44 protein-coding genes (1 of these 44 running past the window's edge) are annotated in these 57671 nt (G+C 68.4%); 14 read left to right on the forward strand and 30 right to left on the reverse strand.

Features of this window, described 5'->3' with window-relative positions; all coding sequences use genetic code 11:
• Window positions 1-264 precede the first annotated feature (264 nt).
• From U3653_RS31125 to U3653_RS31170, 10 genes are all read right to left on the reverse strand, one after another.
• Entirely contained in the window at window positions 265-1977 is a 1713-nt protein-coding gene (locus tag U3653_RS31125; protein WP_195083275.1) for an acyl-CoA dehydrogenase family protein, read from the reverse strand.
• Window positions 1978-2073: 96 nt separating this feature from the next.
• Window positions 2074-3552 carry a phospholipase D-like domain-containing protein gene (locus U3653_RS31130; protein WP_195083276.1) on the reverse strand — a complete coding sequence of 493 codons (1479 nt, stop codon included), beginning with the start codon at window positions 3550-3552 and terminating at the stop codon, window positions 2074-2076.
• A gap of 68 nt (window positions 3553-3620) precedes the next feature.
• Window positions 3621-3926: a MerR family DNA-binding protein gene (locus U3653_RS31135; protein ID WP_195083335.1), complete on the reverse strand. Its 306-nt coding sequence runs from the start codon at window positions 3924-3926 to the stop codon at window positions 3621-3623.
• A 40-nt stretch (window positions 3927-3966) separates the two neighbouring features.
• The gene (locus U3653_RS31140; RefSeq protein WP_195083277.1) at window positions 3967-4878 is read right to left on the reverse strand and encodes a cutinase family protein; all 912 of its coding nucleotides are present in this window, start codon (window positions 4876-4878) and stop codon (window positions 3967-3969) included.
• 611 nt (window positions 4879-5489) lie between these two features.
• Window positions 5490-6200 (reverse strand): DUF6069 family protein, encoded by a 711-nt coding sequence (locus U3653_RS31145; protein ID WP_435406609.1) that lies wholly within the window; start codon window positions 6198-6200, stop codon window positions 5490-5492.
• Window positions 6201-6360: 160 nt separating this feature from the next.
• Window positions 6361-7485 carry a bifunctional 2-methylcitrate synthase/citrate synthase gene (locus tag U3653_RS31150; protein WP_195083279.1) on the reverse strand — a complete coding sequence of 375 codons (1125 nt, stop codon included), beginning with the start codon at window positions 7483-7485 and terminating at the stop codon, window positions 6361-6363.
• Window positions 7485-8399 carry a methylisocitrate lyase gene (prpB, locus tag U3653_RS31155; protein ID WP_195083280.1) on the reverse strand — a complete coding sequence of 305 codons (915 nt, stop codon included), beginning with the start codon at window positions 8397-8399 and terminating at the stop codon, window positions 7485-7487. Before prpB ends, U3653_RS31150 begins: the two co-directional genes overlap by 1 nt.
• Window positions 8399-9901 carry a 2-methylcitrate dehydratase PrpD gene (gene prpD / locus U3653_RS31160; protein ID WP_195083281.1) on the reverse strand — a complete coding sequence of 501 codons (1503 nt, stop codon included), beginning with the start codon at window positions 9899-9901 and terminating at the stop codon, window positions 8399-8401. The genes prpB and prpD overlap by 1 nt, the downstream gene beginning before the upstream one ends.
• Window positions 9902-10130: 229 nt before the next feature.
• Window positions 10131-11840, reverse strand: coding sequence for an aa3-type cytochrome oxidase subunit I (ctaD, locus tag U3653_RS31165; RefSeq protein ID WP_195083282.1), 1710 nt, complete (start codon window positions 11838-11840; stop codon window positions 10131-10133).
• Between the two features lie 113 nt (window positions 11841-11953).
• Window positions 11954-13747 (reverse strand): thiamine pyrophosphate-requiring protein, encoded by a 1794-nt coding sequence (locus U3653_RS31170; protein ID WP_195083283.1) that lies wholly within the window; start codon window positions 13745-13747, stop codon window positions 11954-11956.
• A 327-nt stretch (window positions 13748-14074) separates the two neighbouring features.
• Here U3653_RS31170 and U3653_RS31175 point away from each other — a divergent pair, with 327 nt between their 5' ends.
• Together U3653_RS31175 and U3653_RS31180 are read left to right on the forward strand one after the other, a co-directional pair.
• A complete protein-coding gene (locus U3653_RS31175) occupies window positions 14075-14911 on the forward strand; it encodes an alpha/beta fold hydrolase (RefSeq protein ID WP_195083284.1) in 837 nt (278 codons plus the stop codon).
• A gap of 9 nt (window positions 14912-14920) precedes the next feature.
• Window positions 14921-15838 carry a helix-turn-helix domain-containing protein gene (locus U3653_RS31180; protein ID WP_323124025.1) on the forward strand — a complete coding sequence of 306 codons (918 nt, stop codon included), beginning with the start codon at window positions 14921-14923 and terminating at the stop codon, window positions 15836-15838.
• A 6-nt stretch (window positions 15839-15844) separates the two neighbouring features.
• Here U3653_RS31180 and U3653_RS31185 read toward each other — a convergent pair whose 3' ends face one another.
• The 5 genes from U3653_RS31185 to U3653_RS31205 form a co-directional block, all read right to left on the reverse strand.
• Window positions 15845-17251 (reverse strand): acyl-CoA synthetase, encoded by a 1407-nt coding sequence (locus U3653_RS31185; protein ID WP_195083285.1) that lies wholly within the window; start codon window positions 17249-17251, stop codon window positions 15845-15847.
• Window positions 17252-17351: 100 nt separating this feature from the next.
• Window positions 17352-18866, reverse strand: coding sequence for a carboxyl transferase domain-containing protein (locus U3653_RS31190; protein WP_195083286.1), 1515 nt, complete (start codon window positions 18864-18866; stop codon window positions 17352-17354).
• 61 nt (window positions 18867-18927) lie between these two features.
• The gene (locus U3653_RS31195; protein WP_195083287.1) at window positions 18928-20568 is read right to left on the reverse strand and encodes an FAD-dependent monooxygenase; all 1641 of its coding nucleotides are present in this window, start codon (window positions 20566-20568) and stop codon (window positions 18928-18930) included.
• Window positions 20569-20658: 90 nt separating this feature from the next.
• Entirely contained in the window at window positions 20659-21936 is a 1278-nt protein-coding gene (locus U3653_RS31200; RefSeq protein ID WP_195083288.1) for an MFS transporter, read from the reverse strand.
• A gap of 148 nt (window positions 21937-22084) precedes the next feature.
• The gene (locus tag U3653_RS31205) at window positions 22085-22765 is read right to left on the reverse strand and encodes a FadR/GntR family transcriptional regulator (RefSeq protein WP_195083289.1); all 681 of its coding nucleotides are present in this window, start codon (window positions 22763-22765) and stop codon (window positions 22085-22087) included.
• 118 nt (window positions 22766-22883) lie between these two features.
• Here U3653_RS31205 and U3653_RS31210 point away from each other — a divergent pair, with 118 nt between their 5' ends.
• The 4 genes from U3653_RS31210 (at window position 22884) to U3653_RS31225 (ending at window position 26877) form a co-directional block, all read left to right on the forward strand.
• Window positions 22884-23801, forward strand: a complete 918-nt coding sequence (locus tag U3653_RS31210) for an alpha/beta hydrolase fold domain-containing protein (RefSeq protein WP_195083290.1) — start codon at window positions 22884-22886, stop codon at window positions 23799-23801.
• A complete protein-coding gene (locus U3653_RS31215; protein WP_195083291.1) occupies window positions 23798-24844 on the forward strand; it encodes a quercetin 2,3-dioxygenase in 1047 nt (348 codons plus the stop codon). Before U3653_RS31210 ends, U3653_RS31215 begins: the two co-directional genes overlap by 4 nt.
• 44 nt (window positions 24845-24888) lie before the next feature.
• A complete protein-coding gene (locus tag U3653_RS31220; protein WP_195083292.1) occupies window positions 24889-25770 on the forward strand; it encodes a LysR substrate-binding domain-containing protein in 882 nt (293 codons plus the stop codon).
• 240 nt (window positions 25771-26010) lie between these two features.
• Entirely contained in the window at window positions 26011-26877 is an 867-nt protein-coding gene (locus U3653_RS31225; RefSeq protein WP_195083293.1) for a universal stress protein, read from the forward strand.
• Between the two features lie 71 nt (window positions 26878-26948).
• On the opposite strand, the gene U3653_RS31230 is transcribed toward U3653_RS31225, so the two are convergent.
• Together U3653_RS31230 and U3653_RS31235 are read right to left on the reverse strand one after the other, a co-directional pair.
• Window positions 26949-32405: an ATP-binding protein gene (locus U3653_RS31230; protein WP_195083294.1), complete on the reverse strand. Its 5457-nt coding sequence runs from the start codon at window positions 32403-32405 to the stop codon at window positions 26949-26951.
• Window positions 32406-32978: 573 nt separating this feature from the next.
• Entirely contained in the window at window positions 32979-33638 is a 660-nt protein-coding gene (locus U3653_RS31235) for a TetR/AcrR family transcriptional regulator (protein ID WP_195083295.1), read from the reverse strand.
• Window positions 33639-33876: 238 nt separating this feature from the next.
• Between U3653_RS31235 and U3653_RS31240 the strand changes: the two genes are divergently transcribed.
• From U3653_RS31240 to U3653_RS31250, 3 genes are all read left to right on the forward strand, one after another.
• Window positions 33877-34269 carry an ADP-ribosylglycohydrolase family protein gene (locus U3653_RS31240; RefSeq protein ID WP_195083296.1) on the forward strand — a complete coding sequence of 131 codons (393 nt, stop codon included), beginning with the start codon at window positions 33877-33879 and terminating at the stop codon, window positions 34267-34269.
• Between the two features lie 344 nt (window positions 34270-34613).
• Window positions 34614-35789: an XdhC family protein gene (locus U3653_RS31245; RefSeq protein ID WP_195083297.1), complete on the forward strand. Its 1176-nt coding sequence runs from the start codon at window positions 34614-34616 to the stop codon at window positions 35787-35789.
• Window positions 35790-36060: 271 nt separating this feature from the next.
• Window positions 36061-36354, forward strand: coding sequence for a hypothetical protein (locus tag U3653_RS31250; RefSeq protein ID WP_195083298.1), 294 nt, complete (start codon window positions 36061-36063; stop codon window positions 36352-36354).
• Between the two features lie 161 nt (window positions 36355-36515).
• Here U3653_RS31250 and U3653_RS31255 read toward each other — a convergent pair whose 3' ends face one another.
• The 4 genes from U3653_RS31255 to U3653_RS31270 all read right to left on the reverse strand — a co-directional run bounded on the left by U3653_RS31255 (window position 36516) and on the right by U3653_RS31270 (window position 41583).
• Complete coding sequence (locus U3653_RS31255) at window positions 36516-37619, reverse strand: spore photoproduct lyase family protein (protein ID WP_195083299.1); 1104 nt, start codon at window positions 37617-37619, stop codon at window positions 36516-36518.
• Between the two features lie 325 nt (window positions 37620-37944).
• The gene (locus tag U3653_RS31260) at window positions 37945-38856 is read right to left on the reverse strand and encodes a manganese catalase (protein WP_195083300.1); all 912 of its coding nucleotides are present in this window, start codon (window positions 38854-38856) and stop codon (window positions 37945-37947) included.
• 359 nt (window positions 38857-39215) lie between these two features.
• Entirely contained in the window at window positions 39216-39851 is a 636-nt protein-coding gene (locus U3653_RS31265) for a hypothetical protein (RefSeq protein WP_195083301.1), read from the reverse strand.
• Between the two features lie 91 nt (window positions 39852-39942).
• Window positions 39943-41583: a RecQ family ATP-dependent DNA helicase gene (locus U3653_RS31270; RefSeq protein ID WP_195083302.1), complete on the reverse strand. Its 1641-nt coding sequence runs from the start codon at window positions 41581-41583 to the stop codon at window positions 39943-39945.
• 185 nt (window positions 41584-41768) lie between these two features.
• On the opposite strand from U3653_RS31270, the gene U3653_RS31275 reads away from it, so the two are divergent.
• Window positions 41769-42260: a DUF1360 domain-containing protein gene (locus U3653_RS31275; RefSeq protein WP_323124024.1), complete on the forward strand. Its 492-nt coding sequence runs from the start codon at window positions 41769-41771 to the stop codon at window positions 42258-42260.
• Window positions 42261-42265: 5 nt separating this feature from the next.
• On the opposite strand, the gene rox is transcribed toward U3653_RS31275, so the two are convergent.
• The 6 genes from rox to U3653_RS31305 all read right to left on the reverse strand — a co-directional run bounded on the left by rox (window position 42266) and on the right by U3653_RS31305 (window position 48629).
• Window positions 42266-43690 (reverse strand): rifampin monooxygenase, encoded by a 1425-nt coding sequence (rox, locus tag U3653_RS31280; protein ID WP_195083304.1) that lies wholly within the window; start codon window positions 43688-43690, stop codon window positions 42266-42268.
• Between the two features lie 195 nt (window positions 43691-43885).
• The gene (locus U3653_RS31285) at window positions 43886-45157 is read right to left on the reverse strand and encodes an ATP-grasp domain-containing protein (protein ID WP_195083305.1); all 1272 of its coding nucleotides are present in this window, start codon (window positions 45155-45157) and stop codon (window positions 43886-43888) included.
• Window positions 45147-46532 (reverse strand): MFS transporter, encoded by a 1386-nt coding sequence (locus tag U3653_RS31290; protein WP_323124023.1) that lies wholly within the window; start codon window positions 46530-46532, stop codon window positions 45147-45149. The genes U3653_RS31285 and U3653_RS31290 overlap by 11 nt, the downstream gene beginning before the upstream one ends.
• A gap of 101 nt (window positions 46533-46633) precedes the next feature.
• The gene (locus U3653_RS31295) at window positions 46634-47611 is read right to left on the reverse strand and encodes a helix-turn-helix domain-containing protein (protein WP_195083307.1); all 978 of its coding nucleotides are present in this window, start codon (window positions 47609-47611) and stop codon (window positions 46634-46636) included.
• A gap of 323 nt (window positions 47612-47934) precedes the next feature.
• Window positions 47935-48159 (reverse strand): hypothetical protein, encoded by a 225-nt coding sequence (locus U3653_RS31300; protein ID WP_195083308.1) that lies wholly within the window; start codon window positions 48157-48159, stop codon window positions 47935-47937.
• Between the two features lie 29 nt (window positions 48160-48188).
• Window positions 48189-48629: an RICIN domain-containing protein gene (locus U3653_RS31305; protein ID WP_195083309.1), complete on the reverse strand. Its 441-nt coding sequence runs from the start codon at window positions 48627-48629 to the stop codon at window positions 48189-48191.
• A gap of 421 nt (window positions 48630-49050) precedes the next feature.
• On the opposite strand from U3653_RS31305, the gene U3653_RS31310 reads away from it, so the two are divergent.
• The gene (locus U3653_RS31310) at window positions 49051-49266 is read left to right on the forward strand and encodes a hypothetical protein (RefSeq protein ID WP_195083310.1); all 216 of its coding nucleotides are present in this window, start codon (window positions 49051-49053) and stop codon (window positions 49264-49266) included.
• 63 nt (window positions 49267-49329) lie between these two features.
• Here the strand turns inward: U3653_RS31310 and U3653_RS31315 are convergent, their stop codons facing one another.
• Both U3653_RS31315 and U3653_RS31320 read right to left on the reverse strand, forming a co-directional pair.
• Entirely contained in the window at window positions 49330-50223 is an 894-nt protein-coding gene (locus U3653_RS31315; protein WP_195083311.1) for a serine hydrolase, read from the reverse strand.
• The gene (locus tag U3653_RS31320; protein WP_195083312.1) at window positions 50220-51095 is read right to left on the reverse strand and encodes a LysR family transcriptional regulator; all 876 of its coding nucleotides are present in this window, start codon (window positions 51093-51095) and stop codon (window positions 50220-50222) included. Before U3653_RS31320 ends, U3653_RS31315 begins: the two co-directional genes overlap by 4 nt.
• 196 nt (window positions 51096-51291) lie before the next feature.
• On the opposite strand from U3653_RS31320, the gene bla reads away from it, so the two are divergent.
• Entirely contained in the window at window positions 51292-52191 is a 900-nt protein-coding gene (gene bla, locus U3653_RS31325) for a class A beta-lactamase (protein ID WP_195083337.1), read from the forward strand.
• 40 nt (window positions 52192-52231) lie between these two features.
• Here the strand turns inward: bla and U3653_RS31330 are convergent, their stop codons facing one another.
• A complete protein-coding gene (locus U3653_RS31330) occupies window positions 52232-52957 on the reverse strand; it encodes an SDR family oxidoreductase (RefSeq protein WP_195083313.1) in 726 nt (241 codons plus the stop codon).
• Between the two features lie 90 nt (window positions 52958-53047).
• On the opposite strand from U3653_RS31330, the gene U3653_RS31335 reads away from it, so the two are divergent.
• Both U3653_RS31335 and U3653_RS31340 read left to right on the forward strand, forming a co-directional pair.
• On the forward strand, window positions 53048-53455 hold the full coding sequence (locus tag U3653_RS31335) for a MarR family winged helix-turn-helix transcriptional regulator (protein ID WP_323124021.1): 408 nt from the start codon (window positions 53048-53050) through the stop codon (window positions 53453-53455).
• A gap of 162 nt (window positions 53456-53617) precedes the next feature.
• Window positions 53618-57671: the 5' portion of a CHAT domain-containing protein gene (locus U3653_RS31340; RefSeq protein WP_195083314.1), read on the forward strand. It continues 542 nt past the right edge of the window; only the first 4054 of its 4596 coding nucleotides appear in the window; its start codon is at window positions 53618-53620; its stop codon lies beyond the right edge, outside the window.

Genomic DNA, 57671 nt, shown 5'->3' on the forward strand with positions numbered 1-57671 from the left:
CCGAAGGCAACGTCAACGACACATCCTGCCAAATACGCTGGGAACCGAAAGACTTGGTCACACTCTCGGTCCTGACCTCGACGCCCACGCCAACCTCCACAATTCTCAGCGAGCTGCCCCACCGGCGGACCCCTGCGACCGTGATCGGTCCCGCAGCGACAAGTTACTCGAAATTCATACGTGATAGTACTGGAACAGGTTACTGTGCACAGCACTCTCGGTCCCCGCTGCGCCCGCCCGAGCGCCGCGGGGACCGGCAGCCGACTACGGGTTCATTTCGAACGCGCCCGCATAACTCATCACCTCGTCGTGCAGGCGTGCGGTTCGCCCGCCGTCGATGATCGGCTTACGCAGCACACTGAGCGCCCAATCCTGCTGGGCCGTGGTCGATGAGGCTTTCGAGAACACTCCCAGCGCGTAGGCGGAGAAGTCACGCACGAATATCTCGAAGATCGAATCCACGATGTCCTCGGACGCTCCGGTGATCTCGGCTTGCTCCAGGATGAGCTGCCCGTAGGGCAGCAGGGTGAACAACTCCCCCACTGCGAGCTGGTAGTCCAGATCTTCGAGCTGGTCGGGGGTGGGCGGCGCCTCCACCGGGAACTGGGTGAATCGCTCGGCTTGTTCGACGAACAACGCCACATTCGGCAGGTGCCGATAACGCGCGTACGCGGGGCGCCAATCCGCGAATCGCACCGCGCCGAGACCCGCCGCGCCCGGTTGCCGGAACAACGATTCGTCGTCGCCGGGATCCCGTCGCACCGGGACCGGCGGCAGATCCGCGGGGTTGAACAGGAAGTTCGGCATGAACTTCAATGTCAAGGCCATATTGACGTGCGCGGTGCCCTCCAGCCGTGGCATCGAATCGATGGTGCCGCGGGCCGTCGAGAAGTAGGAGTCCTTCTCGAAACCCTTGGCGGAGATGACATCCGAGAGTTCGCGGAACACGCGCTCGGCCTCGCGGGTGACCTTCATCTTGCCGATGGAGTTGAACATGACGAAGCGGCGGTCCTCCGGCGTCGAAGAGCGCATGTAGTCGATCGCTCGTTCGTGGTAGAGCCGCATGGCGTTCATGCGCACGTAGCTGTCGCTCAGAATCTGCCGCACCTGCGGGAAGTCGGTGACGGGATGCCCGAACAGGATCTTGGCGCTCGCCTGGTTGATCGTCTCGTAGAAACAGTGCTGGACGATCCCCAGCGCGACCATGCCGATGTTGAACTTGCCGCAGTTGACCGCGGCGAGCGCGGAGTCGAATGCCTTGCGGCCCACGTGCAGGACGTCGTCGGCCGAGACGGGGTAGTCCACCAGATCGTAGGCGGAGACGAAGTTCTGGCCGTGGATGACGTTCTTGACCAGCCGGTAGTTCGAATGCTGGCTGTCGGCGATGAACCAGACGTACGCGTCGGCCCCTTCCAGGTCGGTGCGCCTGCCGATGGTGGGCACGATCCTCGCGACGTTGCCGTTGCCGATGTAGTACTTGCTGCCCGTGGCGGTGAATCCACCCGCCCCGTCCGGGGTCAGCAGCATGTCGGTGGCGTAGATGTCGGCGCCATGATCCTTTTCCGACAATCCGAACCCGATGATCCCGCCGCGGTCGAGTTCCTCGGCGGCACGCAGGTGCGCCTTGGCGTTGGCGCTCTGCCAGATGGTGGCGAGGCCGAGCGTCGAAACACCCCACGCGTACCAGTACTGCGATCCATAGAAGCCGGTGATCTCGTTGAACCGGGAGATGAACGCGGTGTCCCAGCGCTTGTCCGGATCCGCGCCCGAGATCGACCGCGGGGTCGCCATGTGGGCGATGATCCGGCTCTCGGCGAGGAACCGCATCCAGTCCTCGTACCACTCCCCCCGGTGCGCGTCGCCGGTGAGCGCCTGTTTGCCCTTCCGCTCGAAGAAGTCGACCACCGACCGCAGCCGAGCCCGCGTGGCTGGATCGAACTCTTCGAACGTCTCGGTTTTCGGGTTGAACAGGGCCATGACGACACCTCTCATACTGATGGCAGGTGCCGTCACTTTAAAACTGATGGCACCTGCCGTCAATCATGCGCCGCGAGCCGCGCGCTCCACTGCGGTCTATCGGCGCCCCTTCGCCGCTGCCTTCCGCCTGCTCCAGCCGAGCCAGGGGCTGTCCCACACGCTCGGCGGCGTGCGTTCGGGGTCCATCAGCCCGTTCTCCGCAAGCGGGCTGTCCTCGTCTTCGACAGTCTGCGGCTCGAATCGCACCAGAGTCCGGCCGTTGCCGCGCAACATCTCGACAGTGCGCAGAAGCGACGACGTCTCGGCGAACACGGCGTCGAAATCCGCGATTGCGGCATCGAGATGTTCGCAGATCAGCTGGCGCCGGATACCGAGGATGGTCTCGCGCAGCAGATCACCGTCCGCGGTGACGGGGGTGACCTCGACCGCCAGGTCGCATTCGGTGTCGAAGCCCATCGAACGGTTGTTGAGGTTCGACGAACCCACCCGCAACAGCCGATCGTCCATCACCAGCACCTTGGCGTGCACGTAGATCGGCGCACCGGCCTCGGTGACGGGGTAGTAGACGCCGAAGCGGTTCTCCACATCGGCGTCCCACAGCACACGCAGTAGGCGGCGGCGGGCCCCGTCCATCGCCTGCTGCTCGAGCCAGCCATCGGCGTGACGCGGCAACACCAGCACGATCTCCGGACCGTTCGGCTCGCGCAACCGCGCGGCGATCGCCTCGGCGATGACGCGCGAGGCCAGATACTGGCTCTCGATGTACAGCGACCGCCTGGCGCCGGCGATCGCCGCCAGATACAACGCCTCGATCTCCCGTACTTCGGCACGGTCGGCGAGTTCCGGGAAGGTCCGCGCGATACCCACCTCCACAGACCGCATCGTCGGCTCCAGCCCCTCCGGCCACGGCTTGTCACCGGCGATCTCGTCGATCGCGGCCAATTGCTGCCCCGTCGCCGCCTTCCACCGCGCCCGAGCCAATTCGCCGATCGCCCTCGCCGCGGCGCCGTCGACGGCGGTGGTCGCGTCGTGCCACGGTCCGTACCGGTTGCCGTTCGGCTCGGTTCGGTAGTGGTTGTCGTCGCGATGGTCGCTGGTGTCCCAGCGATCGACGGTCATGTCGATACCACCGCAGAACGCGAGCGCGTCATCGATCACGACGATCTTCTGATGGTGCGCCGAACCGATCGGGTGCGCGCCGTCCATTTCCAGGTGCAACCGCCGATCGGTCATCCAATTGATGACGAAGATCGGTGTCATCCCACGGCCGATCGCCGCGATCGCGCCGACATTCCATTTCAGCAGGTAGATGTCGAGATCAGGCCGCTGCTTCGGCAGCCAGGACAGGAATTTGCCCAGCCGATCGGGCCCTTCGAGGGTCTTCTCCCGGGGTTCGAACTTGATCCGGGTATCGAAATCCCAGCCGATCAGCACAATGCGCTTGCGGGCCTGCAGCATCGCGGACTTGGCGTGGCGGAAATAGTCCGCCGCATCGATGATGCACGCCAGCCGATCGGCCCGTGCGATCTGCCAGCAGGTGTCGCCGGGGATGAGGATTGGTCGCTCGTCGCTCATGTAGTCAGTTCTCCGTCCAGCCGGACACCCGTCCCCGCAGGTGAGCGCTTCAGAGTACTGCGCGTCTATCAAGCGCCGTGGCGGCGACCGCTGAGGTCATCGCACCCGGCGGCCAGCGCGGCGTGCAGCGAATCGCGCACCGCGGTCAGTTCGGCGAGCTTCGCGTCGACCTCAGCCAATTTCGTCGCGGCGCGGGCCTGCAACCCGGCATCGACGCGGCGGCGTTGCCCGCGCCGGGTGCCCGCCAGCAGATCGGCGACTTCGTCGAGCGTGAACCCGAGCCGCTGGGCCGCCTTGATCACCCGCAGCACGCTCACCGCCTGCTCGGGATACTGACGATGCCCGCCCAGCGTGCGGTCGGGCTCGGCGAGCAGCCCCCGGCGTTCCCGGAATCGGGGGCCGGTGGCGAACCGCTCAGGACCTCGTCGCCTCGATGAGACGCTGCCGCAGCCAGGTCAACGGCGTCGCCGCATCGGGACCGATGGCGTAGAAGGGATAGCTCTGGTGAATGCCGGACTTCAGGAATTCATCGATCTGCTGCCTGCGCTGTTCGTACGCGGCGGTGTTGAGCTGATCGGACAGCAGGCCGAGGCCGCCCGCGGCCAGTGCGTCACCGATGATTTCGGCTGCCTGCCGCTGGTAGTCGTCGATGTTCGCGGGATCCGGATTCGACAGCTGCACGAAGAATCCCGCGATGCGCCCGGCGAAGTCGCCGTCCGGCATCGCGCAGTACAGATCACCCGCGACGCAGAAGGTGTATGTCCGCGCGGAGAGCCAGCCGAAACCGCCCGGGCGGGGCCCGATCGCGCCCGCGCCGGGAACGGGCGGGCCGATCAGGACGTCGCCGGGTGAGCGACGCGGATCGGAGATCAACCCGACCAGGACGACCCGGTGCGGCGGCACCACCCCGAGGCCGGTGCCGATCTCCGCCGCGAGATCACCTGCCGCATCGGCGCCTTGGCTGTAGCCGAGCAACGCGATCCGTGCGGCTCCGCACGCCTGCGCCATTGCCGAGACCAGCTCGCGCGCTTTGTCGATCGCCTCCTGTTTGGAGCGACCGTACACTTCGCCTTCCCAGGGGAAAGCCGTCGCCGCGTAATGGACATAGTCGACCTGGACGTCCCCGGGCAGATCATTCAGGCTCATCGCGAGCATTCCTTCGCCCGGATCGGTGTTGGACGTCTCCCAGGTGCCGGGAATCGCCACGACATACAACTCCGGGCAGTGCGCCGGTGCGCCATTCGCGACGGACACGACACCGAACGGAATGGTCGTCACCGCCACCGCCGCACACGCGGCGGCCATGGTTTTCCATCGAGTGAACATCGAATACTCCAGGTACTCGTCACCGAGTCCGCGCGATTCGCGCAGTTTCGGTTGAAGGCGGGGAACGAGGGCCGGGTCAGCGGAGCCGGTTCGGCACCGGCGGATCCGTCATGCCGTTCGGGCCGTACCGAGTTCGACCTCTCGCAGATCCGGTCACTTCCGATCGTGACCGCGCGACGGGTTCCGACGCCGCGCGTCGCCTCAGTACATCCATGCCTGCGCCACTCCTCGTCGAGCCGAGCACCGATCGTGCGCACGCAAGGGCGGCCACACGATGCAACGAACAGAATATCCATTAACTTAATGACCGTCCAGCGCGTCGAGTCCGGCCGCTCGGCATCCGGTCGCAAGCATCTGTCCACTGGACGCCGCAGGAACCGGGCGGCATCGGCCACGTCGCACGCCAGTCGCCCACCCGCAGCCGCGCAGCTCTCCGACTCAGAAGCAGTTGAATAGTCGGTCACATATCGACACAATCGACCGCACGATGGCGGATGGTTTCGGCCGCGGTGGTCACCGGCTCCGTCGGACCCGGTCGACCGTCGAAAGCCTCCGCGAACCGTTGAACCCATCCAGCGGCGAGGGCAGGAGCAGCCTCGGCAGCCGGGCGATCACCGATAGACGATGCTCTTGGCGCCCACCATGCGCACGAGGCTGAAGATCGGAAGCCCGATCACCAGATGTTCGATTCCGGTGGAGATGCCTATCCAGAGGTCGCTGGACAGCGCCAGTGGGATGATCACCGCCGCGGCGGTGAGGATGCCGACGATCCAGCCGAAGAACAATTCCGGCGACGGAGTACCCAGGCGCAGCAGATACCACAGCACCCCGCCCAGCAGCGCGCAGATGAACGCCACCACGGCGAACCAGTACGCGTCCTGGGCCATCGGGTTCCACACCCCGAACTTGCCGCTCTCGCTCACACGGGTGGCGATGATCTCGATGATCCAGGCACACAGCCACGCCGCCAGCGCGGTCACCACCGCGGCCGCGACGACACCGCCGACGAACATGCCGATATTGACGTCCGGCTCCTGCCGCGACCGAGGTTGCCTGCCACGAGGTTCGGAGTGCTGATACGCACCGGGCCCGGCATCCTGACCGTACTCGGAGGCCTGGTCGTATCCCTGGTCCTGGCCGTACGGGGAGGGCTGGCCGTATCCGTGGTCCTGGCCGTATCCGGCGGGCTGCCCGTACCCGCGAGCGGGGCCGCGCCCGGAAGGCTGGCTGTATCCACGATCCTGGCCGTACCCGGGATCACGGTAATCGCCCGGCTGATAACCGGGTTCGTAGCGTGCGGTGTGCTGGTCGCGCGGATCCATGGGATTCAACCGCCGATCACCTCCGTGGAAAGCATGCGTGTGCGTCGAGTGTAGGGCGGGACCGTGACGGCCGCTGGCTCCCTACCCAACTCCGCTGCGCCGGTGGCCGCGCCATGGACATCGGAACGGCCGCACCCGCGCCTCCGCGCTGCGCGAAACTTCAGGCCACGACCGAGCGTTGCGGGACGCCGACGTATGCGCTCAGCGGCCGGATCAGCGCGTTCGATTCGCCTTGTTCGACGATGTGGGCGGTCCAGCCGGTGATGCGGCTCATCACGAAGATCGGCGTGAACGCTTCGATATCGAATCCGAGCAGGTAGTAGGCGGGGCCGGTGGGGAAGTCGAGGTTCGGCTCGATGCCGGTGGCCTCGTGCATGGCGCGCTCGACGGCCTCGTACATCCGCACCCATTTCTGGCCGCCGGTCGCCGCGGCGATGTCGAGGAAGGCCTTCTTCATGGTGGGGACCCGGGAGTCACCGTTCTTGTAGACCCGATGGCCGAAGCCCATCACCTTTTCCTTGCGCGCCAGCTTGTCACGCACCCAGTCCCCGGCCAGCGCGGGATCGCCGATCTCCAGCATGTCGTGCATGACGGCTTCGTTCGCTCCGCCGTGCAGTGGCCCCTTCAACGCGCCGATGGCGGCGGTGACGGCGCTGTAGATGTCCGACAGCGTGGAGGTCACGACGCGGGCGGCGAAGGTGGAGGCGTTGAAGCTGTGCTCGGCGTAGAGGATCAACGACATCTCGAACGCTTCGACCAGCTCGCGTGCCGGGACGGTTCCGAAGCACATGTTCAGGAAGTTCTCCGCGTATCCCAGGTGGGAGTGCGGTGCGATCGGGTCGAGACCGTGGCGACGGCGGTGGTCGGCCGCGACGATGGTCGGCAGCACCGCGAACATGCGCAGCGCCTTGGCCCGATTGGCTTTCGCGGAATTGTCGTCTTCGGTCGGGTCCTCGGCGCCCAGATAGCTGATGGCGGTGCGGACCACATCCATCGGGTGGCAGGTGTCGGGCAACTTGGCCACCAGCGACAGCAGTGATCGGTCGGCTCGACGGGAGGCGCGTTCGCGCTGCTGGAACAGCTCCAATTCGGCGTTCGATGGCAACTCGCCGTACCAGAGCAGATAGGCCACCTGCTCGAAACTGCAGTGGGCGGCCAGGTCCTGCACGGCGTAGCCGCGGTAGGTCAAGGAGTTGGTTTCCGGCACCACCTTCGAGATGGCGGTGGTGTCGACGACGACGCCTGCCAGGCCTTTGCGGATGGCCGGTATCACGGTCTCCGGCATCACTGGTTCCTCTCCAGAGTGAAATCGAATATCACGGAGTCGAATTCGTTGTATCGCTCGTACCGGAGCAATTCGTAGAGACGCGAACGATGCTGCATGCGATCGAGCAGGCCCGATTGCGTGCCTTGCTCGAAGATCTCCCGCAATCCCGCTTCGGCGGCGAACATCGCCAATCGCAGTGTGGACACCGGGTAGATCACCGCGTTGTAGCCGATCTTTTCCAGCGTCGACGCGGGAACGAGTTCGGACTTGCCGTATTCGGTCATATTCGCCAGCAAAGGAATCGCCACCGCGGCCCGGAACCTCTCGAAATCGGCGACGGTGCGCAGCGCTTCGGTGAAGACCAGATCCGCGCCGGCCGTGGCGTAGGCTTTCGCCCGATCGATCGCGGCGTCGATGCCTTCGATCCCGGCGGCATCGGTCCGCGCACAGATCACGAAGTTCGGGTCCCGCCGGGCGGACACCGCGGCCCGGAGTCTGCGCACCATCTCCTCGGTCGGCACCACGGCCTTGCCGTCGAGGTGACCGCACCGTTTCGGGTTCACCTGATCCTCGAGGTGACACCCGGCGATTCCGGCGTCTTCGAGGATGGAAACCGTGCGCGCGGCGCTCATCGGTTCCCCGAAGCCGGTGTCGGCGTCGATGAGCACCGGCAGATCGGTCACTCGCGCGACCTGCCGGCCGCGCTCCGACACCTCGGTCAACGTGGTGAGCCCGATATCCGGCAGCGCGAGATCGGCCGAGACCACCGCGCCGGAGACGTAGACGCCTTCGAAGCCGATTTCCTGGATCAGCTTGGCCACCAGAGGATTGAACGCACCCGGGAGACGCTGCAGACGATTCGAGGCAAGCCCCGCGCGGAACGCGGCGCGCTTGTCGGCGGCCGAGGTGGCGGCGGCCAGCAGTCCCGTCATCAGAACAGTCCCTTCGGCAGCTTCGGCGCACGCGCCAGAACGTCATCGGACACGGTGAGATTCAGCTGCGGCAGTTCGTCGGCGGACAACGCGCCCGTACGCTGCGCGATGTCGAGGAAGCGGTCCTGTTCGGCCGGGTCCACCACGCCGTCGGCGAGAGCGCGGAACTTCGCGATGTACTGGTCGCGGGCGAAGGGCCGCGCGCCGAGCGGATGCGCGTCGGCGACCGCCAGCTCGTCGACGATGACTTCACCGCTGTGCAGCGTGACCTCCGCGCGGGCGCCGAACGCCTTCTCCTTCGGGTCGGTCGAGTGATAACGCCGGGTCCACTCCGGGTCCTCGGCGGTGGAGATCTTGCGCCACAGCGCGACGGTGTCGGGCCGCTGCGCGCGCTCGGGGGCGTAGGAGCGTTCGTGATGCCAGACGCCGTCCTGCAAGGCGACGGCGAAGATGTACATGACGGAGTGATCGAGCGTTTCCCGCGACGCCTTCGGGTCGAACTTCTGCGGGTCGTTCGATCCGGTGCCGATCACCACGTGCGTGTGGTGGCTGGTGTACAGCACGATCGAGGCGATCCGATCCAGGTCGCCGATTCGCTCGCGCATCCGGCGAGCCAGATCGATCGGGGCCTGGCTCTGGTATTCGGCGGAATGCTCCTTGGTGTAGGTGTCCAGGATGCCGCGCTTGGGTTCACCCGGGCCTGGCAGCGGCACCGAGTACTCCTTCTCGGGGCCGCCCAGCAGCCAGGCGATGACGCCGTCCTCGCCTTCCCAGATCGGCGCGGGCGCGCTTTCGCCGCGTAAGGCGCGATCGACCGCCTCCACCGCCATCTTCCCGGCGAAAGCCGGCGCGTAGGCCTTCCAACTGGAGATCTCCCCCTTGCGCGACTGCCTGGTCGCGGTGGTGGTGTGCAGTGCCTGGCCGACGGCCTGGTAGATGGTCTCGGTGTCGAGCCCGAGCAGGGTGCCGATACCGGCGGCGGCGGAGGGACCGAGGTGGGCGACATGGTCGATCTTGTGCTCGTGCAGGCAGATCGCCCGCGTCAGATCCACCTGGATCTCGTATCCGGTCGCCAACCCGCGGATCAGATCCCGGCCGCTGCGCCCGGCGTGCTGGGCCACCGCCAGGACCGGCGGGATGTTGTCGCCGGGGTGGGAGTACTCCGCGGCCAGGAACGTGTCGTGGAAGTCCAGTTCGCGCACGGCCACGCCGTTGGCCCACGCCGCCCACTCCGGTGCGTATCGGCCGCCGACGCCGAAGACGGTCGCGCCGGGCCGATACGGGTGTGCCAGCGCCTGGGCGCGCGCGTTGGCCACCGGGCGGCGCGTCACCGACGCCGCCGCGACCGCCGCGTTGTCGATGATCCGGTTGACGATCATCTCCTCGGTCTCCGGCACGACCGCCACCGGATCCGCGGCGACCTCGGCGATCCGCCACGCGAGATGCTCCTCGCGCGGGAAGTGCTCGGCGGAGCGGTGGGTGCGGACGAGGTGATTTTTCACGAGGTGAGCCTCCAGACAACAAATTCCGTGTTCTCGAATTCGCACACTACCCATGCGTCTATCGGCCGGAAATCCGTCGCAAATGCGGAGATTTGCGTATTCGATTCAGCGAATTTGTGGAGGTTGCGAAAACCATCGGCGGAACCCGCCCGAGCCGCACAGCGGGTGGCTCCCCTCAACGCGGCGCGCGGCGGTGGCGACCGTCATCCGCACTGCCGAGGCGGACGCGTCACGAGCCTGCCTGCGAGCCCCAGCCGACGTGCAGTTCGTCGCGCATCCGTTCGCGCATGTGCGGGTAGTGGAGTTCGAAGGCCGGGCGTTCGGACCGGATACGAGGGAGTTCGTAGAAGTTGTGGCGGGGAGGCGGGCAGGTCGTTGCCCATTCGAGGGAGTTTCCCGCGCCCCAGGCGTCGTCCACCGTGACCACCTCGCCGTAACGGTAGCTGCGGAACGCGTTCCACACGAACGTGACCATCGAGACGCCCAGGATGAACGAGCCGACGGTCGAGACGGCGTTCAGCGCGGTGAACCCGTCGGTCGGTAGATAGTCGGCGTACCGGCGGGGCATTCCCTCTGCGCCCAGCCAGTGCTGCACGAGAAACGTCGTGTGGAAGCCGACGAAGGTGGTCCAGAAATGCAGCCTGCCGAGGCGTTCGTCCATGTAGCGCCCGGTCATCTTGGGGAACCAGAAATAGATCCCGGCGAAGGTGGCGAAGACGATGGTGCCGAACAGCACGTAATGGAAGTGGGCCACGACGAAATAGCTGTCGTGGATCTGCCAGTCCAACGGCGGGCTCGCGAGGATGACACCGGACAGTCCACCGAACAAGAAGGTGACGATGAAGCCGACGGCGAACAGCATGGGCGTCTCGAAGGTCAGGTTCCCTTTCCACATGGTGCCGATCCAGTTGAAGAATTTCACCCCGGTCGGCACCGCGATCAGGAACGTCATCATCGAGAAGAAGGGCATCAGCACCGCGCCCGTGGCGAACATGTGATGCGCCCATACCGCTGCCGACAGCACGCCGATCGAGATGGTGGCGTACACCAGAGGTCCGTAGCCGAACAGGGGTTTGCGGCTGAAGACGGGAAGGATCTCGCTGATGATCCCGAAGAACGGCAGCGCCACGATGTAGACCTCGGGGTGTCCGAAGAACCAGAACAGATGCTGCCAGAGCACCACCCCACCGGTGGCGGGGTCGTAGATGTGCCCGCCGAGGTGCCGGTCGTAGGCCAGCGCCATCAGGGCGGCGGTGAGGATGGGGAACGCGAGCAGGACCAGGGTGCTGGTCACCAGGATGTTCCATCCGAACATGGACATCCGGAACATCGTCATACCGGGCGCACGCAGACACACGATGGTGGTGATCATGTTCACCGCGCCGAGAATGGTGCCCAATCCGGATACGGCCAAGCCCATGATCCACAGATCGGCGCCGGCTCCGGGCGCATGGACGATATCGCTCAGCGGCGTATACGCCGTCCACCCGAAATCAGCGGCTCCGCCCGGAGTGACGAATCCGGACACCACCATCGTCCCTCCGAAGAGAAACAGCCAGAAACTCAGCGCGTTCAAACGTGGAAACGCCACGTCGGGTGCGCCGAGTTGCAGGGGCAGGACCGCGTTGGCGAATCCGAAGACCGTCGGAGTCGCATACAGCAGGAGCATGACGGTGCCGTGGATGGTGAACAACTGGTTGTATTGCTCGGGCGACAGGAACTGCAGGCCCGGCCGCGCCAGTTCCGCGCGCATGAGCAGCGCCATCAGCCCGCCGACCAAGAAGAAGGCGGTGGCGGCGACGAGATACATGATGCCGAGCACCTTCGGGTCGGTCGTGGTGACCACCCGCCACAGCACCGCGCCCTTCGCAGCGGTTCGCGCCGGATACGGTTTGGTCGGCGTGAGCTGCGGTGTGAGTGGAAACGACACCTGAGTCATCGATGCTCCTCGTCTCCTGCCGGGGGCTCGGAACCACCCTCCGACGCCGGAGGCGAACCTCCTCCGCCGGGACTGCCGTGGTGGCCGCCGCCCGCGACGGGGGATCGAGACGTTCACCCGCGGCGGCCTGGCACGAATTCTTGGACTTTGGTTTTCGCTCCTTGCGCCACGAGATGCCAGGCGTCCGGGTCGCCGCGAAGAACCGCTTCCGCGGTGGATTTCATCTGCTCCCAGGTGGCGTGCGGCGGGATCGGCGGCACTTCCGGATCGCAGCGCACGTCGAGCACCGTCGGCCGCTCGGCCGACAGCGCCGCTTCCCAGGCGGCCGCGAGGTCGCCGGGATCGTCGACGGCGATGGCGCCGAGACCGTAGGCGCGGGCGAGCTCGGCGTAGGACACCTCCGGCAGCGACTGCGATTCCTCGAATTTCGGCGCGCCGCCCATCGAACGCAGCTCCCACGTCACCTGGTTCAGGTCGTTGTTGTGGAACACGCACACCACCAGCCGCGGATCGCGCCACTGCTCGCGATAACGCCTGATGGTCAGCAACTCGCCCGCGCCGTTCATCTGCATCGCGCCGTCGCCGACGAGCGCGACCACCGGCCGGTCCGGGTGGGCGAACTTCGCGCCGATCGCGTACGGCACACCGGGCCCCATGGTGGCCAGCGTCCCCGACAGCGAGCCCCGCATCCGTCCGCGGAACCGCAGACAGCGCGCGTACCAGTTGGTGGACGACCCCGAGTCCGCGGTGACGATGGCGTCCTCGGGGATGCACCGCGACAGCTCCCACACCACCCGCATGGGGTTGACCGGCTTCGCGTCCAGCATCGACTGGCGTTCGATCGTGTCCCACCAGCGGGTCACGTTGGATTCGATCGTCTCCCGCCAGCTGCGATCGGACTTGTGGCGCAGCAGCGGAAGCAGTTCGGTGAGCGTGCTCTTCGCGTCGCCGACGAGGTTGACCTCGGTGGGGTATCGCATGCCGATCATCGCGCCGTCGATGTCGATCTGCACCGCACGCGCCTGACCGAATTCCGGAAGGAACTGCGAATACGGGAAATTCGATCCGATGATCACCAGGGTGTCGCAGTCGCGCATCAATTCATAGCTGGGCCTGGTGCCGAGCAGCCCGATCGATCCGGTGACGTACGGCAGCTCGTCGGACAGCACATCCTTGCCCAGGAGAGCCTTCGCCACCCCGGCTCCGGTGATCTCGGCCAGCTCCATCACCTGGTCGGCGGCGTCACGAGCGCCTTGCCCGACGAGGATCGCCACCCGCGACCCCGCGTCGATGATCTCGGCGGCCCGTTCGATGCCGGCGCGGTCGGCGGTGACCGTGGCGTGCAGTGCCGCCGGCGGGCTGGAGGGGATCTGTTTGAACGCGTGCTCGGGCGGCTGATAGCGCTCCTCCTGCAGATCGGAGGGGATGATCAGCGCCGTGGGGGCGCGACGGGTCGCCGCGATACGAAACGCGCGGTCCAGCGCGTTGGGCAATTGATCGGGAACGTTGACCTCGACCAGATAGTCCGAAGCGACATCCTTGAACAGGCTCTGCAGATCGACTTCCTGCTGATAGCTGCCGCCCATCGCGCTGCGCGCGGTCTGCCCGACGATCGCTACGACCGGCACGTGATCGAGCTTGGCGTCGTAGAGGCCGTTGAGCAGATGGATCGCACCGGGACCCGACGTAGCGGTGCAGACGCCGACCTCGCCGCTGAACTTCGCATAGCCCACCGCCTGGAAAGCGGCCATCTCCTCGTGGCGGGCCTGGATGAAGGCCGGTTCGTTGCCGGCCCGCCCGAACGCCGCGATCAAGCCGTTGATGCCGTCGCCCGGATAGCCGAACACCTGCCGCACGCCCCAGTCACGCAGCCGTCGCAAGACATAGTCGGCGACCTGGTCAGCCATGTCGTTCTCCTGTCCGCCTTCGAGGTGTCGTCTCCGCGGGCCGATTACCCCGGCGAACAGGCCTCAACCCGGCATACGCGGTCCTCGGGAGGGTATTCGCGCTGTGTTCTCTCCTGTTCCGACGCTCGCCTGCCTGGGCGTGGCCCGCGTCGCGCGGCGCCTGCGTCAGCCCATCGGCGGCGGCGCACCGGTCGGCCTGCCCGCTCGGGGTGAACAACGCGCCGGTCCACCATCGCGGGTCGCGGGCCGAGCGTCCGCCGCCACAGTGGGCGTGGCGCTGACATTTGTCCAAGACCGGCCACAGGCGGTCGTCGTATCGTCTCGCTCATGGGTGATTACGACGTCGAGCAGTCGCACGGAATGCACGTGGTCCACGACGGCCCGCGGCAGGCGGCGCCGCTGTTGCTCGTGCACGGATCGGGCGCCTCCGGTGCCTCGTGGGGCCCGGTGGCCGGGGCACTCGCCGCCCACCATCACGTCATCCGGATCGACCTTCCCGGGTGCGGCCAGTCCCCGCCCGCGTCGTCCTACGACGTGCCCGACCAGGCCGGCCGCTTGGCCGCGCTCCTCGACGACCTCGGGCTGCGGCGGGTCCCCGTGGCCGGACACTCCAGCGGTGGCTTCGTCGCCACCGCGCTCGCCGAACAGCGCCCCGATCTGGTGGGGTCCATCGCGCTGCTCAGCACCGCCCCCGCTCTGGACGCGCTGCTTCCGCAGCCGTTGATCGTCCGCGCCTTGCTCGCCCCGCCCTTCGGACCGCTGCTGTGGCGGAGGCGGTCGGTCGGGCTGGTGCGCAAGGCGATCAGCGCCACGACCGCTCGCCCGGTGGACATTCCGGACGAGATGATCGCCGACCTGAAGAACATGCCTTACTCCGCGTTCCGTGAAGTGTTGCGCCGCAACGGCGCTTACGTCGCGGAGCGGAACGTGCCCGAACGCCTGGCGGCTCTCGACGTCCCCGTTCTGGTGATCTTCGGCGCCGCCGATCCTCGCTATGAGCCGTCGTGCGCGCATCGGTACGAGGCGGTGGCGGGCGCTCGGGTCGAGATGCTGCCCGGCGTCGGTCATCTACCCATGCTCGAAGCGCCCGAGACGACGAGCGAACTGCTGCTGGGCTTCACGGCGACCGCGGCGGACACCCCGTCGATAACCCCCACGGCATAGGCTGGTCAGGTGCTGTCGGTCAGGTCGTCATACGACTGGACTTGGGCGGAGGTGGATGTCGCGGTACCGCGTCCGCCCGATCGGCTGCCGGGCATCAGCATGGCCGGGTTCCACCAACGGCTGTCCACGCCCGTGGACATCGCCATGATCGCGCACCCGTCCGTCACCCTGATCGTCGACCTGAGCGAAGCGGGCGGGATCGTCTACGACGACCGCGGGCGGCGCCGGCGCGGCAGCTTCGTCGCCGGACTCCTGCCCGGCCCGCTTCGGACCGGCGGATCGAGCGGCGAGTGCCTTCAGATCCGCTTGTCGCCGCCTGCCGCGGCCGCGGCGCTCGGAGCGCCGGTCGATCTCACCGGGACCGTGGCATCCCTGGACGAGGTCTGGGGCCGCGACGCCTGGCGGATCGAGGAGCGGCTGCGCGCCGCCACCTCCTGGGACGAGCGGTTCACGATCGCGGCCGATGCGCTCGGCCGACGGCTGCGCGACCGTCCATCGGTCGATCCGGAAGTCGCCCACATCTGGCGGCGCACGGTCACCGGCCGGGGGCGGGTACGGGTCGACCGCATGGCGGACGAGGTCGGCTGGAGCCGGCAGCGCCTGTGGTCCCGGTTCCGATCCCAGCTCGGACTCACGCCCAAACGCGCCGCGCAGCTGGTGCGCTTCGACCACGCCGCCCACCTGCTCGCGGCGGGTCACACCGCCGTGAGCGCTGCCGTCCACAGCGGCTACGTCGACCAGTCCCACCTGCACCGCGAGGTCAGGGCGATCGCCGGAGTCACGCCGGCCGCGGTGGCCACCGCGCCCTGGCTGGCGATCGACGACGTAGCGTGGCCTGCCCACACCGCGAGCCTGACGCCACCGCCGACGATCCGCGGTACCCGCACGTCCACGGCTCGGCCGCCGAAACGGTGGCCGAGCCGGTAACCCGTCTCAGTACCCTTCGAGCAGAACCTTCTTCTGCACCTTGCCCATCGCGTTGCGCGGCAGCGCGTCGACGACGCGAACCTCGCGCGGCCGCTTGTGGACCGACAGCGAGCCCGCGACGAAATCGATGAGCGCATCCTCGCCGTGGGCGGCGCCGACGACATAGGCGACGATCCGCTGACCGAGATCGGCGTCGGGCACTCCGACCACGGCTGCCTCCGCGACATCGGGATGCGCCAGCAAGGCCTGCTCCACCTCCCCCGCGCCGATGCGGTAGCCACCGGATTTGATCATGTCCACCGATTCCCGGCCCACGATGCGGTGGAAACCGTCGGAGTCGACGACCGCGATGTCGCCGGTGCGGAACCAGCCGTCCGGGGTTGTCACCTCCGCGGTCTTGGCCGGATTGTTCAGGTATCCGTCGAACAGGGTGGGACTGTGGATCTCCAACTGGCCCAGCGTTTCCCCGTCGTGCGCGACCAGCTCCCCGGTTTCGGAGCGCAGCCGGGTTCGCACGCCGTCGACGGGCACGCCGACCCAGCCCGGCCGCCGTTCACCGTCGAAACGAGTGCTCACCGTGATGAGGGTCTCGGTCATGCCGTAGCGCTCGATCGGGGCGGATCCGGTCAGCTGCTTCAGCTGCTGGAACACCGGCACCGGCAGCGGGGCGCTGCCGGAGACGAGCAGGCGCGCGCGGGACAGCGCCGCGGCCGACGTCGTGTCGGTGCACAGACGCGACCATACGGTCGGCACACCGAAGTACAGCGTCCCGCCTGCGGCGGCGTAACGCTGCGGCGTGGGGCGGCCGGTGTGGATCAGCCGCGACCCGATCCGCAGCGCACCGAGTACGCCCACGATGAGACCGTGGATGTGGAACAGCGGAAGGCCGTGCACCACGACGTCGTCGGCGCTCCACTGCCAGGCTCGCGCGATGCCGTCCAGGTCGGCCGCGATCGCCCGGCGGGAGAGCACAACGCCTTTGGGCGCGCCCGTGGTGCCGGAGGTGTAGATGATCAGCGCCGGGGTATCGGGGGCCGGTTCCGGGTAACCGGTCGACGAACGCGCCGCCGGATCGGGGGTGATCGTGGGCAACGCGACGTCTTCGCGGGGCTCGCCGATCCAGAACTCGGCCGCGGAATCGGTGAGGATGTGGCGGCGCTCCACGGCCCCGGAATCGGACGGGACCGGCACCGCGGCCACGCCGGCGAGCAGGCAGCCGACCGCGGCGATCACGGTCTCCAGCTCGGCGCGGGCGTCGATGGCCACCGCCGCCGCGCCCGCGATCTCGTCGGCGACCGCGGCGGCCGCGGCCAGCAGATCCTCCCGCGAGATCGAGCGGTCCGCCACGGTGACCACCGGAGCCGACGCGTCCTCCGACGCGAGCAGCAGGGACCTCAGCAGTGGTTCTGGCATCGTTGTTTCCTCACAGATCGGTTGGATGGATTTCACTCGGGAGCCGGGGTCGCGGTCCCCGCTCGACAGCGTGCGGCTGTCCGGCGCCGCCGGGACAACGTCATCCGGGCACTCCCAGGCCGCGGTATCGCAGGCGACGCCGGTGGTAACGGTCGGCCGGATCCATGACCACGAGTGCGCGTAGCGCCCCGCCGACGGCGGCCTCGAGCCGACGGCACAGCGCGGGGCCGTCACCGTCCTCGCCGATGACCTGATCGACGATTCCGTGGCGGCACAGCGAGGCAACGTCCATCCCCTGCTCGCGGGCCAGCTGGGGGGCGTGTTCGACATCGTGGTGGACCACCGCGCTCGCCCCCTCGGGCGGGAGCGGGCCCAGCCAGGCGTGCTGGGTGGCGATGACCCGATCGGCGGGCAACCAGGCCAGGGCCGCGCCGCCCGCGCCCTGCCCGAGCAGCACCGACACGGTCGGGCTGTCGAGCGTGACCAGTTCCGCCAGGCATCGAGCGATCTGACCGGCGATCCCTTCCTGCTCCGCCGCGACGCTCAATTCCGCTCCCGCGGTGTCGATCACGGTGACCAACGGCAGCGCCAGCTCGGCCGCGAGCCGGATCGCCCGGCGCGCCACACGCAGCGCGGCGCCGTTCGGTCCCGGCGCGGCGCCGCCCTGCCGCGCGCGTGTGCCGTGCCCGAGGAACACACAGGGGATGTCGGCGATGCGTGCGACCGCGGCCAGTATCCCCGGCGCGACCTCCCCCTCACCGCTGCCGTTGAGCGATAGGTGGCGGGGCGCGATGGCGGTGAGCACGTCCCACGCCCCGACCCGTCCGGGCCTGCGCGACGCCAGCACCGATTCCCAGGCGTCGGAGGGAAGCCGATACCCGTCGTGCGCGGGCAACTGCGCGCTCGTTGCCTCGCCGAGGGCCCTCCGCCCGGCCGGCTCGAGTATGCCGAGGCATCGGCGCAGCCACGAACCCAGTTCCTCCGGCGGCACGACGGCATCGATGATGCCGTGCCGCAGCAGGTTGCCGGTGGACTGCACACCGTCGGGCATGGGAGAACCGAGGGCCTCGACGACGCGGGGTCCGAGAAACCCGACCAGGGCGTCCGGTTCGGCGGCGGTGATGTGCCCCATCGACGCCCACGAGGCGAACACGCCGCCCGTGGTCGGATGCCGCAGGTACACCAGGTAGGGCAGCCCGGCTCGCTTGTGGTCGGAGACCGCGGCGGCGATCTTGATCATCTGCGCGAACGCCACCGCCCCCTCCTGCATCCGGGTGCCGCCCGAACACGGCAACGCCACCAGCGGCAGGCTTTCGCGCGTCGCGCGTTCGACCGCGGTGAGCAGCCGTTGCGCGGCGGCGACGCCGACCGAACCGCCCAGGAAGCCGAATTCGCCCGCCAGCACGGCGATCCGGCGGCCACCGACGCGTCCTTCCCCGACGACGACCGCTTCGTCGAGTCCGGTGCGTTCACGCGCCGCGGCCAGTTGCCGCGCGTAGGAGGCGTTCGGGTGTACGTCGACGAGCCGGTCGTGCCAGGGCAGGAAGCTGCGTGGATCGAGCGTGTCCGTCAGCAATTGCGCCGCCGACCGTCTCGTCCCTGCTGAACGAGTCATGGATGTTGTTCCTCGCACCGGGTGGGCCGGGTTCGATACGGAGGCCGGACTTCTGCGGATCTCATCGCCCGACGGCGACATCGAGCGCCCTCTCCCCGCCGTCCGGATCGTCGGCACGCCAGGCGACGTGCTGATCCGGCCGTACCAGGACCAGCCGGGCGCCGAGGAGTTCCGACAGGCCCGCCTTCGCGGCGATATCACCGTCGGCCAAGCGCAGCACGGTCAGCGGGACACCCAGCTCGGCGGCCCTTGCCTCGATGCGTCCGACATCGAGGTGCTGCCCGTCGCCCTCGATCGTGACGAGGGTGTACTCCGGGCCGAGCGCGTCGTAGAGCGACCGGCCGTCGTGCAGCCACACGTGCGGAAGCAGCGCGCCGGGACAAGCGGAGGGGTGGTATTCGATCGGATCCTCCACGGGTGGCGTCGACCCGTCCGGCGTGATCACCGGGGAGCCCACGTAGGTGTAGCCCAGTACCAGCCCCAGCGAGTGGAATTCGCTCTTCTTCACCGCGAGCGCCGCCGCGGTGCGGGTGCGCGCCGTGTCGCCCGCCGGCCCGGCCTCATTGATCTCCGTCGCCGAAAAGTGGTGCGCGAGTGCGGTTTCCTGCGAACCGGCATCGGCGATGGTGCGTGCGGCCACCGGACGTCGTTCCGCCTCGTAGCTCGCCAGCAGCGCGGGCCCACCCCACCCGTGCAGGACGGCGGCGATCTTCCACGCGATGTTGACGGCGTCACCGATACAGGTGTTGTAGCCGTGGCCACCCCACGGCGGGTTGAGATGGGCCGCATCGCCGACCAGGAACATTCGGTTCCTGCGATAGCTGTCGGACAGCAATTGCCGCGCCACCCACGGATCGGTGGCGATCACCTCCACCGGATGGGTGTCACCGATCAGGCTGTGCAGCAACGCCTCCGGGTCCACCGAGTCCACTCGCACGTCGATCCCCTGCACGATGGCCCACCAGGTGTCGCCCTGGTCGAGCCGCCCGACGATGCCCGCCGCGCCGGGCGCCATCACCCAGTAGTGAATGGCGTTGTCGAATCGGACGCGTTCGGCCAGACCGGGGGCGCGGAACAGGATGCTGAGATTCGGCCGCTCACCCGAGGTGCCTTGAAATCGCGCGCCGATGCTTTCCCGGACGATGCTGCCCCCGCCGTCACAGCCGAGCAGGTATTCGGCCTCGATCGAGCGGGGCGACGCGGTGTCGTCCTCGATGCGCGCTCGGACATTGCCGTTCGGGAGTTCGGTGACCTCGGTGACGCGGCCGCCCAGACACAGCTCGATGTACTCGTTGCCTTCCACAGCCTCGCGCAGGACGAGTTCCACCACCGGTTGCGGCGCTTGCTGACCGCGTTCGGGAGCCAGCTCCGGTTCGGCGACATCGAGCTGGAAGCCGTTTTCGAACCGGGTGATCTCGTATCCGAGCAAGGTGGAGCAGAACACGATGTCCTGTGCCCACTCGACCGGAAGCGGTGCGGCCGCGCGGACCGCGTCCGCGAGTCCCCATCGCCGCAGATGCGTCATCGTCCTGGCGTTGGTCGTCTTCGCGCGCGGGCGGCGGGTATCGATCTCCACCCGCGGTTCCACCACGACGCTGCGAACGCGGTGCTGAGCCAGTTCCAACGCGGCGGCCAGCCCGGACGGTCCCCCGCCGACGATCAGGACGGGCACCACGCCGGGTGGCGAGGCGATGTCGCTCATGCGCCCTTCCTCCCGCTCGCCTCGACGATCGGCACCGGGCCCTGCTCGGTTCCGCGACAGCCGACGATCTTCATCCGGTCACCTTTCCTTTCAGTGTGTCGCCGGCACGGAAGCGGCGTCGTAGTCCATGGCGGTGGCCGCGCGCGGTCGCCGCGGGAGCGCGGCCATCAGCAGCCCACCGGCGAGCGCAGGCACGGCGAACGCCATCGAACTGACGGCGACCGCGGCTGCGCCGGCCACGAAGGCGGCGCCGTAGGTGGGGCCTGCGATCGCGCCCACGCGCCCGATGCCGAGCGCCCAGCCGAGCCCGGTCGCCCGCAGCGAGGGCGGATAGAAGCTCGCGATGTGATCGTTGAGCATGTTCTGGGTGCCGAGGCCACCGAAGCCTGCGACCGCGACCAGCAGCATCAGGGCGAGTTTCGGCGGGTGGGTGCCCAGCAGCGCCAGCGCCACGGCAGCCATGGTGAAACCGGTGAGCACCAGGGGTTTGGGGCCGAACCGCTCGGCCAGCGCCGCGGCCAGCAGCGTCCCGATGATAGCGCCCGCGCTGTAGACGAGCAGGAAGGTGACCGACGACCCGATCGGGTAACCGGCTTTGCGCATGATCTGCGGCAGCCAGGTGGTGACCCCGAACATCGTCAGCATGCTGCACGTCGCGACGAACCAGATACCGGCCGTCGCCCGCGCCATGCCACCGTCGAACAGTCGCGCTGCGGGGGAATTCGCCAGTCCGCCAGGACGTTTGGTTTCCGCGCCGCGTTCCGGAGACGCGAAGGCATGCGACTCGGGAAGCAGGAAATAGGCGACCGGCAGCAAGGTGACCAGCGGGAGCGCGCCGAGGGCGTACACCGGCCGGAAACCGGCGTCTTCGAGCAGCGCCAGCGCCGCCGTGGAAGCCAGCACGCCACCGAACGCGGGTCCGGTGAGCACCATGCCGAGCACGCGGGAGCGATAGCGCGGCGCGGCGAATTCGGCGGCCATCGCGATCGCGGTGGGCATCAGACCGCCGATACCGAGACCCGCGACCAATCGGGTCGCGGCGAACACCAGGAACGACGGGGCCAGCGCCGTGACCAGAGTCGCCGTGGCGAACAGGGCCAAGCAGGCCAGAAACAAGCGACGACGGCCGAGGATGTCGGTGAGGGTCCCCGCGGTGAGAGATCCGAGGAGAACTCCGATCAGGGCCACACTGCCGACGAATCCCGCGGCGCCCGCGGTGACCTGCCATGGGTCGTGCCCGATCAGGACGGGCAAGGTCGCGCCGTAGACGAACAGGTCGTATCCGTCGCTGAGGAGGGCGGCCCAACACAGGATCGGGACGAGTATTCTGCCCCGGTCGACGCTGGCCGAGGTGGTGGAGAAGTTCATGCGAGCCCCTGAGAAGGAGTGTCAGAAAACACCATAATGGTTATAACCATTTGGGTGGTTGTGATGGTAGCCACAGGCCATGGGCCGCTGTCAATACCTGGGCCGTAATCGATGCGCAGGCGGAGCTTCCGGTCCGCTCAGCGGAAAATCAATGCTGCGCGTGCGCTACGGCGGCCGCGCGGGCACGGGCCGGGTCGCCCGATTCGATCGCGCGGATCAGCTCCTCGTGGACGGCGATCCGCTGGGCGAAGTACTCGGCATTGTCGGCTTCCCGAGATCGGCTCGCGCGCGTGGCGTGATGCTCGATGTACTCCTCCAGCCCGAGGTAGGTAGCGCGCAGCACCTGGTTCGGGACGATCGCCACGATCCGCCGGTGCAAATTCCACACGCCCCGGATGAACCCTTCCGGATCCCCCGCCGCATCGCGCGCCACGGCCAGCAGGCGACCGAGCTCGGCGAGGTCCGCGCTGGTGCGGTGGCGCGCCGCCAACTCCGCGACCAGCGGCTCGAGTTCCTCGCGCACCGCGATCGCATCCGCCACCCCGGCAGGATCGTCGTCCACGGTCAGCAGGGTCCGGCCGAGCCGGACGATCGAAGACGGCTCGGCGACGAACAAGCCGCCGCCCGGCCCGGGCCGGACGGTGATGACCCCACGGTCCTGCAACAGCCGAACCGCTTCGATGACCGTCCCCCGTGCCAGCCCCGACTCCTGCTGCAGTTGCTGCCGAGTGCCCAGCTTGTCGCCCGGCTTCAACTCCCCTGCCGCGATGCGGTTCTGAATGAACGACACCAAGGACTCGGCCCGCGTGGGTGCGCCCTGGATCGTCACCGCGTCAGTCTAAAGGGGGATCCGAAAGGTGGCGATACCATCGCTCGTTCGGGACGCCCGAACGATCCTTCGGAAGTTCCCGCTGGTCTGCGGCCCGAGCCGTTCCGATACTGAGCGAATGCCGACCGACCCCGCACGCACCCTGGTCTTCGCCACCCGGCCGGAGGGCCCGCTCCTGCTCGACCTCTACCGGCCGCGGCACGGCGCTTCCCGGCTCCCGCACCCGGTGGTGGTGTGGGTGCACGGAGGCGGCTGGTTCACCGGAGACCGGACGTTGCTGCCGGACCCGCGGCCGTTGCTGCGACGCGGGATCGCGGTCGCGTCCATCGAATACCGGCTCAGCGGCACCGCGCTGTTCCCTGCGCAGTTGCACGACGTCCGGGACGCGATCCGGTTCCTGCGCACCGGCGCCGCCGACCTGTCTGTCGACCCACGCCGCATCGGCGTGTGGGGCGCGTCGGCCGGCGGGCATCTCGCCGTGCTGGCCGGACTGACCGGCGGCATCGACGCTCTGCCGGGAGAGGAGAACACGGGCGACAGCTCCGTACTCGCGGTGGCCGACGCCTACGGACCGGCCACCCTGGTCCCCGGCGTGGTCCCGGACGGCGCGCAATGGTCCGATCGGTGGCCGCCGGAGTGGCGTCTGATCGGCGGCGACCCCGCGGATCTCCCGGACCGGGCGCGGGCCGCAAGCCCGCTGTCGGTGCTGTCCGACCTGCCCGCGGGCGCCGCACTGCCGACGTTCCAGATCGCGCACGGCACAGCGGACCGGCTCGTCCCCGACGAGCACAGCCGCAGGTTGCACGCGGCGCTCGGCGCCCGCTCGCAGTTGTACCTCGTCGACGGGTATCGGCACGGTTTCCTCAACCCACCGGACCGGCCCGACGTCCCGGCCGGCATGGACGACGGCCGCCTGGCCCGCGAGCGGACCGCGGCCGCCGCCCACCTCACCGGCGGCACCACGCAGACCACCACCTTCGGCTTGGACACCATCGCCGACTTCTTCGCCGTGACCCTGACAGGAGAACCCGCATGACGACCGCCGACCTGGACCACATCCACCGGTTGCCGCTCGCCGACACCCTCCCCGGCGAGCCCGTTCCGTACTACCTCGCCAGTGCAGAGGGCCTGCGCTTCGAGGCGTACGGGCAGTTGTGGACGGTGCTGGCGCGCTCATCCGACAGCGGAGGACTCTTCGACGCAGCGACCATCTGCGGGCCACGCGGCGCGTCGGCGCCGTTTCACGTGCTCACCGAGAATCAGCGGACCTATCACGTGACGGCCGGAGCGGTGCGCGTCTGGCTGCCCGGCGAAAGCCGCCTGCTCACCACCGGTGATTCGGTGCACGTCGCACCGGGTGTCGCCTTCGCGTACCGGTTGGAAGCACACCAGTCGAGCATGCTGTTCTGGTCCGCTCCGGGCGGCGCGCTCGACGCGCTTCTGAGGCACCGCCCGGTGACCCGGCACATCTACTCGGCCTCCGCGCTCGGCGCCGACGCCGGAACACCGATCGGCACCGTGGTCGACGGTATCGACCACGCCGAACTCGGCGCGGGCCCGGACGACCGAATCCCCGCCGACCAGCAGAGCTATTTCCTGCGAGCGGCCACCGGCGACCGGCTCGGCTGGCCGGACGCGCTGAACACGGTGACCGCGCGCGGACGCAACACCGGCGGGCGCTACTTGGCCGTCGCCACGACGGGCGGCCGGCAGCCCTACATCCCCCGGCACTTCCACCGGCTGCACACCGAGAACTTCTTCTGCACGGCGGGCCGCGTGTGGATGTGGGTCAACGGCCGGGAGGTGCTGCTCACGCCGGGCGACTACCTGCACGCTCCGGCCGGCACGGTGCACAGCTTCGCGTTCGGCGCGCACAACACCTCGATGCTCGGCATCCTGACCTCCGATGTCTTCGAGCCGTTCTTCGACAGGACCGGTGAACCCACCGAGGACCACGTCTACACCGAGGGCCTCATCGATCCTTCCGTGCTGGCGGGGAAACTGCAGGCGGTCGCGGACGAACTCGATCTCGTCCTGGTCGGCCCACCGCCGAAGCGCACCCTCGCCCCGAGCTTGTGAGCCGAAGCCGCGGCGATCCGGCGCCACAGTAGACTGGCCCGAGCATGAGTATCACGGTGCCCCAGGCCAGGAGCTTTCTGGCGGTCGCGGAGGATCTGAACTACACCCGGGCCGCGCGCCGTCTGCATATGAGCCCCTCGTCGCTGAGCGAGCAGATCACCACGATCGAGCGGCGGCTGGGGCGTCGGCTGTTCCGCCGCACCTCCCGGCATGTCGAACTCACCGAATCTGGCGCCGCGCTGCGGCCGCTGGCCACACGCCTGGTCGAGGCCGCGGATGAGCTGGAGCACTGGGCCACCACGGGGCCGACGACGATCCGGCTCGGATGTCCGGTGTCCAGCCCGCGGTTCCGCGCCCTGCTCGCCATGCTGACAACGACCATGCCGGAAGTCGAGTGGCGAGTGCGCCGACTGCCGTTCGCCCAGGCGTATTCCGCCCTCATCGGCGCGACGGTCGATTGCGTCTTCGTCGCCGAGACAGCCGCGCCGCCCGCCTCGGTGCAGGCGATCGCGCTGTGGCGCGAAGACGCGATCGTCGTGCTGCCCGACGATCACCGGCTGGCCTCGCGCGAACTGCTGCATGTCGACGACCTGCTCGGCGAGACGTTCGTGACCACCGAGGATCCCGCCACGTCCGAGCGCTGGCTGGCCGGGATCAGCCCGGGCGGCGCCCCACCGAAGACACTTCCGGCCGCATCGACACTCGACGAAGCTCTCGATCTGTGCGGCGCGGGCATGGGCATCAACATCGCCGGTTCGTTCGCACCGGACACCTACGCCCGCAAAGGTATTCGCTTCATCCCGCTCGAGGGGGTGCCGCCACGCACCACGTATCTGTGCTTACGGCGCGAAGCCCACAGCCCGGGGCTCCAGGGTCTGATCCGTACGGCGACCGAGGCCCGTTCCCTGATGCCCGACCGGTCCTGACGCACGCCCGGCTCGACGCGAGGACCTCCTCGCCGGACCCGCGCACGACTTCGCCATAGCGGTCGCCGCGCCGCGTGCGGCGGCCGCGCCCCGCGCAGGAGCGGGACCTTGGTCCCTCGCCCCTGGCTACCGGTTGCTCTACTGCCGCCTCGGTAAGGAGATAGACACTCGTCCAGGTACGCCGCGACGACCTCGGCTCGCCCGACGACGGCCCCTGCACGCGAACCGGAGGAGCACCCCATGTCCACCTCGAGCAAGGCTCCGATCCTGGCGGGCGTCGACGGCTCCGGCGTCGCGCTCGCCGCCGTGCGCTGGGCCGCCGTCGACGCCGCCCACCGCGGCGCGCCGCTGCACTTGGTCTATCTGACCGGCGGCCTCGGCGACTGCGGTTCCGGCGTCGAGCGCATCCCATCGGCCCCCGGCAGGCATCGGTGGGGCGGCCCGGAGCTGCTGGAGATCGCGTACGCCTCGGCCGTCGCCGAATCCGCGCGGATCAACCGGATCGAAGTGACCGTCGAACTGACCAACGCTGCCCCCGTTCCCGTTCTGCGCCGCCGATCCGAGCACGCGCGGCTGCTCGTCGTCGGCTCCCAAGAACTCGGCGCGTTCAGCCGCGCGATGCGGGGCTCGCTGAGCACCGCGCTGGCTCGGCAGGCGGGATGCCCCGTCGCCGTCGTTCCCAACGACGCCGAGAACGGTGACGGGCCTGTCGTCGTCGGCGTCGACGCCTCCGCCAGCAGCGCAGCGGCCATCGCGCTGGCTTTCGACGAGGCGGTTCTCCGCGGCGCCGATCTCGTTGTGGTGCATGCCTTATCCGGCCTGCGCGGCAACGGCTCGCCCACCGAATCACGCGAGCAGGGCGAGGAATTGCTCGACCGGAGCCTGACCGGGTACAGCGAGGCGTATCCGGAGGTCACCGTGCGGCGCGTCGTGGTCGAGGACCGCCCCGCCAGGCGACTGCTCGAGATGGGCGAGAAAGCGCGGTCGATCGTAGTGGGCAGCCGCGGGCACGACGAACTCCCGGCGATGCCGCTCGGTTCGGTGAGCCGGGCCGTACTACACGCGGCGCAGGTGCCGGTGATCGTCACCAGGGGCGGCGACCGCTGATCGGATCGTGTCGCGATCGCACACAACCGACCATGCGGCCGCCGCCCGCCGTGGACGTGGCCAGCCCGCCGTCAGCCGCCCAGACGCGCCTGGATGGCCTCGATGACCCGTGGCCGCAACTCCGCGGCACGGATCACCGCGTCGACGGAGCCGACTTCGACGGCACGCTGGATGTTGTGGATGCGGTCGAACTCCGCGGCCACTTCACCGAGCTTCTCCGCGCGCACCGACGACCGCAGTTCGTCCAGTTCCGCGATCAGCGCGGCGCGATCGGTGCCGGACGCGTTGGCCACCCGCGCCTCCAACTCCTGCACCCGCGGATCGGCCGCGGTGCGGGTGGCGACATCACCGGAGAACACCGCCGCCGCGGCGGGCGCACCGCCGAGCACCGACGCGAACGAGCCCTCCAGCGCCAGCACGGTCATGTTCGGGTTCAACGCCTTCGAGAAGACGACGAACGCGCCACCGTGATAGCGAGAGATCACGCAGAACACGATCGGGCCCTCGAAATTCACGATCGCCCGGCCGATCTCGGCGCCGTACTCCAACTGCAGCTTGCGCATCGACTCCGGCGACCCGTCGAAGCCCGACAGGTTCGCCAGCACCACCAGTGGCCGGTTGCCGCTCGCGGCGTTGATCGCCCGTGCGGCCTTCTTCGACGACCGCGGGAACAGCGTGCCCGCGGTGTAGGTGTCCGGGCCGTCGGTGGGCGGAAAACCGTGCCGCGGCACGCCACGCGACTCGATGCCGAGCAAGCACACCGGGATCCCGCCCAGATGCGCGTCCTGCACCACCGCGGTCTCGGCGTCGGCCATTCCCGCCCAGCGCTCCAGCACGGGGTGGTCCTGGTCGGCGACCGCGCGCATCACCGTGCGGATGTCGAAGGGCTTCTTCCGATCCGGATTCGCGGTGCCCGAGAAGATCTCGCCGACGGTGGCGAAGTCGCTGCCGGCCAGGACATGCGGGAAATCGGAGATGTCGCGATCGATGGGATCGCTGGTCCGCGACCGCCGCGGCGCCTGCTCCCCCTGGGCGATGTAGGTGTGGTCGTAGTGCGCCATCAGGATGTCGCGCGCCGCAGCCAGGTTCGGCGCCCAGTACTGCGCCTGCCCGTTCGGACCCATGACCCGGTCGTAACCGCCGATGCCGAAGTTGTCCTCGGCCGACACGCCGCCGGAGAAGTCCAGCGCCTGCTTACCGGTGAGCACCATGGCCGAATCCGGCGTCATCACCAGGATGCCCTTGGTGTGCATGAGCATGGTCGCCTCGGCGTTCCAGTACGGCTGCGCTCCGACATTGATGCCGGCGACCACGATGTTGATCTCGCCGCCCGCCTGGGTGAATTCGACGATCCGCTTGAGCGCGGCCGCCACCCAGTCCATGTTCTCGGTGCCCGATTCCATCGAGATGCGAGCGCCCGCCGACAACGCGTACCACTCCAGCGGCACCTCCAGGCGCTCGGCCAGGTCCAGCGCGGCGATCACCCGCCTGCACTCCGGTTCCGACAGCGCGCCCAAGGATTTCGTCGGGTCGCCGAGCAGCACCACCCGCGTGACGCCCTCCGGGTGTTTCGGCGTGGCCGTGGTGATGACGCCCGCGACGATCGCGGCGGTGTTACGCCCCTTCGGCCGATCGACCGGAACCAGCGTGTGGTCGGCGTCCAGATCGTATTCGGTGAACTTGCCGAGCAGACCGGTCAATTCGTAGGGGTACACGGCATTGCGGCCCGCGGCGCGCAGCACCTTCTGCCGATACGCGTCGAGCGGTTCGATCGGTTCGTCCGACGGCTCGCCGAAGGTCACCACGGTGCCGCCCGCGGCATCGAAGCTGATCCGGATGGCCACCTTCGCCAACTCGCCGGTGTCCGCGTCGCGTTCCCGCGCGATGAGCACGATCTCCTCGAGTCCCGCGCCCGCGGTCGTCGGCAGCACATGGCCGCCGATGCGCTCGAGCTCGGCGCGGGTGACATCCAGCGGCGGCCACACGTACATCACGATGCGATTGGTGTTGAACCGCTTCGCCGACGGCCGCTGCGCCTGCGCCCGGCGGATGGAGTCAAGGCAGGTGGCGATGGTGCTCTCCGCGGTGGGCAGCGCGAGCAGCCGTCCGTCGTGCTCACGCAGCGCGGTCAGATCCCGCACCTGCGCGAACGCGATGAGCCGGTCGTCGGCCGGATTGTCCTTCGCGACGCACCGGAACAGGTAGACCTCCTCGTCGTCGGAGGACGGCAGGCGCGTGAGGTCGAACTTGCGCAGCCGCTCCATCTGCATCCGCTGCGCGATGTACGGGTGCAGACCGCGGATCAGCCGTTCCTCGGTCGGGCCGGTGGCCGACGGACGGAAGGTGAAGTGGTGGTGCATGACCGCCCCGTTGCTGCCGGCGACCGTCGCGGTGATCCGGTGCACCTGCTTCGGCAGCGGCTGCGCGCTGAGCACCGAGTGCAGCTCCGCGGCCATGGCGTCGAAGTCCGCGGGCTGCTTCTCCCAGCTGAGATAGATGTCGGCGTCGATCGACACCGCGTCACCGGTCAGTTCGCCGAGCCCGCGCACCGCGGCGCCGAGCGCGTCGAAGCGCACCGCGGCGGACACCAGGCTGCTCCCGTCGCGGTCGGCGATCAGGTAGCGGCAGCCGTCGACGTCGTGGGTGCGGACGCCGGTGAGCCCCTTGTTGCCGTAGTACCGGCGGGTCAGCACCTCCAGCATGGCGGTGTTGTCGTCGCTGCCGCGGACCAGCCGCTGGCCCAGCAGACGCACAAGCGGCTCGGTGCTGCGGACCATCTCGGAGATGCGCTCGGCGCGATCGGGCGCGTCCGGATGGGTGTCCAGATACCGCAGCGACCGGCGGACGTTGGTGTAGACGCGAGCGCGGTTACGCCGCAGCAACGGCTGGCCGTACCAGGCGAACACCAGACCGCGAGCGAGATCGGCGACGACGGGGAAGTGCACCTGGGTCGCGGCCACCAGTCGTTCCAGTGCCAGGCCGACCGGTTCGCGCAAGGCTCGATCCGGCATCGGCTCGCCCAGCCACTCCCGCAGCAGCGCCGTCACGACCGCGACGGTGTCGGTGCGTTGCTGGGCCAGGAAGATCCGGAAGACCGCGGCCTCGAGTTCGGGGGAACGCTCCAAATCGGAAACCCCGTAGTGCCCGAGCGCCCGCGCGAGCTTGAGCTTGAACGACTCCGGCAGTCCGGCCCGTTCGACGTCGAGGCTCTGCAAGTAGGTGTGGAAGTACTCGCGGGCACTGTGGACATGCCCCTGGGCGTCCTCGCCCGAGGGCAAGTTGTGACTCAGCTCGGCCAGGTCGGTGAACACGTCGACGAGCTCGAGTTCCTCCGCCAGCGGCCTGCGATCATCGGCGACGGCGGCACGACGGGCATCGAGGTAATCCGTCAGCACCCGGCGGTCGTCGTGCGGATCGACGTCGAAGCCCAGCAGCAGGCCGCGCAAGTCCTCCGAGCGCCGGGCGATCCGCTCGTGCGGACGAGCCTGGGCATCCCCGGCGGGCAGATCCAGTTCGACCGAACCGACCGCCGCGGCCTCCTCGACCGCGTCGTCGACCAAGCGCTCCAGCCGCAGCAGGGGCGCGCCGGTCTCCACCTGGGTGCCGACCGAGACGGCGCATTCCTTCAGTCGGGCCTTGAACGGCGCGCGCAGCACCGTCTCCATCTTCATGCTCTCCAGCACCAGCACCGGCGCGTTGGCCTCGACCTCGTCGCCGACCTGCAGCGGCGTGGCGACCACCAGCGCGGGGGCGGGTGAGCGGACGACGCCGCCCTCGTCCCGGCTCACCCGGTGGGTGACACCGTCGACGTCCACCACATGGGTCGGTCCGTGCGTGCCCGCGGTGACCCGGAAGGCGGTGCCGTTGACCACGATCTGCCCGGAATGCCGGTCGTAGCGCACGAGGTCGACATCGGCGGTGCGGATGTCGTCGCCCGCCTCGATGCCGATGCGGAACCGATGCGGGCCGGTGCGGGCCACCCGCACGCGATAGCCGACACCCCGCAATTTGAGGTCGAGCGGCCGGCCGGCGTGGTGCTGCACCAAGGGACGTCCGCCTGCGGCGGTGGACAGCAGCCGGTTTCGCTCGGCGCGTTCCTCTTCCTCGTAGGCGTCGATGGCGGCGGCGGCGAGCGCGACGGCGGAGTTGCGATGCGAGACGAGACGGCCCTGCCCGCGCACGCGGTCGATCCAGCCGGTGTCGGCGCTCGCGTCGATCACCTCGGGCTGATCCAGCAGTTCCAGGACGAAACTCTTGTTCGTGGCGCCGCCCTCGATGATCACCCGCGTCTGCGCGACGGCGCGGCGCAACCGGCCCAGCGCCTCGGAGCGGTCGCGACCGTAGGCGATGATCTTGGCGATCATCGAATCGAAATCGGCGGGAATGGTGTCGCCTTCGCTGACGCCGGTGTCCACGCGGACGCCGGGGCCGGCGGGCAGATCGAGGCGGGCGATCCGGCCCGGGGCGGGAGCGAAGTCGCGGTCGGGATCCTCGGCGTTGAGCCGGGCTTCGATGGCGTGCCCGCGCTCGGCGGGCGGCTCGCCAACAAGACGCTCACCGGAGGCCACCGCGAGCTGCGCGCGAACCAGATCGAAACCGGTGGTCAGCTCGGTGATCGGGTGCTCGACCTGCAGACGGGTGTTGACCTCGAGGAAGGCGAACAGCTCGTCACCGGGGTGATAGAGGAATTCCACGGTCGCCGCGCCGCGGTAACCGACCGCCACCGCCAGACGCTCGGCCGAGGCCTTCAGCTCGGTCACCTGCTCCGGACGCAGCACCGGCGACGCCGACTCCTCGATGACCTTCTGGTTGCGCCGCTGCACCGAGCAGTCGCGCACGCCCAGCGCCCAAGCGGTGCCCTGACCATCCGCGATGACCTGCACCTCGACATGGCGAGCGCCAGTGACGAGCCGTTCGAGGAACACCACGCCACTGCCGAACGCGCGGGCGGCCTCCTGCCGGGTGCGTTCGTAGGCGTCGACCAGCTCGGCCTCGTCGTTGACCACGCGGATACCGCGTCCGCCGCCGCCCGCGGTGGCCTTCAGCATGAGCGGATAGCCGATATCGGCGGCCGAGGCCAGCGCGTCGTCGACGGTCTCGACCGGGCCGCGGCTCCACGGCGCGACCGGGACACCGACCTCCTCGGCGATGAGCTTCGCGCCGATCTTGTCGCCGAGCTTGCGCATCGCCTCGGCATCGGGACCGATGAAGGTGACCCCGATCTGGTCGCACAACTCGGCGAACGCCGGGTCCTCCGCGACGAAACCCCACCCGACCCACGCGGCGTCGGCGCGGGTCGTGACCAGCGCGCGCTCGAGCGCCTTGAGATCCAGATACGGTCGCGCGGAGGCGGGCCCCAGGTCGTAGGTGATGTCGGCCTCGCGCACGAACGTCGCGTTGCGATCGACATCGGTGTAGAAAGCGATGGTCTCGATCGAACGTGCCGTTTCCGCGGCCAGGTCTCGGACCGCGTGGATGAGGCGCATGGCGGCCTCTCCCCGGTTCACAATGGCGATGCGGCTGAACACTCGCCGGTTCCTTCCTCTCCGAAGTTTTGGCCCGGTCGACGGGCAAAGGGTGAATACCCTTTCTCGCACAGCCGGTCGGTGCGAAGACACCTGTCCGGCGGTTACTCGGCCGTATCGTCGCGCGGGCCGGGGGCGGACGCGCCGGGTAGCTGGCTGCCGGCTGCGACTGCCGGGGAAGCGTGGAGTGATCCGGCAGCCGTCGGTCGCAGGGATGGCGATACCTGCGACGGCCGCCCCGACGCCGCATGGTAAGCATCGTTCACCACGCGAAGGGTAGAGGCAGGCCGGTGCCGCGTCAATCGTTTCGCCTCGTCCGAGCCCGCGTCGGCGCGTTGCAATATGGAATCAGAAACACGAATTACTGGTCGGTTTCGAAACACGTCCATTACCGGAGCGTCGGCGGTGAACCGGACCCGGCGGCCGATGCCTGCTTCGTCGTCGGGACGAAGTCGGTCTGCCGACGAGCGTCGACGACGCCGTCCCGCACCACGCCGTAACAGTCGGCGTCCAGCCATCGCGACCACGCCACAGCGGCATCGAAACCATGCCGCCCGAGCTTGCCGTCGAATACCGTCAAATACGCAGTGGGGCGGCGAGATTCGCCGCATCGCGAACCTTGCCGTGGAGAACCGTGCGCAATCCTCCGGTGAATCGCACATCCCGGTCGCCGGTCATGATCGCCAGAACGTCATCGGCGCCTTCCGGCCTGACATGATCACCCGTCGAGATTCGCGCCACCAGCGACTCCCACTCTCCCGCGTTGCTCAGTTCGAGGTAGGCCTGTTCTTCGATGACGAAACCCGTTATGTAGGAACGCAAGACGAGCACGATCTCCCCGACGCCGAACTGCGGCAGAAGCACACCGCGCAACAGCGCCATCAGCGTGCTGGAAACTCTGATGGTCTCCGGCGAAGGCGAGTACGAGCCCGCGACGACGCGTCCCCCTTCACGGAAACGCAGCATCGCCGCACGAATACGCTGACAACAGATCATCGTCTGCGCGACATCGGGATTGCCGACGTCGAGGTCCGAGAGGTCCACGGCCCGGAAAACGGTGTCGGCCATCGCACGCTGGAGGTCCTTCCGGTCCCGTACGTGCTTGTACAACGCGCCAGGGGTCACCTCGGCCGCCGCCGCCAGTCGCCGCATCGTGAGGGCGTCCAAGCCGTGCTCGGAAACGTAATCGTGAGCGATGTCGGCCAGCCGCTCCCGCGTCAATCCCCGCTTGGTCATCGAAGTCGCGCGGCTCCCCCGCCGCAAGCGCACCGCATCGCGCGGCCGGCATTTCGCCTCACCTCATCGGCGCATCTTTGCCACCGAATCACCTGAACCGGGAAGCTTTCCCGGCCTCCGCAACACGGGGCGAGAGCACGCACCGCCGGGTGATCAGTGTTCACTTTTGCGAGGCTAAGGCAACCCGACAACTGCCGTCAACCACGCGATCAGTGGCACAGTCGCGGAACATCGTTAAATGCGCATATCGAAGTATGAACATGCAACTTGCCTCCTCGCCGGTCGAGCATCCCCGCCGTGGACGCGGTCCCGGTACGGACCAGCCCGACCACTGGTCACCGCGCAGAACACGGTCCCGTTCACGGTGTGGGTCGCGGCGCGGCATCTCGACGACTACCCGGCCGCGATCACCGCCTGCATCGCCGCGGACGGAGATATCGACACCACCAGCGCCGTCGTCGGAGGGATCATCGCCGCCTACACCGGCACCAGCCCGCACGCGGGAGTGCCGCAAACGTGGCTCGCCGCGCGAGAACCGCTGCCCGCCTGGCTCGACACGGCCCGCCGACCACGACGGCGCACGAAATTCGGTTCCGGGCGCGTTCGGCGATGGTTGTCCGGCGCTACGTGAGAACAACCACCTGACGACGGACGCACGCCCCACGAACCGGCCCACTCCCCCACCGACGAGGAACGTGCTTCCGGCTCTGTGCCGGTTTGCCGTGGTCCAGGTGCGCGTGCGCGGGGTGGCTCCCACATAGCCGGCCGACATTTGTCGCCGGTGTACCCGTCGCGGCCGCCGAACCGGAAGCTGCCGGAGACTCGCCCTCCGCCCGTGCTCGACTCCGCGACAGGCCTGGAAAGGTACGGACGGACACAGTCGAGCGCACCCGCGCTGGCCGGGCGTCACGATCCTCGTTTTAATCTGGAGATCGACGCGGCTCCTACCGCCGCGTCCCGGCCGGAGGACGCATCATGCGGGACGTGCTCACGGATCTGATGGCGATCTGGAACACCGGGGGCACGGCGGGGCTCGCGACGGTCGTGCGGACCTTCCATTCGGCGCCTCGACCGCCGGGCGCGGCCATGGTCGTCGCCCCGGACGGGACGGTCGGCGGCGGGATCTCCGGCGGCTGCGTCGAAAGCGCGGTATACGAGCTCGCCACTCAGGTCATGCGGACCGGTCGTCCGGCAGTACAGCGGTACGGGTTCTCGGACGACGACGCCTTTGCCGTCGGCCTCACCTGCGGCGGCATCATCGACATCTTCGTCGAAGCGATCTCCCGGGCCACGTTTCCGGAACTCGGCGCGGTCGCCGCCGACATCGCCTGCCACCGGCCGGTCGCCGTCGCGACCGTCATCGAGCATCCGGACCGCGCTCGGATAGGACGCAGGCTGCTGCTGCGGCAAAGCGGTGCGCACGGCACGCTCGGGTCGGCGCGCACCGACGACGCGGTGACCGACGATGCGGCCGGGCTGCTCGCGGCCGGCCGCACCGAGGTGCTGTCCTATGGTCCCGATGGACAGCGCCGAGGCGAGGGTATGGCGGTTTTCGTCGCCGCTCATGCCCCCCGGCCGCGGATGCTGGTGTTCGGGGCCATCGATTTCGCCGCCGCCGTAGCGCGGCAGGGATCGTTCCTCGGGTACCGGGTCACGGTGTGCGACGCACGGCCGATCTTCGCGACCTCGGCGCGGTTCCCCACCGCCGACGAGGTCGTCGTCGACTGGCCGCACCGCTACCTCGCCGCGCAGATCGCGCAGGGCGCGGTCGATGCGCGGACCGCAGTCTGCGTGCTGACCCACGATCCCAAGTTCGACGTTCCGCTGCTCGAGGTGGCTCTGCGCGCGCCGCGGATCGGCTATGTCGGCGCCATGGGATCGCGGCGCACGCACGACCAGCGGATGACCCGGCTGCGGCAAGCCGGCCTCACCGACGCGCAACTCGACCGGCTCGCCAGCCCGATCGGCTTGGATCTGGGCGGTCGGACGCCGGAAGAGACGGCGGTGTCCATCGCGGCCGAGATCATCGCGCGACGGTGGGGCGGGGACGGTCGTCCACTGACCCGAACCGCCGGACCGGTGCACCACACGGCGCCGGCAGCGGATCAACCGGCTTCTTCCATGACGCCGCCGCGCCCCCCTGGCGTCTAGTCCGGCTGCCGGAGACCGAAAGCGCGTCACGAGATCCATTCCGACGCACACCGATACGCGCCACCGCGGCAGAAACAATCGAATTCGATCATGAAATGCGATCCGGGGTGAAGATCAAATTGTGTTACCTCGACACAATATCTCGTTAGCCAATTATTAACGGTGATAATGCACACAAGAAGAGAAGTGGATTAGTGGATTTCTTTTTCTTAACGTTGCTGAGGTGCGTCGTGATGGCGCCGTTATCCAACTGTGAAAGGAAGCTCCGTACATGATCTCGCGCATGACCCTCGCCGCCGCCTGCACCGTCTCCGCCGCCGCCCTGCTGCTCGGCCCCGCCGCGGTGGCCTCCGCCGCCACCGGCTCCGCCGCCACCGGCTCCGCCGGCCTGGCCTCGGGTTCGGCCGACGGCGGCTCGTCCACGGGTTCGGCCGGCTCGTCCTCCGGCTCGGCCATGCTCGACTCCGGCAGCTCGGCCCTCGACGGCGGCACCTCCGCCATCGTGAACGTCATCGATGCGATCACCGGCATCAGGGACCTGAGCCAGCCCAAGCCCGCCGCCTGATCCTCACCAGGGCGGTCACCGCGTCGCCGGTGTCCCCCCGAGGCGGAACTTCTTTTGCGCCGCTGACGCTCCACGGCAGCGTGCGCGCACCATTGCAGTGAATTTGCCAGAATCTATCCGTTCATTCGCCGCGCCGAAGTAGCCGCGGCGAATGAGCACAATCAGAACGCGTAGCGCACCTTCAGCCAGGGCGCCCGCAGGGCGATGAGGTCGGTCAAGGTTTCGACCCCGCCCGCTTTGACGTCGTTGCGGTAGCGCACATTCCACATGCCCGACTGGGAGCGCTTGGCCTGCTGGATCGGCGGCCGCCACAGCAGGTCCTCGGCCTTCGGGTGCCAGCCGAGGTTGAGTTCGTGCAATTGCTCGTTGTGGGTGAGCATGATGATCTCCGCCGCGGCCTGGGCCTTGAAGGCCGAGCCCGTACCGTCCGACAACTGCTCCAGCAGCTGCGCCCAGTCCTCCTCCCAGCCTGGGCGGACGACGACGGGGGAAAAGTTCACATGCACCTCGTAGCCCGCTGCAACGAAATCGTCGATCGCGGCGATGCGCTGGCGGATCGGCGTGGTACGCAGGTCCAGCAGCTGGGAGTCCGCCTCGGGCATGAGCGAGAACCGGATCCGGGTCCGCCCGCGCGGGTCGAGGTCCAGCAGGTCGCGGTTGACGTACTTGGTGGCGAAGGATGCCTTCGCGGTGGGCCACGCGCTGAACGCGGTGATCAGGTCGGCGACGTTGTCGCTGACCAGTGCGTCGACCGAGCAGTCGCTGTTCTCGCCGAGGTCGTAGACCCACGCGTGCGGGTCGCACTGGTTCGGCGCCTGCTTCGGCCCTTGCCTGCGCACGTGGCGTCCGAGATAGCCGATGATCTTGTCGATGTTGGTGAACACCGTGATCGGGTTGGCGTAGCCCTTGCGGCGGGGAACGTAGCAGTAGGCGCACGCCATCGCGCAGCCGTTGGACGTCGAGGGCGCGATCCAGTCGGCCGATCGACCGTTCGGACGGGCCGTCAGCGACTTCTTGACCCCGAGCACCAAGTCCTCGGTCTTGACCCGGATCCAGCGGTCGACGTTGCCCGCGTTGCCGTGCAGCTGGTCGATCTTCCAGTGGGAGGCGACGGTGATGATCTCGGCGTCGGGAAAACGCGCGCGCACCTGCTGCCCGCGCGGGCTCGCCAGCGCGTCCGGCTCGGCCCACAGGCGACGGACGTCCAGCAGACGCGGGCCGGAAGCCGGCCGGAAGGGGTCCGGAACTGCGGTGGATCGACTCATAGCCCCTGCCTACTCCTCCGCACCGACATTTCGGTGGGCGTGAGCGACCAGGTGTGTGCAGCGCCACGGCAATGCATCATGGCGCGCCCCGAGCGGCCCGCCGACCGACCCACGCCATCACCCAGCGCCCGTGGAAGCGAGCGCTAGCGCGCGATCTCGGATGCGGCGTGGCCCACGAGTTGTTCGGCATCTCCGCCGACCGTCTCTTCTGACACGATCGCCCCGGCGGGCAGACGGACCGCCGCACCGAGGTCGGGCCGGCGCCGGCCTGGTCAGCTGGGAATACAGGTGGCACCGGCCCGGCAAATACCCCGGGGCGACCCGACTAGGGCTTGGTGGGGTCGAGAGCGTCTTTCACCTTGCCGACCAGTCCGGCCTCGGTACCCAACGCCGCCGAACGCGGCTTGCCCTGCGAGCCGTCGTAGGTGGCGTACAACTGCGGGTCCGGCGGCGGTGCCGACGCCTTGTCACCCAGCGGTTTCGGGTCGGCGAGGAAACCGTTCTGGTGCACGCCGTCCGGAGCGACACCGGTCGCCCACCGGCCCGCGCCGGCATCGGGTCCGTCGGACAGATGCCACAGGCTCGTCGCATGCTCGGAGTGCTCCTCGTCGAACAACGCGTTCGGCGTGACGGTGCCTTCCAGTCCGTCCTCCTTCAGCTGCTCGATCGCGGCAAGCCAGAGGTTCTGGTGGTAGGTGTCCCTGGCGAGGTTGAACTTCAGCATGTCCTTGACCCCTGGGTCGTCGGTCATGTTGTACAGGCGCGCGGTTTGGATGCGACCCTGCGCTTCGGCGGCCACATTGGCGCGGAAGTCGGCCAAGAGGTTGCCGCTGGCCACGATGTACCTGCCGTTCCACGGCACCCCGTTGCTGTCCGACAGCGACGCCCCGCCGCCGGAGACGATCGCCTGCTGCGGATCCATCCCGCCCAGCACCGCCGCCACCACCGGATCAGCCGCCGCTTCCTGGGTGGCGCGCGTCGCGGGCGCTCCTTCCAGCAGCCGCGCGATCATCGTCGCGATCATCTCGACGTGGCCGATCTCCTCGGTCGCCACATCCATGATCATGTCCTTGTACTTGCCGGGCATCCGGCAATTCCACCCTTGGAACAGGTACTGCATGGTGACGGTCATCTCCCCGAACGCGCCACCGATCAGCTCCTGCAGCTTGCGCGCGTACACCGGATCGGGCTTCTCGGGCTTCACATCGAACTGCAAGTAATCGGTATGACGAAACATGCACTCTCCTCTGACGAACGGAACAACGTCCCCTCCCCGTCGCCGGGTACCGCCGCCCGCCCGGCGCAAACCGAGAAGAAACCACGAATTGATCGGATTTACTTGTGTCACAATTTATTTCGCGCACGACTACAGAACCCCTTGCCCGAAAGCGATTTACGGACGAGTGCAACGCACGGCCGGTCGCGTCCCGTCCGGCCCGGCGCGATGCGCGGATCGTGGGGCTCCCGCATCGGCGGGTTCCTTCCGCACCCGTGTTACCCCACTGCCCCGGCGTGAACCTCTCAGCATCGATGGTTCAAAGGCAATCGCGGGGCCGGATGCGACCCACGCCGTGTTCCCGCGCGACCGCGACGAAGTCAGGCGCTGCGGGGCAACGTCCGAGCCGCCGGGTCGAGGATCAGGCCCGCCTCCCAAGCACGGTCGATGACCTGCGCGATATCGATACGCCGCATCTGACTGATCTCGCGGCTCGACAGCAGCTCCCCGACATAAGCGACGACATGATCGACGACCATCGAGCGCACATCGGCGAGCCGGTCGAGCAGCCGAGCCGGCCTGTCGACCGGACGAACCTTGATGTCCACGTGCTCCTGACGAACTTCTTCGGTACGCACGAACACCCCGCACGGATCCTCCAGCACCAGCCCGACCCGCAAGCGCACCCGCCCCGTGGCGACGAACCGTCCGACGACCCCGGCGATATCCACCCGCAACCGAAGCCTGATCGGCAACTCCAGCGCAACGTCCCATTCCTCGCCGTCACAGGCTGCGGCCCGCACCTTTCCGGGCCAACCGGTGGCGGTGACGGAGGCCAATCCCCCAGGACCGGCCTGCACCGGCCCCACCTCGATACGGTCACCGACGATGTCCGCGATCACCTCCGCGATGCGCTCGGGCCGAGCGGCCGATCGCAACACCTCCCGCGCGAAACGCGCATTCGCCGAGTCCTTCGCAGACCATTCCCGGCCGTCGCGGCCATCGACTTTCAGCATCAGCCACCTCCGTTCACCACCCGGCGAATACCCCGCGATCGGAAACAATCACCTGGGCCGCGCCGGCTTCCCGCCGCGGACCGCCGATCGCTCAGCGGCGGCTGAGGAGGTTGTGCTTACGCACCTCGGGCAGGGACAGCGTCTTGTAACCGACCTCCTCGAACAGCACCGTGAGGCGATCTGCTTCGGTGGACATCACGATCCCCTCGCCCCAAGCGCGGTGCCGGACCGAACTGTCCACCGGGAACTCGTCGCCACCGGGGACGCGCTCGGCGGCCGTTCCGGCATCGCAGGTGTCGCAGTTGGCGCACGGGTCGAGAAGTTGCTCACCGAAGTAGCCGAGCAAATGTTGCCGCCTACAGCCGGTGGTCTCGGCGTAGCCACGCATCATGTCGATGCGCGAAGCGGTCAGTTCTTCGTAGGCCTGTGCGGCCTCGGCTGCCTGTTCCACCGCGCGCTCGGGTGCGCGTCCTCGATCGGCTCGGATCAGACCTTTCGCGGTGGTCGTGATCGCACCGACCTGTTCGAGCAGGTTGATCGCCCGCGTGCGGCGAGCGGGGGCGGCGTCGACTTCGAGCTCGGACGGCCGCACCGGATCGTCGCGCCGATACAGGGCACGGGCGACTTCGGCGATGGTGTCCGCGGGGACCCTGCTCGAGGTGAGGAATCTCTGGAGGCTCAGGTCCTCGGGGCGGTAGCACAGGATGATCTCGGCGCACTCGCCGTCACGTCCGGCTCGGCCGATCTGCTGGTAGTAGGAATCCAGCGAATCCGGCGCAGACGCGTGGACGACGAAGCGGACATCGGGCTTGTCGATGCCCATGCCGAAGGCCGAGGTGGCCACCACCACGTCGATATCCCCGGCGAGGAAGTTCTGGTGCACCTCGTCGCGGAGGGTGGCCTTCATCCCCGCGTGATAGGCCGCTACCCGGATGCCCGACTCCGCCGATTCCCGCGCGTAGAACTCGCTGTCCTTGCGGCTGGCCACGTAGACGAGTCCGTTCCCGGTCGCCGGGTCGGCGGCCAGCGTCCGGATGCGAGCGATGACGGCGCCGCGCTTGTCGGCGTCGCTGGTGAATCGCTCGACAGCCAGGTGCAGGTTCGGTCGATCGAAACTGGCGACGACTTCACCGTGGTCGCGCATGCCGAGCCGCGTCACGATATCGCGCCGGACCGGTGGTGCGGCGGTCGCCGTCAAGGCGACCACCCTGGGACGCCGGAGCCGCTCGACCACCGGAGCCAGGCGCAGATAGTCCGGCCGGAAGTCGTGCCCCCATCCCGAAACGCAATGCGCCTCGTCCACCACGAACAGCGAAACCCGAAGGGCCGCTAGCTCATCGACCAGATCGTCGTTGGCCAGTTGTTCCGGCGAGAGGAAGATGTACTCGGCGTCACCGCGGCGTAGTGCGTCCCAGGCCGCCCGGCGCTCGCTTTTGCGCTGGGTGGAGTTCAACGCCACGGCGTCCGGGGCACGGCTGCCCTCGATGCCATCGATCTGATCGTTCTGCAACGCGATGAGCGGAGAGACCACCACGGTCGGACCGTCGAGCAGCAAGGCGGGCACCTGATAGATCGCGGACTTGCCCGCACCGGTCGGCAGCACCACGAGCACGTCCTTGCCTGCCATCACCTGCTCCATGGCACGCAGTTGCTCGTCGTGCAGGTGCGCCAAACCGAACTTCTCGGCGGCGGCGTCCCGCAGGCGGCTTTCGTAATCGGACGAGCTCGTCATCGGGCTGGCATACCACCATCGGTCCGGCGGAAACGCCGGTCGGCTCTCGGCGAACGTCGCGGCGCCGTGGCATCGCAGGCGGCCCTCATCGGCCTCCGGGCGGCAGGGCTCCGATGGCGGCATCGGGCCGGGGCGACGATGGCGCGCCTCCGTGTGGGCTCCGCCTGCCTGGGTATGCACGCCACATGAGTGACGCCGAACGCGGGGCGACCGAACACCACGGCTCGTTGCGCGGATATCTCGCCACCATGGTGATGTTCGGCATCACCGTGACCGTCGCCGCTGTGCTCGGCAGAGTGACCGGCCGCAAGCTGCCACAGGCGATGAGCGTGCAAGATCTGGTGGTCACGGCGTTGGCGGCGCACAAACTGTCCCGGACCGTGACCAAGGATGCGATCACCGCCCCGATCCGGGCTCCGTTCACGCGGCCGACCGGCGACGGCGGCCCCGGCGAGGTCATGGAGCAACCCGCGGCCACCGACGGTCTGGCGCACAGCATCGGAGAGCTGCTCACCTGCCCGTTCTGCTTCGATGTCTGGGTGATCACCGGATTCACCCTCGGCCAGGTGTTCGCGCCGCGCACCACCCGCATGGTCGCCGACGCTCTGGCCGCCTTGACCGGTGCCGATTTCCTCCACCTCGCCTACGCCACCGCACAGCAGATCGCGCAGAAATAGCGTGGCTACGCCGGCCGGCCGAACCAGCGCGGCAGGTGCTCGAGCAGATCCTGCTGCTCATCGCCGACCCATGCGACGTGGCCGTCGGGGCGCAGCAGGACGGCGGGCACCTCGAGTTCCTCGCTGACGTCGACGACGTGGTCGATTCGATCCGCCCACCCGGCGACCGAGAGCCCGCCGGTCTGGTCCAAGAGCAGGCCGCGCCCGTCGTGCATCAGCTCGTAGAGGCGGCCGCTTCGCAATCGCACGTCGCGCAGGCGACGGCCGAGCAGATCGTGGCCATCGCCGAAGTCGTAGCGGATGCCGATCGCGACGACCTTCTCGATCAGGTACCGGTTCACCTCCTCGAAGTCCATCAGTTCCGACAGCAGTCGGCGCACCGCCTGGGCGCCCGGTTCGGTGGAGATCAGCTCGGCCTGCGCGCGGGTGTTGTCCAGAACGTCGGCGGCCACGGGCCGCCGTTCGCTCTCGTAGCTGTCCAGCAACCCCTCCGGCGCCCAGCCCTTGATCTCGGCGGCGAGTTTCCAGCCGAGGTTGAACGCGTCCTGAACGCCCAGGTTGAGTCCCTGCCCGCCCATCGGCGGGTGGACATGCGCCGCGTCGCCTGCCAGCAGCACCCGCCCGACCCGATAACGCTCGGCCAACCGGGTGGCGTCGCCGAATCGGGACAACCAGCGCGGCGAATGCACCCCGAAGTCGGTGCCCGCGAACGCCCGCAGTTGCCGCGCGAACTCCTCGAGCGTCGGCGTGACCGCACGGTCCTCGACCACCTCGGCCGCGGGTACGACGACGCGGTACACCCCGTCGCCGAGCGGTCCCAGGCCGAATCGCAACTCAGTCTTACGGATTTCGGCGACGGTGGCGGCGATCGTCTCCGGATCCTCGGTCGCCTCCATTTCCCCCAGCAGGGTGTCGCGGCGGGACGGTTCGCCGGGGAAATCGACGCCGAGCAGCTTGCGCACCGTGCTGCGGCCGCCGTCGCAGCCGACGAGGTAACGCGCGCGCAACCGCGTGCCGTCGGCCAGCTCGACGGTGACCCCGTCCTCGTCCTGACTCAGCCCGGTCGCCTCGTCGCCGCGCCGGATCTGCGCGCCGAGCTCGACGGCGTGCTCGGCCAGCAGGCGATCGGTGCTGGGCTGCGGAATGCCGAGCACGTAGGCGTGCGCGCTGTCCAGCCGCTCGGACGGCGGCTTGGTGATGCCGGCGAAGAAGCCCCCGAGCGGGTGCTTGCGGCCGAGCGCGAGGAACCGCTCCAGCAGACCACGCTGATCCATCACCTCGATGCTGCGCACATGCAGGCCAAGGGAGCGGACATACGCAGGCGGCTGGACCTCCTTCTCCAGGACCACCACGCGCACGCCGTGCAGCCGCAGCTCACCGGCCAGCATCAAGCCGGTCGGACCCGCGCCGGCAACGATCACATCGAACATGAGCCACCCATCTGCCGAGAGTTTGCGTTCCGCCAGGCGCTCCCGCGGTCCGCGCAGACCGCACGAACCGCACGTTTTCGCAGGTCCTGACCCTTCGGCCGGACATTCTGCGCCATGCACCCGGCCTTGCCGCAAGTCCCCCGGTGCGATATATGTTGAAAAGGGAGGGAGAATCCCCGACCATTCAGCTCGACTTCAGGCGGCCGTGAAAAAGTCCCGGACTCGCTTGCGGACTTCGGCACACCGGAAATCCAGTTCCGCCATGTCCCCGGCGACGACGAAGGCGAGTCCCAGCGCAACCGAATCCATCATGGACCTGGTAGCCGGGTATGTCCTGCCCCGCTCGGCCGCCATCCGCACCTCCAGCACGCCGGGGAGTCCTGCGAGTTCCGCTTCTGCCCCACCCAGATACCGGGCCTGGTGATCGATGCTGAAGAGCACGAGCGCGCCGCGCTGGGACAGGGCGTAACCGGTCCTGCGCTCCGGCGCCGGAGCGCGGATGCCGAAAAGTTCGGCGATGTACTCGCATTCGCGGTGTATCTGCGAGTTCCCGGTGAGCAGATAGGTCTGCCGAGGGTGACCGATCCCATGCGCTCGGGCGCCGAAGTCGATCAGGCGGGGACCGAGCGCACCGGACATGATCTCCATGTGCGCGGGACCGACGCGCACCCCGAGCGCGTCGAGCACGCGGCACGCGTAATCCGTCAGCTCGCCCACCACGGGGTCGTCACCCTCGAGCCAGCGCCCCCGCTCATAAACGAAGTCGCCGGAAGCCGACACCCATTTGTCGTACACGCTGACACAGACAAGTTCGTGTCCATCCGGGGTGGAGAAGGTGTCCACGGCGTATTCGACTCTGGGCGCGGGATACATCTGCTGGATCAGCGCGGCCGAGCCGGACCCGAAGAGTCCGGCGTTGCCGGTGATCGCGGAGACAGCGGCAGTCAATTGGTCCGGAGTGTCCACCAATCGAACGTCCACGGAGGCGGCTCCCCTGGCCGGTTTCACGACCAGCTTCCGGCCGGCGCGCAACTCCGCGATAGCCTCGGGCGGAACGGCATTCCCATGCGCTTCGACAGCCCGGGTCGTCAGACTCGGCACGCCTGCGGCCGCCAAGGCTTCGAACATGCGCTGCTTGTCCCATCTGCGCGTCGGCGCGGTCGTGTCGTTGCCGGGGCAGTCGGGAAGGTCCGCGCGCAGACGATCGCACAGCTCGACTCCCGGTTCCGATCCGGCGATCACGTATTTCACCGAGCGGTCCAGACACCACCGCAGCAGCAGCCGGTAGGACGATCCGAAGTCGGCTTCGAAATTCAACGCTCCGGGTGTGGGCGCGCGGCGGAATCCCGACACCAGCGCCTGGTCGGTATCCAGCAGTAGGGTGTCGATGCCATATCCTTCGAGCAAGGACGGGTACAGCGTTCCCGAACTCACCGGATCGACGATCAAGACCGACTTATCGGACACGGTCCGGACTCCTGTTCTTGTCTACCCCCGCTACCACCGCTACCGCCCCCGTGACGAATGAGATCTGGACGACCAGCGCCCAGTACAGCGAGAGATCGTGCAGGACTCCGAAGGCGCCGATCCCGGGCCCGACCGCGAAGCCGATCGACTGGGCGGCCGAAAGAAAACCTTGATACCTCGCGTTCTCCGACGAGGTAGAGAGCTTCGCTATCGCCGCGCTCGCCTGCGGAAGGAAAATCGCCTCGCCGAGGGAGAACAGGACGAAGCCCGAAATGCAGACGGTCCAGCTGGTCCCGAGCCCGCACACCGCGAGTCCAAGCCCCGTGACGAATATGCCGAGCCCGAGCGCGTAGTTCCACCGGATCCGTGATGTCACGAAGCTCAGCGGCAACTCGCAGACGATGATGAAGATCGAATTCACCGCGATCAGAACACCGTAGAGTTGCCCCCCGCCGGAAATCCGTTCCAGGGAAAGCGGTGTTCCGCTCGTGCTCTGGGCGTAGATCGCCATGGCCGTTGCGAACACTCCGACAACCGCCCACAGCCGCGCCGTCCGGAAGGTGTCGTATCCGGTTTCCGTCGCGGAACGGGGATCGAATTCCGTCGCACTCTCCCGCGTCCGCGCGCGTTCTTCTGCCGACCGCAGCCTGGCGCGCTCACTCAACAGCAATACCCCGGTGAGCAGCGAGCCGAGCGAGGACAGGAAGAACAGCGTCGAGAAGTTCTGTTCGCCGACCACCGCGACAACGATCGGAGCGACCGTGACGCCGCTGCTGAGAAATATCCGGTGGAAGGCGACCACGGTCACGGTGTCGCCCTGGTAGCCGGAGCCGGTGACCAACGCGGCCGCGGGCCCGGCGAACGACTGTGTCACCGCGACGCTCAGGGATGCCGACACGATCGCAGAGACCGGCTCCGTCGACAGCGATCCGAGCAGGAACAACAGTGGAACGTTCAGTACGGAGCCCGCGATCAGTACGTCGGTCGACCCGAACCGGGCAGCGAACCACCCGCCGGCCAGCGACCCGAGCACGCCGGCGAGCCCGGCCGCGAACAATGCCAGCGACAGAGCGGCGGCACTCAGCCCGATCGATGTGTAGAACACCGTGGAGTACAGCGCGAGGAATCCCACCGATCGACTGAGAAAGGTGGTGACCGAGACGATCCATACTTCCGCGGGAAACGATACGGGTTTCCGTCTTTCGATCACCTCGACGGCCAACGGGGCCACCGCTTCACGCCGGCAACACGTACTGCGCGACAGCGACTCATCGAACGTTCCCGATGGTCGTTGCTGTAGCTTCGCGCACCTGATCCTCCTTGCGATAACCACTGGTACGCCGCCATATCGGTGGGCAATGCGGACGTTAGTCATCGCCGTCCGGCGTCAGTTGCTCGCGCGCGAACAGAAGTTGCTCCCGCGCGCAAAGTTGCCTCGATACGCCAGCTCCTACGATCTGCCGCTCGCGGCCGATCTCACCTGCCGGCGGCGGTGGCCGGCCGGACCGAATGGCGGATATCGCGGGGGCTGACTCCGAAGCGCCGCCGGAATATCGTGCTGAACGCGCTGGCCGAACCGAAACCCAGACCGCCCGCTATCGCGGCGATGCTCTGGTGACGAAACGAGGGATCGCTCAACCGCCGGTACGCCAGTTGCAAGCGTTCTTCTCGGATCAGTTCCCGCGGTGTGGTTCCGGAATGCCGGAGGGCGAGCTGGATCTGTCTGGTCGACCAGCCGAGCGAGCGCGCGATGGTCGCGGTGGAAAGGCCGGGGTCGGTGGCGTGCGCTCGGACGTGATGACGTATCGCCGCGTCCAGTTTGTCGAGGTGGTCGATGCTCGTCATCTTCCGAGCGCGCGCATGCATGCAGAGCAGATCCACGATGTGGGAGGCCGCGGCGTCGAATTGGTAGCCGTCGAGCGCATCGCTCTCCTCGAGCAGGCCGGTGAGCATGTCGGTCACCACCCGCCCCAGCCCGGAGGTCAAGTCCATCGGTCGCGCGAACAGGGAATCCTCGGTGTCGACGCGGTGCTCGAGCTCATGGCGCGGGATCGTCATCAGCACACCGCTGGTGCCGTGCCCGTGCCGGAGGCCGATCGGCCGATCGAGGGTCACCAGACGGCCGGCACGATGCGGCAGATGTGCTCCGCCACCGTCGTCCCAGAGTTCCGTCCGGCCTGCGAAAGTGAGCAGAAGCCGGAAATCGTCGTCGCTGTCGTCGCGTACGTGGTTGGGCGTCCGGACGTAGGACACACCGTCGGACTTCCACCCCACCAACTGGTACTTACTGGTGCGACACAGTTTCGTACGCCCGTTGAAGTCGCTCCCGCCGGGAAAGTCGTATGCCATGCGCCGGTGATAGGAGGTGATGAGTTCCGCCCAGTAGTCCGCGCGTTCGCCCGGCTCGACACCCTGGGTAGTCGAGGTCTCCACCGTCAGGTGAGGCTTGTCCACCGCCGTAACTCCTGCTCGAACCGAACCGTATGCCGAATGGTTGCCCGGCACAGCGTATCGCCGCATCGATCCGGCTGCCGGTGTGAAATTCGTTGCGTGGCCGTCCGTGCCGCATGGCTCGACCGATGATCCGGCGGGTTGGGCCTGGCAGTAGCTGGCACCCACAGCCGCCCGCCAGGCCCAACATTCCCAGTCTGGGCAAAACGCTCGTTCCGGCGGCCGGGCTTTGCGTGCCTTTGCGCCCTTAGGGGGTTACGACCGGATGATCGGTCCGACACGATCAGGGTGTCGGACCGGGACCTCGCTTTCCCCGAGAAGTCCGGTCACTCATAAGGTTCGACGCCCAGAACGTACTCGAGGTATCCGGCCCGGTCGGCTACCTCGGGTTCGGAAGCGATGACGACGCGGTCGGCGCCGCAGAGCCGGACGACCTCGGCCTCGCTCTCGGCCAGCCAGTCGAAGAACTGCTCCCGGCCCCCGCGCGCAGTCACCCCGTGGCCGAGGAGGAGCGGATCGAGACGGACCAGATAGGTACGCGAAGCAGTCATAACCTTCTCCTTTCCGTAGTGCTTCGCGATCAGGCGCGCTGGAACTGCCATCGCTGGGTGCTGCTGGCGGGCGCATACCGCGTCAGTCCGATCTGGTCGGCCTCCGCACCACCGTCGTGTCCGGACAGCCCGAGAACGAGTTCGCAGGCAGGCCAGACCGCGATGCGATAGCGGTCGGCGTCGGCTTCGTCGGTCACGATCTGCCACCCCATGGGTGTCCCGCTGCACTCGACACGAGTCCCTTCGCAAGCCAGCCCATCGCCGAGTCCGAGCCGCGTGCCGGTGCGGCCGTTGGTGATGTACCAGATCTCTTCGCCGAACTCCGGCGCGCTCGACAGCAGCCAGTGCTGCCAGCCGTCCTCGACGCCCGGCTCCCCCACGACTCTGACCTGGTCAGCGCTCTCGAGCGCCAACACGCAACCCGTGCCCGCATTGACGATCCGATAGACACCCTCGCCCAGCTCAGTCATGATCTGTCGTCCTCACCGTCCGCGGAAGTCCGACGCCCGCGCCGGAGTGCCCCAGGCCTGGGCGTCTCGCCATCGCCGAATTACCCGCCCGCTGACCGGTCAATCCCTTGATCCTCTGCGCCGAATTCGGCGCCGGAATTCCCCCATGTCTCATCAGCCACGCCAGCAACAAGGCTCGCGATATCGACAGGCTCCGACCTTTCCGTAAATAGGTATATGCCGGTGAAATCACCGATGCGGGGCCCGTACCTACCCGACCATGCTGGATGCGTGCTCAGGCACAGGTCCGGCCGGCGAGGCCGTCACCGGGCCCCGCCCTCGACAACGACGTCGGTAGGCCGCCAAGGAGGTCGGCCACGCAGGCGGACTTCGCGATCCTACAAGCCAGAATGCTGTTCACATGTCCCTCACTCCACCCAGTATGTTCGGCGTGGTCGCCGCGCTCGATGGCCGCAACATCCGAGCTCATCGCACGGGCGCGATCGAGGACTGCGCGTTGTGCACCACGGTGTCCATCCCGTCCGGCAGGTGCCCCGCCGGCCACGCCGCCGAGATCACGCGCGCCGCGGCGCATCCGTTGTCCGCCGCCGAAATCCTCGATCGACTCCATGGCGCAGGCTCTTTGAAAGCCTGGTAGCAGACTCCGGCGTGCCCAAGCAGATATTCGGGCGCGGCATTCTCACCTTTCCCACCGCTGTTGCTAGGGCAAAGGGAGCCGGAGTTCGGTGACGGCGATGCGGGCGGTCTCGGCGATAGCGGCGTCCACGGCGGGCAGGTGCGGGTCCGCGCGGGCCGCGCGAGTGAATATGGCAACCGCGACGGGGTGCTCGCCAGGAAATTCGACAACCGCTACCTCGTTGCGAATCACCCCGATGGTGCCGGTTTTGCCCGCGGTCGAGACGTTGCGATGCGGAAAGCCTGCCGCGACGCGATGCGGCCAGACCTGCAGGCGCATGACGGCGCGGACGAAGTCGGTCTGCTCCGCGGACAGCACCGTGCCGTTCCAGAGCGCGCGCAGCAGCCGCGTCATCTCCTCCGGCGTGGTCGCGCTGGTGTAGGACGGGTCGTACGCCGACACCGACCATGCGTCGTCGTTCTGCGCCAGCGCCGCGAACGCCTCCGCGGTGCTGTGAGTGTCGGTGTCGCGGACGAGGCTGCGGTGCAGGTCGGCGGTGCCGCCCACGATGCGGGTGCGCTCGAGGCCGAGATCGTCCAGCAGGCTCTCGACGGCGCCGAGTCCGGTCGCGCCGAGCAGGACGTCCGCCGCGGCGTTGTCGGAGACGGTCATCATGGACGTCGCCAGGTCGCGCAGGCTCATGGTCACCGGATCGCGCATGACGGCGATGCCGGTCGGGCCGGGGGTGCAGTCGGACGGGACCACCGTCAGCCGGGTAGCGGGATCGATGCGCCCGGCGTCGACATGGCGGCAGAACGCGACGAACAGCGGCAACTTGTACACCGACGCCAGCACGACCCGCTCGGCACCGCCCACGGAGATCTCGGTCGCGGAGCCGTCGCACCGGCGGGCGTGCAACCACCCGGTGCATCCGGCGTCGGCGAACACGGCGCGGATGCGGTCCTCGACGGTGCTCACCGCAGTCGTTCCCGGTACAGGACCCGGTCGACCGCGTCGGCATGGGCGTCGGCGCCGGGCCGGTGGACGACGCGGACGCGCAGGGCGACCGCCTGCGGCGCGATGCGCAGCCACGTCACGCCGGGCGTGCGCGAGGGAGCCGTAGCAGTGAGACCGAAACTCGTTCCGGCCGCCACCGCCGCGAACAGGGTGCGATCGTCTGGCGCGGGCACGGTCGGTGCGTCCAGCCCGCGCTCACGCAGCAGGTCCACGGCGGTGTCGAAGGCGGGTGGGTTGGCCGCGCGGGGCGGACAAGCGAAGTTCAACCCCGCGAGCATGGGAAAGGTGGGGCGTTCGGCGGCCGCGCTGCGATGATCCGACGGCACCACGAGCCAGCGCGGCACCTTCACGACCGGGCGCACCTCGACCCCGTCGACCAGGGCGGGGTGCTCGATGACCGCCACATCGAACATGCCGGCGCGCACATCGGCGACCAGATCGACGCTCGTGCCCACCCTCGTCGACACCGCGGCGCCGGGCGCGACCACGGTGCGCAAGGCGCCCACACACGCCGTGACCACCCGGTCGGGCAGTGCCGTGATCGCACCCCAGTGCACGGCGCCGTGGGCGTTCGCGATGCGGTGCGACTCGGCGAGCAGGCGCTCGGCGTCGTCCACGAGCAGCCGAGCGCGCGGGAGCAGCTGCACACCGGCCGAGGTGAGCACGGCTCCTTGCCGGGTACGGCGGATGAGGTCGACGCCGAGATGCCGTTCGAGCCGTCTGAGTCCCTGCGACAGCGGAGGCTGGGTCATGTCCAGCGCGGCCGCGGCCCTGCCGAAGTGTCCTTCATCCGCGACGGCAACGAAGAAACGAAGGTGGCGGATCAGGTCCATGCGGTCATTGAACCAGCGGGGCGTCCGGCATCGGTTCGGCCGCGCACCGGCGCGGTCCGCTCCGGAGCCGAAAGAGCGAGCAAACCTGCGGCGATATCCAAGCCGACTCGCCCGCGCCGGAACCGGATATTGGTGTCGGCGAACGTGTCGATGGTGTGGTGCGTCGGTGATCATTTCCGTTTCCCCTCGGCGTGACCTGCTCGGTCACCGTCGACTTCTGGCCGCCGCGGCGGTATCAGCGCTGTCCCTCGTCACCACCGCGTGCGGGTCGGCTGCCGACGTGCCTGCCGCCTCGCAGACCACACCGCCGGCCGCGGCCGCGCCGTTCACCGAACTCGAGACCGACCACGCCGCCCGGCTGGGTGTGTCCGCGATCGACACCGGCTCCGGCCGCACCGTCGCCCATCGAGACGCGGAGAGGTTCCCGATGGCCTCCACCTTCAAAGGTCTCGCCTGCGGTGCGCTGCTTCGCGACCATCCGCTGTCCACGGGCTACTTCGATCAGGTGATCCGCTATTCCCGCTCCGAACTGGTCGCCAATTCGCCGGTGACCGAGAAGCACGCCGACACCGGCATGACCGTCGCCGAGCTGTGCGACGCGGCGATCACCGTATCCGACAACACCGCGGGCAACCAGGTGCTGAAACTTCTCGGTGGTCCGGAGGGTTTCACCGCGTTCCTGCGGTCCATCGGCGACACCACATCGCGCCTTGACCGCTGGGAGACCGAGCTCAACAGCGCCGTTCCCGGTGACGAGCGCGACACGACCACACCGGCCGCACTGGCCGCCGACTACCGCGCCCTGGTCCTCGGCGACGTTCTCGCCGATCCCGAACGGGCGCAATTGAAATCGTGGCTCGTCGCCAGCAAGACCGGCGCCGACCGGATTCGCGCCGCGCTGCCCCCCGGATGGACCGTGGGCAACAAGACCGGCAGCCCCGCCTACGGCAGCGCCCTCGACGTCGCCGTCGTCTGGCCGCCGGGGCGCTCTCCCTTCGTCATCGCGGTCCTGTCCACGAAAGCCGAGCAGAACGCCGAGGCCGACAGTCCTCTTGTCGCCGAGGCCGCTCGAGCCGCCGTCGCGGCGCTGGGGTGACTCGATGGCGCGCGACCGCACCGCCTGCGGCCGCGCGCGCTCAGTACGCCCCGCCCGCCGCGTTGAGATGCTGTCCGGTGATCCATGCGCCGTCGGCCGAAACCAGGAACGCCACCACCGCGGCTATGTCGGCGGGTTCGCCGATGCGACCCAGCGGCGCCGTGACCGGCATCCGCGCGACCGCCTCGGCGCCGAGTTGCTCGACCAGCGCGTCCGTGCGGGTGGCGCCGGGCCGGACGCTGTTGACGGTGATCCCGCGCGCGCCCAGCTCATTCGCGGCGACCCGCACCAGATGCTCGGCGGCCCCCTTGCCTGCTCCGTAGGCGCCGGTACCCGGCCGTGCGGTCACGGTGACTCCACTGGAGACGACCACGATCCGGCCGTAGTCGCGCAGCCGGCGAGCCGCCTCGCGCAACGCGAGAAAGGTGCCGCGGGCATTGACGGCGAACTGACGGTCGAAATCGGCCGGTGTGGTCTCGGCGAGCGAGGCGAACCGGGTGACCCCCGCGTTCGCGACGAGGATGTCGAGTCCGCCGAAAGTGTCGACGGCGGTGTCGAACAGCCGTGTCATCCGGTCGGGATCGGCGGTGTCGCCCGCGACCGCCACGGCCCGCCCACCGGCGCGCTCGATCTCCGCGACGACGCCGGCCGCCGCCGCGGCGTTCTGCCGGTAGTTCACGACGACCTGCGCGCCGTCGGCGGCCAGCCGCAGAGCGATCGCGCGACCGATCCCGCGCGCACCGCCGGTGACGAGTGCGACCGTCATGCCGACCACCTTTCGGTAGAGATACTAGATAGTCGAGATCCTCTACTTAATGGTCGGTGATGTCAACAGTCCGGGAGTTAGACTTCCGGGGTGAGCGAAACGCCGGATCTTGCCGCCGCGGTGATGACGCTGCATCGCGAAACCGCCGCGCTGTACGCCGAGACCGCACGGCGGTTCGAGTTGACCAGCCAACAGACGCAGGTGCTGTGCCTGCTGGGCCGGCACCGGCCGTCATTCGGCGAACTGGCCGCGCTGCTCGGCTGCGACAAGACCAACGTCACCGGCATGGTCGACCGGCTGGAGCGGCGTGGCCTGGTGGGCCGGGCGCCCGATCCGGCGGATCGCAGGATCACCCGCGTCGCGCTGACCGACGAGGGCAGCACGGTGGCCCGGAATATTCGCACCCACCTGTCCGCGGCGATCGCCGACCGCCTGACCGAGCTGGTGTCCGATGATCCGGCCCGCTTCGATCCGCTGCGAAAACTGCTGTCCGGCTGATCCGCCTGCCACGCCGCGACCGTCACACGGGAAACGCTGTGCCACAAAGGAACGCGACCGAGCCTGTGCCGCACCGAGTTCGCTGCCGACGCCATCCACGAGAACAGCACAGGGCGTACCGTCTCCGATACACGTTCGTGCGCATCTGGGGGACCGGTTCGGATGGAAACAAGCAGCGACCCCACGGGTGGTCTCTTCGCCGACCGGCGGATCGCGCTACAGAGCGCGATCGCCGCTCGCATCCGAAGAATGGAGCTGACCGACGATCCCGCAGCGGTCCTCGCGCCGGAGGCCGATCGACAGGCACGCGAGCTCGTCGCGCTGGTGAACGGCGGCGACCTGGAGTCGGCGCTGCTCGCGGGTTGGTTCTACTGGTACCGCTACGAGGCCAGGCCGCAGCAAGCCGAGCACCGTGACCTGTCGACCGCCGTCGAGATGTTCACAGCGTGTTTCGTCACCGGCGTCGACCTCGCACAATTGCCACAACAGCTGTTGCCGCTGCTCGCCGAGGAAGCCGCTCTCGTTGCCGTCGCATTGCTCGACCAGACCCAGGAATCCGACGATGTCGAGTTCGTCACCGCGGTTCTGCGGCTGTGGTGGCGCATCCTGGCCGCCACCCCGTCCGACAGTTCGGCACGGGGCGGAATCCTGTGCAACCTCGGAATCGTCCTGCTGGCGCGGTTCCGCCTGACGCGCGACGCCGAGAATCTGCGCGGTGCCATCGAAGTCGGGCGACTTGCCCTCACCGGCATTCCCGCCGACCGAGCCGACCGCGGCACAGCGCTGGCTCAACTGTCGGCCGCGCTGCGAGCCCGATTCCACGAGGCCGGCGCCGGAATCGACTTGGACGAAGCCATCACGCTGGGACGCCATGCCATCGACGCCACCCCCGAGCACCACCCGTACCGACCCGGCATCATCGCCAACCTGGCGACAGCCCTCTGGCAGCGATTCGAGTTCACCGGAGGGCCTGCCGACCTCGATGAAGCGATCCGGCTGCGGAGGCTGGCGGTCGAGACCGCCCCGTCCGACTACGACGATCTCCCGAACATGTTGTCCGGTCTCGCGATGACACTGCACACCCGATTCGAGCACACCGGGAACCCACAGGATCTGGACGAAGCGATCGAACTGGGACGGCGTGCCATCGCCAATCCGGCAGGCCGAAGCCATCCTTTGTCCAACCTGAGCAGCGCACTGCACGCGCGTTTCGAAATCGCGGGCGCGCGAGCCGATCTGGACGAGGCCATCGCGTTGGGCCGCCGGGCGCTGGCCGCGTTACCCGCAGGCAGTCCCGACCTCGGCCTCATGCTGTCCAACCTCGGGAACGCACTGCATACCCGATACAAAGCCACCCGGCAGGTGGCGAGCCTCGACGAAGCCATGGAACTGGGCCGCCGCGCGGTGGACGCGACACCTACAGGCCATCCCGACCGCAGCGGATTCCAAGCCAATCTCGCCAACACACTCAGAACCCGCTACAGCCACACCGGAGCGCTCGCGGACCTCGACGAAGCCATCGACGTCGGCAGGCAGGCCGCCGCGGCGACCCCGGTCGGCCATCCCGACCTCGCTCGCATGCTCGCCAATCTCGGCGCTTTCTTGCACATTCGCTTCGAACGCACACAATTCCCCCAGGATCTGGCCGAAGCCGTCGACCTGCACACCGAGGCCGTGGCAGCCACCCCGGACGAGCACCCGGCTCGCGGCCCACGGCTGGCCGGGCTGGGTGCCGCGCTCTGGAGCAGATACCAGCAAACGGCCGTACCCGAAGACCTCGAGGAAGCCATAGACCTGCTGGAGCAGGCGGAACCGCTCATCTCAGCGACGCACCCCGATCGCCCCATGGTCTTGCACAGCTTGGCCGATACCATGCGCGCGCGATTCGAACGCACCCGTAAACCCGTGCATCTCGACACGGCGATCGCTTACGGAGAACAAGCCGTGGCAGCCTGCGATCCCGGACTCCCTGGCCGCGAGCCGATAGTCGCCGCGCTGGAAACGGCGCTGCACGCGCGCTTCGACCGGAGTGGCGCTCTCGAGGACCTGCGGCGGGTGGTGGGACTGCGGGGTGAACTGGTCGCCACGGCAGCCGCCGACGATCCCGCCTACCTCTCGATGCTGTACGCACATGCCCAAGGTCTGCGGACCTTGTACGAACACACAGGAACACCAGCGCTGCTGGACGAAGCCATCGAAGTCGGCGCACAAGCTCTCGCCCGCACTCCCGCCGACCACCCCGACCGGGCGATGCTGGCGGGAGATCACGGTTACAGCGTGATGCTCCGATTCGAACGGACCGCCGCGACCACCGACCTCGACGAAGCCATCGACCTGCACACCGAAGCCTTGGCCGCGACTCCCGCCGACGACCCGAAGCGGCACGCACGGCTCACGGGGCTGGGATCGTGCCTGCTGACCAGGTACGAACGGTTCGGAGCGCTACCCGACCTGGAGAACGCCGTAGCGTTCACTCGCCGAGCGCTCGCCGAAGCACCCGCCGACCACGCAGACCGAGCCGGCATCCTGACCGCGCTCGGCGCCGCCCTGTGGGCCCGATTCAAACGCATCGGGGCGCTGCCCGATATCGACGAAGCCATCAAGCATCTCCGCGACGCACTTCGCACGGTATCGAACGATCTGCGACTGGAGAATCGCATCCGATCCAACCTCGGCCTCGCTCTGCGCACCCGCTTCGAACGCACGGCCGGCACAGCCGATCTCGATGAAGCGATCGCCACGGCGCGCCAGGCTGTGGCCGCCACCCCGGCTGATCATTCCGACCGCGCGCAGACACTGCACACCTTCGAGAACACCTTGATGTTCCGATTCCGCGAAAACGCCGCGGCGGCCGATCTCGCCGACATCGACGAAGCCATCGATATCGGCAGGCAAGCCATAGCCGCCGCCACGCCGGAGAGCCCCGGACTGGGCGGCATGCTCCTCAGCCTCGGTGGCGCACTGTACGCGCGATTCGAGCGGACCGCATCGGCAGCAGACCGGGACGAGGCGGTCGGTGTATTCCGGCGCGCGATCGACACAAAGACCGCGACACCCTCGATTCGCGTGCGAGCAGCGCATGGTGCGGCGCTCTCGGCCGCGGGTTCGGACCCCGCACTGGCGGCACGAATGCTCGAAGGTGCGGTGCGGACACTGCCGGAGCTGGTACCGCCGCTGCTGGACCGAATCGACCAGCAACACGCCTTGGGCAACGGTTTCGGGATCGCCGCCGACGCCGCCGCGCTCGCGCTGAACGATCCATCCACCGCCGCATCGGCTCGGCCCGAACTGGCGCTGCGCTTGCTCGAAGCCGGTCGCGCAATACTACTCGGCCGCACCCTGAACATCCGCGGCGATCTGACCGAACTCGCGGTCCGACACCCCGATCTCGCTCAGCGCTTCACCCGGCTGCGTGCGCGACTCGACCACGAGACCAAGGCCGCGACCACACTCGATATCCCCCTCGATCCCGCCGCGGTGATCAGCGAGAACGGTCGGCACGTACGCGACCGCAGGCAGCTCGTCGCTGAATTCGACCGACTGCTCGCGGAAATCCGCGCACAGGACGGATTCCGCACCTTCGCCCTGCCGCCCTCGATCGGCGAACTGCTCGCGCAATCCGAACAGGGAGCGATCGTCACCTTCAACATCAGTCGATACCGCTGCGACGCGCTCGTGCTGGCCGAAGGGGCCGTCACCGGTCTCGCCCTGCCCGGCTTGACCATGGACGACGTCGTCGGCAGGGCGGTGAACTTCCAACGCGCTTTGGACGTCACCCGCTACTCCCCGATCGCAGCCGAACGGCGGGCGGCAGAAAGACAATTGCTCGACAGCCTCGAATGGCTGTGGGACACGGCCGCAAGCCCGGTCCTGGAGGCTCTGGGCCACAACCGGATTCCACCGGCCGGCTCCGACTGGCCACGAGTGTGGTGGGCACCAGGAGGAATACTCGGTCTCCTGCCCGTGCACGCGGCAGGCTACCACTCCAGCGGGCCCACATCCGGCGGTCGATCGGTCCTCGATCGGGTCGTGTCCTCCTACACCCCCACCATCGCAGCCCTCCGCTACGCCCGGGAACGCCGCGCCCGGCAACACTCGGCCGGTGCGACGCGCGCCGCGATCGTCGCCATGCCCACCACCCCCGGTGTGGACGGCCGGCTCCATCACGTACTCGACGAAGCCCGCATAGTCGAACGGCTATTGCCCGACTCGGTCG

This window comes from Nocardia implantans, from assembly GCF_035544775.1.
In the GTDB taxonomy this organism is placed as follows: Bacteria; Actinomycetota; Actinomycetes; order Mycobacteriales; family Mycobacteriaceae; genus Nocardia; species Nocardia implantans.

Bases quoted from the DNA above. Each gene is read 5' to 3' on its own strand.
- U3653_RS31270 (WP_195083302.1), bottom strand. From the start codon at position 41,583: ATGACGAGCTCGTCCGATTACGAAAGCCGCCTGCGGGACGCCGCCGCC.
- U3653_RS31190 (WP_195083286.1), bottom strand. From the start codon at position 18,866: ATGACTCGTTCAGCAGGGACGAGACGGTCGGCGGCGCAATTGCTGACG.
- U3653_RS31210 (WP_195083290.1), top strand. From the start codon at position 22,884: ATGCCGACCGACCCCGCACGCACCCTGGTCTTCGCCACCCGGCCGGAG.
- U3653_RS31185 (WP_195083285.1), bottom strand. From the start codon at position 17,251: ATGCCAGAACCACTGCTGAGGTCCCTGCTGCTCGCGTCGGAGGACGCG.
- U3653_RS31255 (WP_195083299.1), bottom strand. From the start codon at position 37,619: ATGAGTCGATCCACCGCAGTTCCGGACCCCTTCCGGCCGGCTTCCGGC.
- U3653_RS31170 (WP_195083283.1), bottom strand. From the start codon at position 13,747: ATGGCTGACCAGGTCGCCGACTATGTCTTGCGACGGCTGCGTGACTGG.
- U3653_RS31220 (WP_195083292.1), top strand. From the start codon at position 24,889: ATGAGTATCACGGTGCCCCAGGCCAGGAGCTTTCTGGCGGTCGCGGAG.
- ctaD (WP_195083282.1), bottom strand. From the start codon at position 11,840: ATGACTCAGGTGTCGTTTCCACTCACACCGCAGCTCACGCCGACCAAA.
- U3653_RS31265 (WP_195083301.1), bottom strand. From the start codon at position 39,851: ATGCTGAAAGTCGATGGCCGCGACGGCCGGGAATGGTCTGCGAAGGAC.
- U3653_RS31330 (WP_195083313.1), bottom strand. From the start codon at position 52,957: ATGACGGTCGCACTCGTCACCGGCGGTGCGCGCGGGATCGGTCGCGCG.
- U3653_RS31260 (WP_195083300.1), bottom strand. From the start codon at position 38,856: ATGTTTCGTCATACCGATTACTTGCAGTTCGATGTGAAGCCCGAGAAG.
- U3653_RS31275 (WP_323124024.1), top strand. From the start codon at position 41,769: ATGAGTGACGCCGAACGCGGGGCGACCGAACACCACGGCTCGTTGCGC.
- U3653_RS31290 (WP_323124023.1), bottom strand. From the start codon at position 46,532: ATGACTAACGTCCGCATTGCCCACCGATATGGCGGCGTACCAGTGGTT.
- U3653_RS31195 (WP_195083287.1), bottom strand. From the start codon at position 20,568: ATGAGCGACATCGCCTCGCCACCCGGCGTGGTGCCCGTCCTGATCGTC.
- U3653_RS31140 (WP_195083277.1), bottom strand. From the start codon at position 4,878: ATGTTCACTCGATGGAAAACCATGGCCGCCGCGTGTGCGGCGGTGGCG.
- prpB (WP_195083280.1), bottom strand. From the start codon at position 8,399: ATGACGGGACTGCTGGCCGCCGCCACCTCGGCCGCCGACAAGCGCGCC.
- U3653_RS31145 (WP_435406609.1), bottom strand. From the start codon at position 6,200: ATGGATCCGCGCGACCAGCACACCGCACGCTACGAACCCGGTTATCAG.
- U3653_RS31225 (WP_195083293.1), top strand. From the start codon at position 26,011: ATGTCCACCTCGAGCAAGGCTCCGATCCTGGCGGGCGTCGACGGCTCC.
- U3653_RS31215 (WP_195083291.1), top strand. From the start codon at position 23,798: ATGACGACCGCCGACCTGGACCACATCCACCGGTTGCCGCTCGCCGAC.
- U3653_RS31245 (WP_195083297.1), top strand. From the start codon at position 34,614: ATGCGGGACGTGCTCACGGATCTGATGGCGATCTGGAACACCGGGGGC.
- U3653_RS31300 (WP_195083308.1), bottom strand. From the start codon at position 48,159: ATGACTGCTTCGCGTACCTATCTGGTCCGTCTCGATCCGCTCCTCCTC.
- U3653_RS31310 (WP_195083310.1), top strand. From the start codon at position 49,051: ATGTTCGGCGTGGTCGCCGCGCTCGATGGCCGCAACATCCGAGCTCAT.
- U3653_RS31305 (WP_195083309.1), bottom strand. From the start codon at position 48,629: ATGACTGAGCTGGGCGAGGGTGTCTATCGGATCGTCAATGCGGGCACG.
- rox (WP_195083304.1), bottom strand. From the start codon at position 43,690: ATGTTCGATGTGATCGTTGCCGGCGCGGGTCCGACCGGCTTGATGCTG.
- U3653_RS31130 (WP_195083276.1), bottom strand. From the start codon at position 3,552: ATGAGCGACGAGCGACCAATCCTCATCCCCGGCGACACCTGCTGGCAG.
- U3653_RS31320 (WP_195083312.1), bottom strand. From the start codon at position 51,095: ATGGACCTGATCCGCCACCTTCGTTTCTTCGTTGCCGTCGCGGATGAA.
- U3653_RS31240 (WP_195083296.1), top strand. From the start codon at position 33,877: ATGCGCATATCGAAGTATGAACATGCAACTTGCCTCCTCGCCGGTCGA.
- U3653_RS31175 (WP_195083284.1), top strand. From the start codon at position 14,075: ATGGGTGATTACGACGTCGAGCAGTCGCACGGAATGCACGTGGTCCAC.
- U3653_RS31235 (WP_195083295.1), bottom strand. From the start codon at position 33,638: ATGACCAAGCGGGGATTGACGCGGGAGCGGCTGGCCGACATCGCTCAC.
- U3653_RS31150 (WP_195083279.1), bottom strand. From the start codon at position 7,485: ATGCCGGAGACCGTGATACCGGCCATCCGCAAAGGCCTGGCAGGCGTC.
- U3653_RS31200 (WP_195083288.1), bottom strand. From the start codon at position 21,936: ATGAACTTCTCCACCACCTCGGCCAGCGTCGACCGGGGCAGAATACTC.
- U3653_RS31125 (WP_195083275.1), bottom strand. From the start codon at position 1,977: ATGGCCCTGTTCAACCCGAAAACCGAGACGTTCGAAGAGTTCGATCCA.
- U3653_RS31250 (WP_195083298.1), top strand. From the start codon at position 36,061: ATGATCTCGCGCATGACCCTCGCCGCCGCCTGCACCGTCTCCGCCGCC.